Here is a 42,863-nt window from a genome sequence, read left to right as displayed (position 1 = left end):
GGTGCGGGGTGCGGGGTGCGGGGTGCCCCTCCTCGTTCGAATACGGCGCGCCCCGCACGAGCCCCGCGCACGCAGGCGACGACGCCGAAGTACCTGCGGTGCGCCCCCACGCTCCCCGCCGGACACGGCGACGGGCGCCTAGGCGGGGTTTTCCCCTGCCCGGCGCCCGTCCGCCTTCTCAGTCCTCTTTGCCGGCGTTCAAGCCGACCTTGATACGGCTCATCACCGTATTGTCCGCCAGCGTCGTCACGTCGCCGATCTCGCGCTCCTCGGCGATATCGCGCAGCAGCCTTCGCATGATCTTCCCCGACCGCGTCTTCGGCAGCTCCGCCACCACGATCACCTGCCGCGGCTTCGCGATGGCGCCCAACGTCTTCGCCACATGCGCCCGCAACTCCGCCAAGTGCTCGGGACTCGACTCCGACACCCCGCGCAGGATCACGAACGCCACGATCCCCTGCCCCGTCACCGGGTCCTTGGCCCCCACGACCGCGGCCTCCGCCACCGTCTCGTGGCTCACCAGCGCCGACTCCACCTCGGTCGTCGAGATGTTGTGCCCGCTCACCAGCATGATGTCGTCCACGCGGCCCAGCAGCCACAGGTCGCCGTCATCGTCCTTCTTCGCGCCGTCCCCGGCGAAGTACATGCCGTCGAAATGCGCCCAGTACGTGTCGAGGAACCTTTGGTCGTCGCCCCAGATCGTGCGCAGCATCGACGGCCACGGCTCGCGGATCGTCAGGAACCCGCCGCCGCCGTCCGGCACCGACTCGCCCTGCTCGTTCACCACGTCCACCGAGATCCCCGGCAGCGACCGCTGCGCCGAACCCGGCTTCGTCGCCGTCACGCCCGGCAGCGGCGAGACCATGATCGCGCCCGTCTCCGTCTGCCACCACGTGTCGACGACCGGGCACTTCCCGCCGCCGATTTGCTCGCGGTACCACATCCACGCCTCGGGGTTGATCGGCTCGCCGACCGACCCCAGCACCCGCAGGCTCGACAGGTCGAAGCGGGCCGGGATGTCCTCGCCCCACTTCATGAACGTGCGGATCGCCGTCGGTGCGGTGTACAGGATCGACACCTTGTACTTCTCGACGAGCTCCCAGAACCGGCCGGTGTGCGGCGTGTCCGGAGTGCCCTCGTACATGACCTGCGTCGCGCCGTTCGCCATGGGCCCGTAGACGATGTACGAGTGCCCGGTGACCCAGCCGATGTCGGCGGTGCACCAGTACACGTCCGTCTCCGGCTTCAGGTCGAACACCGCGTGGTGGGTGTACGCCGCCTGCGTCAGATACCCGCCCGAGGTGTGCAGGATGCCCTTGGGCTTGCCGGTGGTCCCCGAGGTGTACAGGATGAACAGCGGGTGCTCGGCGTCGAACGCCTGCGCCTCGTGCTCATCGGAGGCCGTCCCGACGGTCTCCTCCCAGCGCAGGTCGCGCTCGTTCCAGTCGACCTCCTGGCCGGTGCGGGTCACCACCAGGACCTTCTCGACCGACGGGCACCGCTCCAGCGCCGCGTCCACGGTCGGCTTGAGCGGCAGCGGCTTGCCGCGCCGGAAACCGCCGTCGGCGCAGATCACGAGCTTCGCGCCCGCGTCGTCGATGCGGCTCGACAGCGCGTCCACGCTGAAGCCGCCGAAGACCACCGAGTGCGGCGCGCCGATGCGCGCGCACGCCAGCATCGCCACCGCGGCCTCGGGGATCATCGGCATGTAGATGACGACCCGGTCGCCCGCCTCGATCCCGAGACCGGTGAGCGTGTTCGCGGCCCGCTTGACCTCGTCGAGCAGCTCCGCGTACGTGACCGCCCGGCTGTCGCCCGGCTCGCCCTCGAAGTGGATCGCGACCCGGTCGCCGAGCCCGGCCTCCACGTGCCGGTCCAGGCAGTTGGCGGCCACGTTGAGCTCGCCCCCGGTGAACCACTTCGCGAACGGCGGGTCGTCCCAGTCCAGGACCCGGTCCCAGTCCTTCGACCAGTCGAGCCTGCGCGCCTGGGTCTCCCAGAAGGCGAGGCGGTCGGCCGCGGCCTCCTCGTAAGCGGCCGCGGTGACGTTCGCCGTCCGACCGAACTCGGGGGACGGGGGGAAGGTCCGCTCCTCCGACAGGAGGTTGGCAAGCGTCTCTTGCGGGGTTGATGCCACGGGTATGTGCTCCTTACAGGTCGGCGCGCCTCTGCGCGACTTGTGAGGCGGGTCTCTGAGCCGCAACACTACCGCGAACTGGACGACACATAAAGTGCGGCCGCCGCCACACCGGCATCTGGGACCCCTCGTCGCTCAACGGCCCGCAGGCGGTCGGCAGGCGGCCCGCAGGCGGTAACTCGCCCCCGCGGGGACCGCCGAACGCCGATTCGAGAGGTATCGTCGGACCGGTGCACGCCCGCGAACTCACGTACCCTTCTGTGACTGCCCTCTAGACCGCCCGACGCGCCGTTTGAGCGCTCCACCCTAAAGGTAAGGTTCCGCCCGTGGATCCTCTCGCGCCTCTCCTCGAACTCTCCGAGGTCGCCGACGCCCTTGAGAACGCCAGAGCCAACGTCGACCGGATGCTCTGGCATGAGGCCCTGCGCAATGGCGACGAGCCCGTGGCGGTGGAAGTCGCCCTGCACAGCGCCTCGGCGACCCTGGCGCTCGACGGCTACGACTGCGACGTCGAACGCCTGCGCGAGGGCGACTTCGACGACCCGATCGTCAACGGCGTCCTGAACATCGAGGAGACGCTCCCGGCGCTGGCCGACGTCTGGCCGGTCTCGCCGCGGTTCGTGCTCGCGAAGCTGCACCTGCTCGCCACCCGCGAGTTCCCCGACGCCGGAACGGACTTCGAGCCCGGCCGCATCGAGGTCGACGAGGCCGGGTCGGCCCGCATCAACGCCCTGTGCGCGCTCATCGCCAACCCCACCAAGGAGATCCCGGCCGCGATGGCCGCCGCGGTCGTCCACGGCGAGCTCCTCGCGGTGCAGCCGTTCCCGGTGGCCAACAACGTGGTCGCCCGCGCCGCGGCCCGGCTCGCCCTGGCCAGCAAGGGCCTCGACCCGAAGCTGCTCATCACCGTCGACGCCGGGCACCTCGAGCGCCAGCCCGAGTACGTGGGCGCGCAGCGCGCCTGGTCCACCGGCACCCCCGACGGGGTCCGCTCGTGGCTCAAGCACTACGGCAAGGCCCTCGAAGCCGGTGCGGCCGAGACGCTTCAGATCTGCACCGAGCTGATGAAGGGCGCCAAGTAGGACGTCCTATTCGGACGGTTCGTCGCCGGCGAGCTCGGCCCGCAGGCGCTGCTTCTCCTCGCTGCGGCGCTTGAAGCCCGCGTCGATGTGCGCGATCATCGCCTCGCGCTGCCCGCGAAGGAGCGCGAAGCCGAGCACCATCGACCCGAGCAGGCCGACCGCGAGCGCCAGCCACAGGTTGATGAGGAAGCTCAGGGGCGCCGCGATCGCGGCGAACAGCCCCAGGCGGGCCAGGAAGTACTTGGCGACCGGATTCATTGGGGCCGCTCCTCTCCGAAGGTCTTGATCGCGGCGTGCCACAGGGCGGCGTAGACGAGTGCGGCCGCGAGGCCGCCGAAGCCGCCGGTGAACATCGGCAGCCAGTCCGCGGGGGCGATGAGCGCGGCCGCGGCGCCCGCGCCGAGGCCGACGACGGCCCCGAGGAGCATGACGGCCCAGCGCGAGGCGCCGGCGTAGCGGCGGAACTGCTCGGTGAAGACCCACACGGTCGGCAGCGCCGCGATCCAGCCGGACGTGTTGCCGAAGCCGCGGCCGGTCGGGAGCACGAACACCAGGTCGATGACGATCAGGACGGCCGCGCCGATCACGAAGTACGCCAAGGCGGTCCCGGTGAGCTGCCCGAGGGTGTCGAGCTTCGCGCGCTCGGCGGGACGCTCGATCGACTCGTCTCGCGGCACTAGAACTTCACCGACTGCGGTTCGGCCCGGCGCTCGCCGATCGTCTGCGGGCCTTCGTATTCGCGCACGACCTCGTAGCGGGTGTTGCGCTCGACGGGGCGGTACCCGGCGTCGCGGATGAGTTCGAGGAGGTCGTCGCGGGTCATCTTGGAGGGGGTGCCGTACTCGTCGGCGTCGTGGGTGATCTTGTACTCCACGACCGAGCCGTCGAGGTCGTCGGCGCCGAAGGACAGCGACAGCTGCGCGACGTCGAGGCCGTGCATGACCCAGAAGCACTTGACGTGGTCGAAGTTGTCGAGCAGGAGCCGCGAGACGGCGAAGACCTTGAGCGACTCGGCCGGGCTCGCCATGGTGGTGCGCGCCTGGAGCTTGTTGCGGACCTTGCCGTCCTGGGAGTCGTGGAAGTCGTGCTGGTAGCGCAGGGGGATGAACACGGCGAAGCCGCCGGTCTCGTCCTGGAGCTCGCGCAGGCGCAGCACGTGGTCGACGCGGTGGCGGGGCTCCTCGATGTGGCCGTAGAGCATCGTCGCGGGGGTGCGCAGGCCCTTGGAGTGGGCGAGGCGGTGGATGCGCGACCAGTCCTCCCAGTGGCAGTCGTGGTCGACGATGTGCTGGCGGACCTCCCAGTCGAAGATCTCGGCGCCGCCGCCGGTGAGCGACTCCAGGCCCGCCTCGATGAGCTCGTCGAGGATCGCGTCGGCGTCGAGGCCGGAGATCTTCTCGAACCACTGGACCTCGGTGGCGGTGAACGCCTTGAGGTTGACCTCGGGGAGGGTCTCCTTGAGCGCCTTGAGGACGCGGGGGTAGTAGCGCCACGGGAGCGTCGGGTGGAGGCCGTTGACGATGTGGAGTTCGGTGGGGGCGTCGCCGCGCATCTGCTCGGCGAGGGCCACGGCCTGCTCGACGCGCATCGTGTAGGCGTCGGACTCGCCGGGCTTGCGCTGGAAGGAGCAGTAGGCGCAGGAGGCCGAGCACACGTTGGTGAGGTTGAGGTGGCGGTTGACGTTGAACATGGTCCGGTCGCCGTTCTTGGCGGTGCGGACGCCGTGCGCGAGGCGCCCGAGCCAGGCGAGGTCGTCGACCTCGTAGAGGCCGACGCCGTCCTCGAAGGTGAGCCGCTCGCCGGCCGCGAGCTTCTCCTCGATGCCGGCCTTGAACTCGGTCTGGTCGTCCATGGCGCTCCCAACGTTGTGCGATCACTCTTGGCGATGCGGGTGTGCCGGGCGCGGCCGCGCGGTGAAGCGCGGGCTGCGACTCGGCACGGCCAGCGTAACGCCGCCGTGGCGGGCGGGCCCGATCGCACGTGGCCGTATGTGAGGCCGTGAACGTGAACGGAGGGTCCCGGCAAAACGGACATCGGCAGGTCCCCCCGTCTCGAACCTACATGGAGGGTCCGACAGGGTGCGGCGGTCGGAACCGGGCCGCCGGGTCGAGGGGCGCGGGGAAGCAGAGGTGGACAGGGGCGCGGTGAGGTCGGCACAGTGCGTCGGTGTCGTAGTCCGGGCAAGGCGGGCGTGGGGGAGGAGGCGGGGAAGGCAGCGGTCGGCATGGGGCGCGGCGCGGTCGGTGGTGTCAGGTGGTCTCGGCGGTAACCGCAGCACAGTTCGGGTGTGGTGGGCGCGTGCCCCGAACACGGCGATCGACACTGCGTTGGTGCGGGAGGCGGGAGGCGGGAGGCGCTGGGTCCGGGTCGGGACTCGCGGACCCGATCCGGCGGGGCGCCGTGGGTCTGCGTGCGACCGGTGCGGCGGGTGGCCTTGGATGCGAGATTTGCATGCCTTCGGTACAGTAGTCTCGGCCTCTCCCATAGAAGGACACCTCACATGCGCGTTTCACGGTTCGGTGCCCGCGTGATCGCCGCCGCCGCGGCGGCGGCCCTCGTCCTCGCAGGAGCCTTCCCCGCCCTCGCCGAACCCGGCGTCACCGTCCCCGACGACGGCGTCCGCCCGATCGGCGGCGCCGCCGACGACGCCCCGGTCCTCAACCCCGAGACCGCAGACGGCCCCCTCGGCGACCAGATCGCCGCCGCCCAGATCGACCTCGCCCAGATCGCCGAGGAGACCACCTCCGCCGAAGCCGAATGGCTCGACCGCCAGGACCGCCTCGCCTCCGCCGAGACCGCCTGGGCCGAGACCGCCGAGGAACTGGCCTCCGCCCAAGAAGCCCTCGACCACGCCGCCGGCGCGGCCTACGCCGACATCGCCGGCGTCCCCGACGCGAACCTCCCCGACCTCTCCGGCCTCGCCCCCCTCGGCGGCGAATGGGACCTCCCCGCCCTCACCGCCGACCTCGCCGACGCCGAGACCGCCGAATCGGTCGCCCACGCCGCCTACGACGCCGCGGTCCTCTCCGCCGCCCGCTCCGAGGAGCGCTACAGCGTCCTCCACGCCGAGTTCACCCGCCTCCAGAGCGAACTCGACGACCTCATCGAGGAGAACGCCGAGGAGGTCGAGCAGCTCGAACGCGAACGCGAGGCCGCCGCCGCCGAGTACTCCGACGACTTCTCCTCTGAGATCGACGGCTGGGACGCCGCCCCCGAGGCCAAGAAGGCCGTCGAGTACGCCCTCGCGCAGCTCGGCAAGCCCTACGTCTGGGGCGCCGAGGGCCCGAACTCCTTCGACTGCTCCGGCCTGGTCCAGTCCGCCTACTCCTACGCGGGCGTCTCCCTCCCGCGCGTGGCCAACGACCAGTACAACGCCACCCGCGACAAGCCCGTCGACACCGAGAAGCTCCTGCCCGGCGACCTGCTGTTCTGGTGGGACGACCCGGGCAACTGGCGGTCGGTCTACCACGTCGGCATGTACCTCGGCGACGGCAAGATGGTCCAGGCCCCCCGCACCGGCGACGTCGTGAAGATCAGCTCCATCTGGTTCAAGAACTTCGCCGGCGCCCACCGCGTGGTCGACGCGGTCCAGACCGACCCCGACGCCGAGGACCCCACCCAGTCCCCGACCGGCGGCGAGACCACCGACCCCGCGCCCTCCCCGAGCGACTCGCCCTCGCCGACTCCGACCCCCTCGCCCACGCCGAGCGAGGAGCCGTCGCCTTCACCGTCCCCCTCCCCCTCCCCCTCCCCGACGCCCACCGACAGCGACTCGGGCGGCTCGCCGACGCCCACTGAGGACGAGCCGGACTCGCCCTCGCCGGACGACTCCGGCACCGTTTCCGGCACGCCCGACGGCCAGACGGGTTCGTGAGGACGTCACCGAACAGTGGGAAGGCGTGCACGCGACGCCACCGGCAGATGGCACGATGGTCGTTGAGTTGCCCGATTGACGACGCTCCAGCCCCAAGGAGGCCTCCGTGGACGGAAAAAGCTGTAGCTCCTGCGGTCAACGACTGACATCGGGCCAGCGCCGCTGCCCGCAGTGCGGCGCGCCCCTGCCGCCGCCCATCGGCGGCTTCCCGGCCGAGTCGCAGTACGCGCCGCCCGCCTACGGCGCCGCCGCGGTCCCCTCCTACGCCCCGCCCGGCGGAGCCGGTCACGCGGCGCCGGAGCCCACCTATGCCCCTCCGGGTGGCACCGGCCAGGCGGCGCCGCCGGAACCCGCCTATGCGCCCCCTGGCGGCACCGGTTACGCCGCACCGCCCGAACCGACGTACGCCCCGCCCGGTGGCACCGGCTATGCCGCGCCCCCCGAGCCGACCTACGCGCCCCCGGGCGCCTACCAGCCGTCCGGGGCCTCCGACGGCTACGGCCCGGGCCAGAACCACGGCCAGGCCGCCGTCCCGCAGCAGTACCCGAATCCGAGCGCGAACCCGCCGCCCGGATCGCCCCCCGGAGCCAACTACGCGCCGGGCCCGAACTGGGCCCCGCCGGGAATGCCGCCCCAGGGCTCGGCCCCGGTGCCCCCGCACGGCGGCCCCGTGCCGCCCGCGAACGCGCCGTACGCCTCCGGCTCGGCCCAGGTCCCGTCCTACCCGCCGCCGAACCACCAGGCCCCGTACCAGCCGCCGCAGGCCCCGCCGCCGTCCTCGCCGCAGTCGCCCTCGCACCAGCAGGGCCACCAGCAGCAGCCGTACCCCTCGGCCCCGGCCTACCAGCAGCCGCCCTCGGTGCCGCCACCGCCGGTCCCGCCGCCGCTGTTCCAGTCGACCTCCCCGTCGCAGCCCGCGCAGCCGTACGCCGCGCCGCAGCCGCACCAGTCGGCGCAGTCGCTGCCGCCGGTCGCCGCCGGCCCCCAGACGGCCCCGCCGGTCTCGCCGCCGCCCGCCGCGCAGGGCCAGTACTCGGCCCCGCCGCCCGCGCCCGACGCCCAATACACGGCCCCGCCGGTGCCGAACGCGACGTTCACCGAACCGCCGCTCGCCGCCACGCCCGTCACCGGAGCGCCCTTCGCGGCCCCGCCGGGCGGCTTCAGCGTGCCCTCGGCCGACCCGGGGGAGTTCTCCTCTCCCGACGGCACCCAGATCCTCAGGCGCCAGCCCGCGCCCGAGGCGGCGCCGTTCGCCGACGTTCCCGCGAGCCCGCCCGCCGCCGCGCCCGACGTGGCCGAACCCGATCTCGACCTGCCGCTCGCCGAGGCCCCCAGCGCCCCCGCGGCGGCGCCGACCCCGGTCGAGGCCGAGGACGACGAGAGCACCGACCTGTGGGACGACCTCCCCGAACCGGAGGACGTGGGCGACGACGTCGAACTCTCCGCCGAGGAGCAGTCGGCGCTGGCCGGCCTGGGCGACGACGTCCCCGGCGAGTCGCTGCCGCCCGCACCGCCCTCGGCCCCCGGGCTGGAAGACGACCAGGACCCCGGCGAGCCGGCCGATGCGCCTTCGGACGCCGGAACGGTGGTCGAACCGGTCTTGAACGCGGCGCTCGCCGACGCGGCGGCCGTGGAGGCCCCGACGCCGGGCGCGGACCTGCGCGAGGCCACCGAGCAGGCCGCTGAGCTCGCCGAGACCGTCGGCGTGACGGTCGACGACCTGCCCGAGCCGGTGATCGCCCTGGACGCCGAGGCGTCCGGCGACAAGCCCGTCGCGCCGAGCGTCGAGAGCACCGATTCGAGCACCGCCGAGCCCGACCCGGCCGAGTTCTCAGGACCGACCGCGAGCGAGTCCGCTGCGGGCGAGGCCCCGGAGGCGTTCGCGCTGTCGGACGCCGAGCCGACGCCGCCGCGCCCGAACGAGCCCTCGCCGGACCCTGAGCCGCCCCGGCCCGAGCCGCTGCCCGATCCCGAGCCCGCGCCGCCGGTCCCGCAGCCCGAACCGGATCCGGTGCCGCAGCCCGAGCCCGTCCCGCACCCCGAGCCGGGCCCGCCGTTCCCGAGCAACGACAGCCCGTTCTCCGACGCGGCCCCGATCGAGCCGATCCCGGAGGTCGCGGCCGAGCCCGCCGCCGAACCGACCCCGCCGCAGGAGGGCCCGAAGTCGGAGCTGGAGGTGGCGCGCAAGAAGATCGTGAACGCGCCCGACATCAGCCTGTTCGAGGAGCCTTCGACGAAGCGCGGCGGCGCGCACCAGTCGCCTCCGGCCGCGTGGCCGCCGGTCGACGACGGGTTCAAGCCCGGCCGCGCCCAGGTCAGGGACCGCCTCGAACGCTCGGACCTGCCCGAGCACATCCCGCTGCCGCGCCCGACCGTCTACGGAGCGAAGCCGGAGCAGACCACCGAGGACTGACGTGGGTCCCGCGAGGTGAGCCTCGCGGGTCCGTTTCGACGCGACGCGCCGTGAGGGTGCCCGGCCGCCTTCGGGCGCGCTGCTGCGCGCTTCCCTTACTCCACCGGTTCCCGATCTGTACCGATTCGCGCTGCAATAGGCCGAAAACACACCCGCCGTCCCCAGTCGCGGTCCATCCTTGTGCAGACGGGCCGCTCAGCGGCCCGCTGGCTTCGCGGGAGGGACCTCCGGTCCGAGCCCCGCGCGAACGGGGAGGGTGAGCAGCATGGCCGAACGCCGTGTGAAAGTGACCACGGAGGTCGGGATCCAGGCCCGGCCCGCGACGGTGTTCGTCGAGACCGCCGCGGAGGCCGAAGGCGAGGTCACGGTCGCGAAACCGGGCGGTGAATCGTACGACGCGAGGTCGATCCTGCAAGTGCTGACGTTGGACGTGCGGTCCGGCGACGAGATCGTCCTGGAGAGCGACGACGAGCGGATCCTCGAACGTCTTGTCGCGCTCGTCTCCGAGGACGGCGGACCCGGCGGCATGACCGAGCTGGTCGAACTCGACGAACCCGAAGGCCCCTGATCAGGGGCCAGGGGGTTAGGGACCAAGGACGCCGGCAGGCGCGAGGGGGCGGCGGCATCGCCGCCCCTTCGCCGTGTCGAGGGCGGCCCGCGCGGTTGTCGTTGCTCGTGAGCGTGAGGCGGTCGCGCGCGGCGGCTCGGTGCCGCGCTCGTGCGATCCCTCGCGCACCTCGACGAAACCGCCGGTGTGCCCTGCCCGGCGCATATGCGCGCGGCGATGCCGACGCGTGGGTCCGTCGGCAGGCGTCCAGGTGCCCGCCGCATATGTGCGCGGCGGTTCCAGTCCGCACCTGTGCGGGATGCCGCAGACGCGCGCGGCGGTCCCCTCCACCTCCCCGGGCCGGTTCGGTGATATCGGCGACGCCGGTCGGATGAGGGCCCTTCCCCTTGCCGCGCGACAGGCTACGGTCGAAGCTGTGAACATCGCAAGGCGCCCCAGGGTCGGCCACATCGCGTTCCTCAACTGCATGCCCATCTACTGGGGACTGGCCCGCACCGGCGCCCTCCTCGAAGTGGACCTGCACCGCGCCGCCCCCGACGAGCTCAGCCGCCTCCTCGTCGCCGGCGACCTCGACATCGGCCCGATCACCGTGGTCGAATACCTGCGCCACGCCGACGACCTGCTCCTCATCCCCGACCCGGCCGTCGCCGCCGACGGCCCCGTCCTCAGCGTCAACCTCGTCTCCAAGGCCCCCCTCGCCGACCTCCCCGCCGCCCCGCGCGTCTCCCTCGCCTCCACCTCCCGCACCGGCGTCCTCCTCGGCCGGATGCTCCTCGAAGACCGCTACGGGCGCACCCCGTCCTATACCGTGACCGCACCCGACCCCGCCAGCGCCCTGGACGGCGCCGACGCCGCCGTCCTCATCGGCGACGAGGCCCTGCGCGTGCACCACGACCCCGGCGGCCTCCACGTGCTCGACCTCGCCGCCGAGTGGCGCGACTGGACCGGCCTGCCGATGGTCTTCGCCGTCTGGGCCGTGCGCCGCGACTACGCCCAGGCCCACCCCGGATTCGTCAAGGCCGCGCACCTGGCCTTCCGCGAGTCGGTGCGCCGCAGCCGCGAGGAGATCGACGAGGTGGTCGCCGCCGCGGCCCGCTGGGAGCCGTTCCCGCCCGCCGCGCTCGCCGAGTACTTCGACCGGCTCCAGTTCGGCCTCAGTGAGCGCCACCTCGAAGGCCTGCGGGAATTCGCCTCCCGGGCGGCCGGTTACACGAAAGGGGACGCCGTGGGCCGCATCCCGGCGCTGCCCGCGAGCGGTCCCGAGTTCTTCAGCGGCGAGGACCGCGAGCCGTGAAGAACCGCCGCGACCCGCGCCCCCGGCGATCCGTAGACGACGAAAGGACCTCGCAGTGGCCGTCGAGCTGAAGCCGCGCCGACCCCGGCCCTCCTGGCACAAGCTCACCGTCAGCCGGGTCCGGGCCCTGACCGAGGACGCCGTCGAGGTCACCCTCGCCGTCCCCGAGCCGCTGCGGCCCGCCTTCGACTTCAAACCCGGCCAGCACCTCACCTTCCAACGGGACGAACCCGACGGCGCGGAGGTGCGCCGCTCCTACTCGCTCGCCTCCACCCCGCGCGAGCTCGCCGAGCACGGCACGCTGCGCCTGGGCATCCGCTCGATCCCGAAGGGCACCTTCTCGGGGTACGCCAACCGGCAGCTCCATCCCGGGGACGTCCTGGAGGTCCTGCCGCCGCTGGGCCACTTCTGGACCGAGATCCGCCCCGACCGCCACTACGCGTCGGTGGTCGCCGGCTCGGGCATCACCCCGATCATCGCGATCGCGACCGCCGCGCTCGAAGCGGGCGCGACGGTGACGCTCCTGTACTCCAACCGCTGCGAGGACACCACGATGTTCGCCGAGGAGCTGCGCGAACTCCAGCGCGTCCACGGCCCCCGGCTGCGCCTGCACCACATCCGCACCCGCACCGAGGGCGCGACCGAGCTGCTGACCGGGCGGCTGACGCCCGAGCGGCTCGGGGAGTTCCTCGACACGGTCGTCGACGCCGCCGCGATCGACGAGTGGTTCCTCTGCGGCCCCTACGAGATGGTCCTGGGCCTCAAGGAAGTGCTGGAGAACGCCGGGGCGGGCGAGATCCACACCGAGCTGTACACCGTCTGAGCGGCGAGACCCACGAGGCAATCGACTCGGGCGCACTGTCCCCGGCGCCTTCGCGGCGATACGCTTCGTGCATGGCCGAGATTGACGATGTCCTCGCCCGCGCCGCCGACGGCGGCGCCATCAGCGCCGAGGAAGCACTGCTGCTCTACACCGAAGCGCCCTTCCACCCCCTCGCCGAGGCCGCCGACGCGGCCCGCCGGCGCCTCATCGGCGACAACATCGTCACCTACCTCATCGACCGCAACATCAACTACACGAACGTGTGCGTCACCGCGTGCAAGTTCTGCGCCTTCTACCGCGCCCCCAAGCACGAGGAGGGCTGGGCGCACCCGATGGAGGAGGTCCTGCGCCGCTGCGGCGAGGCGGTGAGCCTGGGCGCCACGCAGGTGATGCTCCAGGGCGGGCACCACCCCGACTTCGGCGTCGAGTACTACGAGGAGCTGTTCTCCTCGGTCAAGCGCGAATACCCCGACCTGGTGATCCACTCGATCGGGCCTTCGGAGATCGCCCACATGTCGAAGGTCTCGGGGGTGGCGATCGACGAGTCGATCCAGCGCATCAAGGCCGCCGGGCTCGACTCGATCGCCGGGGCCGGGGCCGAGATGCTCCCGGCGCGCCCGCGGACGGCGCTGGCGCCGCTCAAGGAGTCCGGTGAGCGCTGGCTGGAGATCATGGAGGCCGCCCATGTGCAGGGCCTGGAGTCGACGGCGACGATGATGATGGGCACCGGCGAGACCGCGGCCGAGCGGATCGAGCACCTGCGGATGATCCGCGACGTGCAGGACCGCACCGGCGGGTTCCGGTCGTTCATCCCGTGGACGTACCAGCCGGAGAACAACCACCTCAAGGGCCGCACGCAGGCGACGACACTGGAGTACCTGCGGCTGCTGGCGACCGCGCGGCTGTTCTTCCACAACGTCAAGCACCTCCAGTCCTCGTGGCTGACCACGGGCAAGGCCTCGGGCCAGTTGAGCATGCACCTGGGCGTGGACGACCTGGGTTCGATCATGCTGGAGGAGAACGTGATCTCCTCGGCGGGCGCGCGGCACCGCTCGCGCCTGTCGGAGCTGATCGAGCTCATCCGCACCGCCGATCGCGTTCCGGCGCAGCGCGACACGCTGTACGAGCGGATGTCGGTGCACTGGACGCCCGAGGACGACCCGACCGACGACCGCATCCGCTCGCATTTCTCGACGATCGTCGCCGAACTCCAGATCACTCCCAAGTAGACGGACGTCTCGGCGCCTCCGATTCGCTGCGGCGTCTTGGATACGGTGCGGCGCTTCGGATACAACGCCCGCACACGCACTGACGAGTCCGGCCCGCCGCTGCATCGCAGCGGCGGGCCGGACTCGTCAGTGGGATCAGTTCAGATGAGGCGTCCAATCTCGGCCTTGATGAGCTGGGCGTTCACGCCCGAGTTCGGGCAGCCGCCGAAGTGGTGCAGGGCAACCACCTTGTGCGTGTTGCGCGACAGCACCGGCGAGCCCGAGGACCCGAACTCGGTGTCGCAGAAGTACGAGACATCGCTGCCGGCGATGTACCCGTCGTAGGTGGCGTGCTTGACCACGCAGTTGCCGCCGTCCACCGAGGAGTGCATCGCGATCTCGGTCGGGCGCCCCGCCGGGTGCTGCGGGATGTAGATCGCCTCGCCGCGCGCGGGCGCCTCGTCGGCCAGCTCCAGGTACCCGAACTTCTCGACCCGCTCGAAGTCCTTCAGCGTGAACAGCGTGTAGTCCAAGGGCTTCGAGGTCGCCAGGACCTTCGAGCCGTGCACCTTCACCGGGATGTTCGCGATGTTCGCCCCGCACGCGATGCAGTCGTACCCGAACCACACCTCGGTCTGCTCGGCCTGCCGCGTCTCGGAGAAGCAGTGGTGGTTGGTCAGCATCCGGTTGTCCTCGCCGACGCGGAACGCGGTGCACAGCACCTTCCCGTCGATGAGCAGCCGCGCCACCGGCCTGGCGCGGTCGACCACGTCCGGATAGGAGGTCCGGTAGCACGCCGAGGCCCGCTTCTCGTCCCCGCCGCAGATGCTCTCCTCCGGCCGCGCCTGCGCCGCGCGCTCCTGCGCCATGTCGTCCACGACCTCGGGCGCGAAACCGTACGCGGCCTTGTCGATCACCGCGCCCAGCGCGGACGAGGCGACGCTCTCGGGCCCCTTGTGCAGCCGCACGATCGCGGTGTCGCCGGTGATCGAGGTCGCCCACTGGTCGATCAAGGACTCCTCGTACCGGTAGGACTCGGCGCCGTCGGGGCTGGAGACGGTCACGTAGTCGCCCGCGTTCAGCAGCAGCCGCTCGAAGTGGACCTTGACGTAGCCGGCGTCGGGCCCGGAGACCTTCAGCGTGTCCGAGGCGTCCGCGTACGTGAGCGACTCGGCCAGCTCGGTGACCTCGCCGACGTCGATGAGGCCCAGCAGCGACTCGTCCACCGGCAGGAGCTCGACCGCGCCGTCCACCGCGCCGGTCAGGACCGAGCCGTCCAGGACGCCCGCCAGCGGGTCGTCCTCGGCGAACGCGTTGGGGACCACCACGGCCGCCGCGCCGAGCGCCAGCGCCCCCGCCGTCGCGGCCAGAAGGATCCTGCGGCGACGGCGCCCCCCGACGCCCCGTCCGATACGCGGTCTCCGCACGCTTGCAGCCACGGTCGGCCCCTTTCCCGAGAGATGTGTCGACCGTTCAACGAGCGAGCCGGAGGGAAGTTGCGTCACCTACCGGGGGACGGCGCGCGTCACACGCGCACACGGGAGCCTTAGGGAACACGGAACGCCGCGAAGGGCGTCACACGCACACGCGGGCACGGCCCCGCCTCGGCGGCCAGCGCTCACGGCTCCAGCGGAACGCCTCGGCAGCGCTGGAGGATCTCGTCCAGGCCCCGCCGCGTCGCCAGGACAAGCACCTGGTCGCCGTAGCCGATCCTGAAGGCCGCGTCCGGGTTCCAGCTGACGCGCCCGCTCGCGCGCTTGACCGCCAGCAGCCGGTGCGAGCCGGCGACCGTCGCCTCGTGCGCCGGCGCGTCGTCCAGCCGCGAGCCCGTCTCGACCTCGGCCTCGGCGATGTACGCGATCTGCCCGCGCACCGGGATCGTCTCCAGGATCGCGTCGTCGGTCAGCGCCCCCGCGAACGAGGCCGCCGCGACCTGCGGGGCACTGTACGAGGAATGCTGCGCGCCTTCGTGGAGCGCCGGCTGCCCCATGTTCAGGTTCCGGCGGATCAGCGAGGCGAACTCGGGATTGTAGATCCGCATGACCGTGCGCAGATCCGGTTTGCACTCCAGACCCGACAGAGCCGTCTCCAGATTCGCCGAGTCCTGCTTGGCCATCGCCACCAGCGACCGGCAGTACTTGATCTCGGCCTCCCGCAGGGTCTCGGGACGGCTCGCGTCCGCCAAGAGCACCTGCGCGCCCGCCGAGCGGGCCGCGTGGATGCCCGCCACACTGCGGTCCTTCTCGATGGCCACCACCGGGATGCGCCGCTCCCGCAGTGTCTCCACCACCCGGGTCCCCATGTTGCCCAGGCCGACCACGATCACGTGGTCGCGCACCGCCTTGACCATGCGGCCCTCCGCGAGCGCGTACCGCCGCTCGACCACCGCCTGCACGATCGCACCGGTCAGCAGCGGCACCAGCAGCGCCCCCGACAGGACCACCGCCGCCCGGGTGAGCATCAGCTCCCACGGCTCGCCGGTGTTCGGGTCGAACCCGCCGCCGGCCATGAGCGCGAGCACGTACGCCGCGTCGCCCAGCCCCGACACCGCCGTGTCCCCGCTGCTCTTGTAGTGCGTCAGCGAGTACAGGCCCCCGGCCATGATCACCGTCAGGAACGCCACGGCGATCCACAGCCACTTCGTGAACGTGCGCCGCAGCGTGTGCGCGGCCTGGCGCGCGAACCGCATCGCGGCCCTGGGCACCGGCTTGAACCAGCGGCGCCGCTGCTCCGGCTCCAGGCACAGCAGCCGCACGACCGCCTCGTCGTCGTCATCGTCGTCGGGGATCATGTCCACGCCGAAGCCGTTTCCGGCCGCGACCACCCACTGCGCCTGCGCCTTCGGGTCGTGCGTGCGGGTGAGGTACAGGCGCCGGTCCCAGATGTCGATGTCGCCCGGCGGGATCTGCTCCAGCGCCGCGGCCGCGTAGGTGCGGGCGACCATGTCCGCATCGGACTCGACGAACACGCCGTCGTCGCCCAGCAGCTTCTGCATGTGGTCGCGCAGGCCCTTGTTGTACATGCGGATGACCAGCCGCGGCAGCGTCTCGTCGCCCAGGTAGTGCGACATCTCGCGGATCTTGAGCGCCAGGTGCAGGTTGCCGACGTCGTTCTGGTCCATCAGGGCCACCGCGTAGGCGTCGGTCAGGCCCGCTTCGCGGACGGTCTCGGCGGTGACCCGGTGCGCCTCCAGGACGCGCAGGTTCCGGTTCTCCTGGGACTCGCGGCGGATCTCGTCGCGCTGGCCGCCGGGCCCTTTGGGGATGACGGCGATGACGCGGAAGGAGAAGCGGTCGATGAGGTTCTTGATGAACCGCAGCGTCAGACCGTTGTCGCCCACGACGATGACGCGCCGCTCGGTGCCGGCGGCCTCGAACTGGGGGCGGGGGTGCATGTGCGCCAGTGTAGTGAGTTCTCGCGAACACGGGGAGTTGCGGCTGCCGCGGATTCGGCCGGTCCGGTTGCGGCGCAAGCCGCTCGGCGGGTGGGGGAGCGGGGTTCAGCCGCGTCGGGAGAGGCGGGCGAGGAGCTTGTCGATGTCGGCTTCGTAGTCGTACCAGTCGACGTCGTGGGCGAAGCCGAGCTCGCCGTTGATCCAGCGGACGTCGTCGGCGGCCTCCAGCGTCCACGTCTGGACGTCGACGAGCTGCGGTTCGGCGCGGCGCAGTTCGGTCAGCAGCCGGGCCTTCATGGACATCGCCAGGCCGTAGGAGCGGTGCTCGGGGGCGACGACGGTGTCGTACTGGTCGGCGCGGGTGGGCCGCTGTGCCGAGACGACCAGCTCGGTCAGGCCCACGACGTTCCCGTAGGGCTCGCTGACGGCCACGGCGATGTGCGAGCGCATCCCGCGCCGCGCGAGGGTCGCGAAGGACTCGCGCAGGGCCGGTGCGTAGGCCGAGCCGCGCCACTCGGGCACGAACGCGACGTTCCCGGGGCTGGACCGCAGATTGGCCTTCACGTCCGCGTACGAGTCCAGGAGGCGGTCGGGAACGCCGCCCGCGTGGTACTCGAGGCGGTACCCGGCGGCCAGGCGGCCGGCGGCGTGCTCGATCTTCTCCCAGTCGATCTCGGCCCAGCGCAGCAGGTGGCGCTGCTCGACCACCGAGCGGGCGAAGCCGTGCCGGTCGTAGAAGCCGACCGCGGGCGTGGTCGCGATGACCTCGACCGACAGGGTCCGGCAGCCGTTGGCCTTGGCGCATTCGGCGACCGCCCGCAGCAGGCGCGTCCCCACGCCCTTGCCGCGCGCCGAGGGGCGGGTGGACATCTCGACCACGCCGTTGCCCGAGCGCTCGCCGCCGAAGACGATGAGGCTGGCGTGGCCGACCAGGTCGCCGTCGGCGTCCCGGTCGAGGAACAGGAACCGCTCGTCGTCGGGCAGGGAGCCGGTGAGGTAGTCGCTGAGCCGGTCGGTGCGCCAGCGCGGCTCGGCGGGCATGTCGGCGGCGGTCATGTCGTTGAGCACCGAGCACCAGTCGCGGAGGTCGTCGTCGGTCATCTCGCCGGGAGCGAGCTGCGTCAGGGGCATCTCTTATCCTTACCCGAAATCGTCACCGAACGGAACCCCAACCTCACAGCTCGCAGCCGTGGGTTGCCGCTCAGGCGGTGCTCTTCCTGCCGTAGTCGTCGGCGCGGTCGAACACCTGCTGCACGTAGTCGTCGCGGGGGTTGTAGCTGTGGACTGCCGCGTACCAGTCGGCCGGCCGGGTCAGGTCGCGCCCGCCCGCGCACAGGTAGTTCGCCGCCGCCGTGGTGGCGTCGTCGATGTTGTGCGGGTCGAAGACGCCGTCGCCGTTGCCGTCGGCCTTCCACGCCTCCCAGGTCGTGTCGAGGAACTGCATCGGTCCCTTCTCCTGGTACTCGGCTCCGATGATCGGGGTCAGGGTCGTGCCGTCGGGCCGGAGGCGGTTGCCGCCGGTGGTGCCGTGGTTGGACTCGGTGGCGCCGATCCCGGCGAGGGTCGTCCACGACAGGTTGCAGCCGGGGTTCTGGAAGTCCGAGAGCAGCTCGGCCCGGCCGTAGGCGATCAGGGCCCGCTCGGAGATGCCCAGGTGCGTCAGGCCCCTCGCCCACGAGTCGAGGTCGGCCGCGGCGCCCGTGGTCGGCGCCTCGGTCGGCTCGCCGGTGGAGTCGTCCTCGACCGGGTCGGTCTGGGCCGGGAGCCCGGCGGCGGGGGCCTCCTCGGGGGCGAGCACGAGCGGGGCCTCCTCGGGCTCGGGGCTCGGCTCGGTGCCGAAGGACCAGGCCGGGCCCGCCTCGGGCACCAGGAACCAGCCGGCCGCGAGGGTCGCGGCCAGGGCCAGGGCCGTGATCGCGACCTGGACGCCGAGGCGCCCGGCCGGGGCCCGCAGGCCCCGCACGACCGCTCGCACGCCCCGGCCGCAGGCCTTGAGGGCGCGCCACGGCAGTGCCGCGAGGCGGCGGAGGAGGCTCGGACGCGCGTGAGCGGGCCGGCCGTGCAAGGTGAGCACCGGCAGCGCCGGGCTCTGCACGGTCGGAACCTGCGCGGCCGGACCTTGCACGGGCGGAACCAGCGCGGAGGGACCCTGCTCGGCCAGGCCGTGCTCGGCCGAACCATGCGTGTTCGGGCCCTGCTCGGCGGGACCGGGCTCGGAAGGCGTCGGGCTCTGCGGCTTCACGGCTGGCGGACTCTCCCCTTCGGAGGCGGGCTCTGCGAGGACACTGCGGGCGGACTGCCGGTGCGCGGGCCGGCGCGGGCGGCGCCGACGCAAAGCACCCAGTGTAGGCACCCATGGCACGCCCGAGCCGACCGGTGAGCGAGACGCCGGGGCCGGCGGTGGGTCCGGCCGGGGCGCCGATCCCGCCTGCCGAGACGGGTCCGATCGCAATACCGGGCTGAAAGCGAGTATTCCCTAGTTTCCTTCCAAGGGGCAACGCCTGAACGCCAACAATTCCTGAAAAGCCCGCCACCAGCGGCCGCCAAGATCGTTCTCCATTCGGATCGGTGGTTGCCACGAGCAAACCCGCGCAGAGTCAAGGCCTCACGACCGCGTCTTGGCGGGAGACAGAGTCAGACCGAGTGCCAGTTCCCATCACGTCAGGTAACCGACTGAGATGGGGGAGACACTGTGAGGCCGCTGGGCAATGTGCCCGCGCACCAGCGCGCCACAGCCCGGCATACGGGGGCTGAACGAAAGTTGATCGACACGTGGATACGACAACGGCATCGCACGCCGCACTGACCGCCCTTGCCCTGCCCCTCGGGGACAACGGATCGGGAAATCCGGCGGCGGCCGACCTTGCGCTGCCTCAAAGGGGCGCCGCGCCCGGATCGCAAGACGGATCCGAAAGCGCGGCGACACAGAAAGGCGATCGAACGGAGCGAATCGGAATGTCCGATGTGGCCATTCGAATCGCGGACCGCGGCAACGGAGCCCGGCCCGACCAACCCCGACCGGCCGCACTGCCGGCCGGCGACGTCACGTTCATGTTCACCGACATCGAAGGATCCACACGACTGGCCTCCGGCCTCGGCGCCGAGCGCTACCGCGTCGTCCTCCACCGCCACCGCGCCCTCGTCCGCGAGGTCCTGCGCGCCACCGGCGGCACCGAGATCGACACCGAAGGCGACTCCTTCTTCGTCGCCTTCCACGACGCCGCCGCCGCCTGCGCCGCCGCAGTCGGCATCCAGACCGCCCTGCGCGCCGCCGACTGGCCCGACCAGGGACCCGGTGCCGGACCCCTGCGACCCCGCGTGCGCATGGGCCTCCACACCGGCGAGGCCTGGCCCTCCGCCGGCGGCTACGCCACACCCGAAGTCCACCGCACCGCCCGCATCTGCTCCGCCGCGCACGGCGACCAGATCCTCGCCTCCGCCGCCTGCGCCGACGCCGCCGGACTACCGCCCGCCGACGTCCGCCGCCTCGGCGACTTCGAACTGCGCGGCCTACCCGGCGCCACCGAACTCGTCCAACTCACCGCGCCCGGCCTGCCCAGCGCCTTCCCGCCCCCACCCGTCCGACCGCTCACCCACCACCTGCCCGCCGACCTCAAGACCCCCGTCCCCAGACCGGGGGAGGACCGCGAACTCGACCGCGCCTTCGCCTCACACCGGCTCGTCACCCTCACCGGACTCACCGGCTGCGGCAAGACCACCGTCGCCAAAGCCTGGGCCAGGCGCCGACTCGCCTTCTACGAAGGCGGCGTCTGGTACTGCCGCGCCGGCGACGACCTCGGCGGCGCACTCCTGAACGCCCTCGGACGCCGACCCGAAGCACTGCGGCCCGCCCTCGACACCGCCATCGACCGGCTCCGCGGCGCCCACGCGCTCCTCGTCCTCGACGACCTCACCCGCCGCTTCGCACCCGACGTCGAACGGCTCCTCAGCGAATGCCCCGACCTCGCCGTCCTCGCCGTCGGCGTGCGCCCGCTCGAACTGCCCGGCGAGGCCAAACGGGCCCTGGGCCTGCCCTCGGCCGACGACGGCGCGGCCATCCTCGCCGGCTACTGCGAGGAGCGCGGCGCGCCGTGGACGGCGGCCGACTGCCGCCGCCTCGCGGTGGCCGTCGAGGGCTTCGTGCCCGCGCTGGCCGCGCTCGCCGAGGTCACCGCGCTGGCGTCGCCGGCGGCGGCGCTGCAACGGCTCACCGACGATCCGGTCGGCGTGCTCGACGGCGCGCGCGGCGGCAGGTTCAAGGCGGCGGTCGACGGGGCGGTCGCGGCGATCTCGGGGCCGGCGCGAGCGGTGGTGCTCGAACTGGCCGCGCGCCCGAGGGGGGCGACGGTCGACGAGGTGCTGGAGCTGTGCCGCCAGAGGGACGGGAGCCTGGAGGCGCTGGTGGAGCTGGTGGACGTCGCGTTGGTGGTCATCGAGCGGCCCTCGATGGACCAGGCGGTGTACCGGGTGCCTGCGCCGCTGCGGTGGCTGCTGGTCGGGCCGGACGAGCAGGAGGCGGCCGAGCGGGAGAGCCCGCACGCGGCGGTGACCGCGAGCTTCGCCGAACGGCTGGTCCACCCGGTGCCGTTCGACGGCCCGAGACTGCGGGCGGTGGCCTAGCGCGCTGGGAGTAGCCGTTCACGCCGGGGCGATCCCTTGGCGCGGGCGGTGACGGCTCCTGGCGGTCTCGGGGATCGGCGAGCACTTGCGGCCCCCTGGCGCACGGACGGTGATCGGAGACGGCGAGCGGGCCGCTTCGCGAACGCGGAGCGGGCGATGCGGGTCGCGCCGGCCTGGTGGCGGCGTGGCGGCGAACGGCGTTCGGACCGCACCGGTGACCGCTCGGGCGCGCGGAACGAACGCTTCAGCGCGGGGCCCTGGCAGGACCCCGCGCTGAAGCGCAGCCCGTGGCGGCGGCCCTTGCGGCCGCCGCCACGGCACTCTTTCGAGTGACACGTGCGCCGCGAGGCCCGGTTTTTGTCGTACCCGAGCGGGAAAGTTGCGGCCTACGGTCCCCTCTACGGGTGGGTGGGGGTTTGGGACGGCCGTAGCCGGAGGGCAACGGCGCGCGAGTGCTCCTCATGTGACAACGGCGCATGAGGGCACGGGTTTCGCAGCGCGGTCGAACTCCACGGCCCAACCGGAAGGCCGCATCGCGCGGCCGAACAATACGAGGGCGCGGTTTCGCGGCGCGGCCAAAACTCCGCGGCCGAATCGGGAGGCCGCATCGCGCGATCGCACCATGGCGCGAGTCCCCGGGGCCACTTCGCCGCGGCTCGACTCCACCGGCGCGAGTCGCAGCGGCGCGATGGCCGTCATCGGGGCTCGGGCCGATCCGGGCCTGCGAGCCCGGCGTGTGCGATGCTGGGCCCGTGACTGACAGGCAACCGCAGGCCGCACCCAACCGCCCCGCCTCCTCGGCCGCCATCGCGCGCGCCGCCCGGGTCATCCCCGGGGGCGTCAACTCGCCCGTCCGCGCCTTCCGCGGCGTCGGCGGCGACCCCGTCTTCATCGCCGAGGCCTCCGGCGCCCGCATGACCGACGTCGACGGCAACACCTACGTCGACCTCGTCGGCTCCTGGGGCCCGCTCATCCTCGGCCACGCCCACCCCGACGTCGTCCGCGCCCTGCACGACGCCGCCGCCCGCGGCACCTCCTACGGCGCCCCCACCCTCGCCGAAGTCGAACTCGCCGAACTCATCGTCGAGCGCACCCCCTGCGAGATGGTCCGCCTCGTCTCCTCCGGCACCGAGGCCACCATGAGCGCCGTGCGCCTCGCCCGCGCCGCCACCGGCCGCGACGCGATCATCAAGTTCGCCGGCTGCTACCACGGCCACGCCGACTACTTCCTCGCCGAAGCCGGCTCCGGCGTCGCCACCCTCGGCCACCCCGACTCGCCCGGCGTCCCCGCCGCCGCGGCGGCCGACACCATCGTCGTCCCCTACAACGACCTGAACGCCGTCGAAGCCGCCTTCGCCGCCCACCCCGGCCGCATCGCCGCGATCATCACCGAAGCCCAACCCGGCAACATGGGCGCCGTCGCGCCCCTCGACGGCTTCAACGAGAAACTCCACTCGATCGCCCGCGCCCGCGGCGCCCTCCTCATCTCTGACGAGGTCATGACCGGCTTCCGCGTCGGCCCCGGCGGCCTCGCCGCCCCCGCCGACCTCTACACCTACGGCAAGGTCATGGGCGGAGGCCTGCCCGCCGCCGCCTTCGGCGGCCGCGCCGACCTCATGAACCGGATCAGCCCCGCCGGCCCCGTCTACCAGGCCGGAACCCTCTCGGGCAACCCCCTCGCCGTCGCCGCCGGCCTCGCCACCCTCCGCGCCTGCGACGCCGAGGTCTACCGCACCCTCGACGCGACCGCCGCCGCGATCGCCGATCTGGCGACCGAAGCGCTCACCAAGGCCGGCGTCCCCCACCGCGTCTCGGCCCCCTCGAACCTGTTCTCCGTGTTCTTCACCGAAGACCCCGTCACCGACTTCGAAGGCGCCAAGCGCCAGGACACCGAGGCCTACGGCGCGTTCTTCCACGCCATGCTCGACCACGGCGTCTACCTGCCCCCGAGCGCCTTCGAATGCTGGTTCACCTCGGCCGCGATCGACGAGGAAGCCCTGTCACACATCGAACAGGCGCTGCAACCGGCCGCCGAAGCCGCCGCTAAGGTGCGATCATGAGCGGCTCCCAGACCATCGTCCACCTGCTGCGGCACGGCGAAGTCCACAACCCGGACGGCATCCTCTACGGACGCATCCCCGGATTCCACCTCTCCGACCTGGGACGCGAGATGGCCGTGGCCGCCGCCGAGCGCCTCGCCGGACGCGACGTCGTCCACGTCGGCGCCTCCCCCCTCCAGCGCGCCCAGGAGACGGCCGAACCCGTCGCCGCCTCCCACCGCCTCGACACCGTCACCTACGACGGCCTCATCGAGGCCGGGAACTCCTTCGAAGGCCTGCGCGTCGGCGTCGGCGACGGCGCCCTGCGCGACCCCAAGTACTGGTGGCGCCTGCGCGACCCCTTCACCCCCTCCTGGGGCGAGCCGTACCTCGACATCGCCCGCCGCATGATGGAGTCGATCGACAAGGCCCGCGCCGCCGCCGAAGGCGGCGAGGCCGTCCTCGTCTCCCACCAGCTGCCAATCTGGACCGTCCGCCAGTTCGCCGAGCGCAAGCGCCTGTGGCACGACCCGCGCAAACGCGAATGCGCGCTCGCCTCGATCACCAGCTTCGTCTACGAAGGCGCCTCGCTCGCCCGCGTCGAGTACTCCGAGCCCGCCGCGCACCTGGTGCTCAAGTCCGAGTCCGCCCGGAAGGCCAAGGGCGCCTGACCGTGGCGCTGCGGCGGAGGACGATGCTGGCGGCGCTGCCGCTGCTGGCCCTCGCGGCGTGCTCCGACGCAGGCGGCGCCGACGCGGGCCGCGTCAACGAGATCAACCGCGACCGCTACGTCTCCGGCGACGGCTCCAACTACCGCTGGGAAGACCCAGAGGACCGCTTCGAGGCCCCCCGCCTCACCGGCACCGCCCTCGACGGCACCGCCGTCGACACCGACGACTGGGCCGGATCGGTCCTCGTCGTCAACTTCTGGGGCTCCTGGTGCCCCCCGTGCGTCGCCGAAGCGCCCGCCCTCGTCGAGGCCGACGCCGAGTTCGCCGACCGGAACGTGCAGTTCCTCGGCGTCAACATCCGCGACACCGGCGACGCCGCCCGCGCCTTCGAACGGCGCTGGAACGTGGAGTACCCCTCGATCAACGACGAGGCCGGCCGCGTCGCCGACCAGTTCATCGACTACGGGCTCTCCCCGAACGACATCCCCGCGACGATCGTCATCGACGCCGAGCACCGGGTCTTCTCGATCTGGCGCGGCGAACTCGACGACGCCCAGACCCTCATCGCCGACATCAAGAAGGCACTGGAGAGCTGATGTCCATCCCGTCGAAGACCGCTTTCCGCAAGGCCGCCAAGGGCGCGGTCATGGCCGGCACCTTCGCCGTCAGCGCGCTCGCGGTCGGCGCGCTCGTCAAACGCCGCCTCTACCCGGCGAGCCCGGTCCCCGACGCCGCCACCGACGGCACCGTCGCCCCCGGCCGGATCGCCACCGGCGCCGCGGCTTCCGCCGAGTCCTCGGACGCCGACACCGACACCGCCTTTGACACCGGCACAGCCTTCGACACGAACACAGCCTCTGACGCCGCCGCGCCGGAGCGCTCGCCCCGCGAGGCGACCGAGTGAGCCCCGCCGAGGCCGCCGCCTCCGGCCCGCTCCTGCTCGCCTTCGGCGTCGCCGCGCTCGCCGGGCTCGTCTCCTTCGCCTCCCCCTGCACCCTCCCGCTCATGCCCGGTTACGTGTCCTATGTGACCGGACTCAGCGGCACCGAACTCGCGGGCGCCGAAGGCGGCCGCGAAGGCGGGCTCGCCACGAAGACCGACCGCCGCACCGGGCGCATCCTCACCGGCGCGCTCCTGTTCGTCGCCGGATTCACCGCCGTCTACACGACCGTGGTCTTCGCCCTCCAGAGCGCCGGCCGCGCCCTCCTCCAGAACATCGCCACCCTGGAGATCTTCGCCGGGGTCTTCATGATCGCCATGGGCCTCATGTTCATCGGCCTCATCCCCGCCCGCGGCGGCTACGCCCCCAAATGGCGCCCCGCCGTCGGCCTCGCAGGGGCCCCGCTCTTCGGCGCGGTCTTCGCCCTCTCCTGGATCCCCTGCACCTCACCGGTCCTCGCCGCCATCACCAGCCTCGCGGTCATCCAGGACGGCACCGGCCGCGGCGTCGGCCTCATGATCGCCTACTGCGCCGGACTCGGCGCGCCCTTCGTGCTCTTCGCCGTAGGGATGCACCGCCTCGCCGGGGCCCTCGACTTCCTCAAGCGCCACGGCCGCGCCATCTCCATCGCCGGCGGCGTCATGCTCATCGCCGTGGGCCTCATGCTCGTCACCGGCGCGTGGACCGAGTTCACCAACTGGCTGCGCGCCACCGTCGGCGCCGGGACGAGCCTCCTGTGACCGCCACGCTCGCCTCCGCGCCCCGCAACCCCGCGCCGCGCAAGAAGCCCGGGCCCGCCAGGCGCCTGCGCTCCTTCGCGCGCCGCTGGTGGCACCAGCTCACCTCCATGCGCACCGCCCTGCTGCTCCTGCTCGCCCTCGCCCTCGCCGCCATCCCAGGATCGACCTTCCCCCAGCGCTCCATCAGCTCCGTCGACGTCGCCGGGTACTTCGAGCGGTACCCCGACCTCGCCCCCTGGCTCGACCGCCTGTGGGCCTTCGACGTCTACACCTCGCCGTGGTTCTCCGCGATCTACCTGCTGCTCATGATCAGCCTCGCCGGCTGCATCGTCCCGCGCCTGCGCGTCCACTGGAAAGCCCTGCGCGCCAAGGTCCCCGACGCCCCGCGGCGGATGTCGATCCTGCCCTACCACCGCGCGCTCGACGCCGACGCCGCCGCGAACCAGGGCCGCGCCCGCGCCGTCTTCAAGCAGCGCCGCTGGCGCACCACCGTGCGCGAGGCCGAGGACGGCACCGTCACCATCGCCGCCGAGAAAGGCCACCTGCGCGAGACCGGGAACCTCCTGTTCCACACCAGCGTCATCCTCATGCTCCTCGGCGTCGCCGCGGGCAGCCTCATGAGCTGGTACGGCAACCGGATCCTCTCCGAGGACAAGTCCTACTGCAACAACCTCCAGCAGTACGACGAGTACGGCCTCGGCGCATGGGTCGACGAGACCGACCTCCCCCGGTTCTGCCTGACCCTCAACGCCTTCGACGCCGAGTTCACCGACGGCGGCCCCACCGCCTACGACGCCGACGTCACCTACGAGACCGCCGACGGCACCGGTCAGTACGACCTCCAGGTCAACCACCCCTTGAACCTCGGCGGCACCAACGTCTTCCTCATCGGCCACGGCTACACCGCCGTCGTCACCTTCACCGACCGCTACGGGCAGACCCAGACCCTCCACCAGGAGTTCCTCGCCATGGACGCGGCACTGAACTCCGAGGGCGCCTTCAAATTCCCCGACGCGAACGTCGACCCCGAGACCGGGACGGTCGACGAGGACGCCGAAGTCGCCTTCGACGCGATCCTCGTCCCCACCTTCGACGACGCGACCGGGATGCTCCTGGGCACCCGGCCCGAGGCCGACAACCCCGTCCTCGCCCTCACCGCCTACACCGGCGACATCGGCCTCGGCGACGGCAGGCCCGAATCGGTCTACGCCGTCAACCCCGACCAGATCGCCTCCGGCGACCTCCGCCAGGTCAACGACCAGGTCGAGGTCATCGGCCTCGGCGACGTCTTCGAACTGCCGGACGGCTCGACCCTCAGCTTCGACGGCGTCGAGCAGTACGCGGTCCTCCAGGTCCGCCACGACCCCGGCGGACCCGTCGTCCTCGCCGCCGCGCTGCTCCTCCTCGGCGGACTCCTGCCCGCGCTCGCGGTGCGCCGCAGGCGCTTCTGGGTCCGCTGGAACCCCGACGGCACCGTCGAGACCGCCGGACTCAACCGCAATGACTACGATGGCCTCGACGAGGAGTGCGACGAGCTCACCGCCCTGATCGCCCCCGGATACGAGCCGCGACAGACCGAAGACACCGACGACACGATCGGGAGCCAGCCATGACCGGTGCCCAAGCGGCGAACGCGCTGTTCGTCGCCACCATCCTCACCTACGCCGCCGCGATGTTCGCCTACGCAGTCGAGTACGCCTTCGACAAGCGCGCCCCGAAACGCGCCAAGCGACTCGCCGCCGTGGCCGCGGGCGCCGACGCCGCCGAGAGCACCGGCGGGCAGCCGCCGGCCGAGCCCCCGATCAGCCCCGCCGCCGCCCGCGGCGCCGGCGGCCTCGGGCTCGTCCTCACCTACCTCGGCACCGTCGCGCTCGCCGCCAGCATCATCACCCGCGTCGTCTACACCGGACGGTGGCCGTGGGGCAACATGTTCGAGTACACCGTGGGCGTGGCCCTCGCGGGCATGGTCACCTGGCTCGTCCTCGTCGCGAACGGCAACGTGCCCAGGCGGCTCGGCCTGTTCGCCACCTTCGCCGTGACGATGGTCCTGGGCACCTCGGTCCGCGTCTACACCGAGGCCGGACCGCTCGTCCCGGCCCTGGACTCCTACTGGATCATCATCCACGTCACCGCCGCCATCGCCGCCTCCGGCGTCCTCCTCATCGGTTGCGTCTTCGCGATCCTGCACCTGCTCAAACGCCGCTACGACCGCCAGGTCTCCGACGGCAAGGCGATCCGCTTCCCGCTCAACGTCGCCGAGCGCCTCCCCGACGCCACCGTCCTGGAGCGCCTCACCTTCAAGATCCACGTCTTTGCGTTCCCGCTGCTGACCTTCGGCATCTTCGCCGGCTCGGTCTGGGCCCACTTCGCGTGGGGCCGCTACTGGGCCTGGGACCCCAAGGAGGTCTGGGCCTTCATCGCCTGGGTCGTCTACGCCGCCTACCTCCACGCCCGCGTCTCCGGCAAGGGCGCCAAGGCGAACGCCCCGTGGATCGCCATCGCCGGCTACGCGGTCATGGTCTTCAACCTCACCGCGGTGAACCTCGTCTTCAACGGGCTCCACTCCTACGCGGGCGTCTAGCGCCCCGTCCGGACCCCTTGCGGGCCTGGGCAAACGCGTGCCCCACTGCGGTGCGTAGCGGCCCATATATATAAGGCATAGAGGAACGGCCCCCGCCCGAATGGGCGGGGGCCGTTCCCGCTGCTGCCGGTGCGGGAGTCGAATCGACGCGGCTACGAAGGCCGCGTCTGGCGGGTGATCTCGAAATGCTCGGCCGTCTGCTCCAGCTCCGCCTGCTGGAACGAGCGCTGCCTGCGCTCGACGAACGAACCCTCGGGCACGACCATCGGACCGTCGTGCCCGCCCTGCGGCGCGGGCGTCGGCGAGGCCGAACGCTGGTCGGGCACATGGCCCTGCCGCTCGGAGCGGTTGCGGACCCGTCCGGGCCCCGGGCGCGGACGGGTCCGCAACCGGTCGACCTGGATCGCGCCCGTGGCGGTCGGCAGGACTTCCTCGTCCTCGACCTCGATGCCCAGCTGCTCGCGCCGGGTCACCGTCTTCGGCGTGGTCCCCATGAGCGCGAACAGGAGCACGATGATGCCGAGGGTCGCCACGCCCAGGATCGGCAGGATCAGCATGATCGGGTCGATCCCCTCGACGGGGTTGCGGCCCTCGCCGTAGAGGGTGACCCGCACCCCGGCCATCCCCGTGTAGTGCATCCCGCAGATCGCCGCGCCCATGACGACCGCGGCGGCCGTCTGCCAGCGCCATCCGTCCAGGAACATGCCGCAGAACAGCGCGGCGGTCGCGGCCACGACCGCGATCACCACCGAGGCGATGAAGTAGGCGCGGTCGTGCGCGATGTGGCCCGAGACGTTGATGGCGGACATGCCCGAGTAGTGCATGATCACCACGCCGACGCCCGTGAGGGGCCCGGCGATGAGGATCTTCGCGACGGTGTTGCGCTGCCCCGTGCCGGCGACGAGCAGCCCGAAGAACACCGATCCGGTCGAGGCGACCAGGCTCAGCAACGTCTTGACCGGGTCGTAGGCGATGTCGGACTCGACGACCTTGAAGCCCATCATCGCGGTGAAGTGCATCATCCAGATCGCGGTGCCGCCCAACGCGAAGGCGGCCAGTGCGATCCACCGGACGCGTTTGCGGGCGGCCTTGACGGTCCGGTCCTGCCTGCGCGCCTGCGTCATGCACATGAGCGCGAGGATCGAGCCTGCGAAGGCGAATCCGAAGGCCATGATGGGATTGATCCAGCCGTAAGTGAAGTGACTTACGTGTTCCACCAGCGGTCTTCCTCCCCGGGTGTCCACCCGTTTCCGGAATGATGCGCGATTGCAATCTGCGCGATTCGAAACTTATACGACTACTGTCCGCCTGCGTCCACAAGACGGACAGTTGCACTAGGACGGTCGATTCGATCGGCGCCGCCCGTTACGCCCCGGCCGCTGCCGAAGACGCCCAGGTCGTCCCGTGTCTCCTCGGCCGCGGTGTCCTCTCGGTCCTCGAGCCGGTCGAGGGAGGGCGAGGCGAGCACGCCGAAGACCATGCCGATGATGGCGATGAGCGCCAGGACGAGGATCGGCAGGAGCAGCACGAGCGGGCTGATCCCGTCGGCGGCCTCCTTCGGCGGGCCTTCGACCCGCACGGCGGCCATGCCGGTGTAGTGCATGCCGACGACCGCGACGCTCATGACGGTCGCGGCCAGGGCCATGGTGCCGCGGCGGGAGACGACCGCGGTGAACCGCAGCGCCACCGTCGAGGCCACCACGGCGATCACGGCCGAGGCCGCGACCAGGCGCGGGTCGTAGGCGACCCGTCCGCCGGTCGCGATCGCGGCCATGCCCGTGTAGTGCATTCCCGCTACGCCCGCGCCGCACATCAGTCCGCCCAGGAGCAGGCGCGGCCAGCCAGCGCGCTTGCCGCCGGACACGAACAACCCGACGCCCACGGCCAGGACCGCCAAGGCGAACGAGGCGGCGGTGAGCGCGGGGTCGTAGGCGAGGTAGGCACCGGTGACGGTGAACCCGATCATCGCGATGAAGTGCATCATCCAGATGCCGATCCCGCCGATGGCCAGTGAGGCCATCAGGGTCCAGCGGAGCCTTCCCGCGGCGGAGGTCGCGGCGCGGGCGTAGCGGGAGGCCGACAGGCCGAGGAAGGACCCGGCCGCGGCGAAGGCGAGGCCCATCACGGGATTGAGCCAGCCGTAAGTGAAGTGGTGGTGCTCGAGTGTGACTGCGAGCAGGGACATGGGGTTACCTCCAAGAAGGGGCTGTGCCTCAACGGTGCCCGAGTGAAGGGGGTTCGCTGTCGCACAGTCTGTGCGAGTTGTCAGAGCTTGCGGGAGGATCGGTCCGCGGCGGGTGGCCGGTCGGGCGCGGGGAGTGACGGGATGAATGCCGCGAATCGGCCTGCACGTAGCGCAGTCGTGTGGATGCGTTCGGTGCGGTTCCGGCGGGGGTGTGCCGGATGGGCCGTGCGGGGGTCGCGACGTTCGCCTAAGCGGTCAGTTTTGTTGTCCGAACAGCCGAATACCGCATAGGTATGTGTCCGAAAGATCAGTGTATCTTGAGAATCGCCCCGTAACACGGTGGCATACGAGGCCGGGAACAGTACTCCAGTACGCCCCTGGATTTCGCGGGCTACTTTCGTCATGATGGAATCTGCTGGGCTTCACATGCCGACCCCCGCCGCCACGGCGGCCGGACGGCACCGCCGGCGCACACCGTCGGCCCGAGACCGAGCCCGGCCCGGCACGGGCCCTTCGGTCTGACACAGAGGACCACCCCAGGAGGCTAGACAAGGTGAGCAAGCGCAGCTCGAACCGTGCGGGTTCAGCGGCTCGACGAGGACCGCTCGGCCTGCCGCGTATCGCCGACATGCGGATCCGGTCCAAGCTCGGACTGATCCTCCTGGTGCCCTTGGTGGTGCTGGTGGCCGTCGCGAGCCTTCGCCTCTACGACCTCGCCGACCGCGTGTTCGGTTCGGACGACATGGTGAAGCTCGTGGAGTTCAACGCCGTCACCGCCGAGCTCCGGTACGACCTCCAGCGCGAGCGTTCGCTGCTGGTCACCAACCTCCGCCTGGAGGAGCAGCACGTCGCCGACATCGACGAGTCGCAGTACGACGAGGCGGCCGTGCAGACCCAGCAGGCGCAGACCGACCGCTCGCTGGAGCAGTTCAACCTGAAGGCGGACGAGCTTCCGAACCTGTCGGACGACATCGACAACCGCATCGACGCGATCCGCACCCAGTACGAGAGCCTGATCCAGATCCGGCAGGCCGCCGCCGACAGCCCCAACGGCACCTCGATCGACGCGACCTCCCGCGTCTACCAGCGGCTCATCGCCGAACTGGTGACGATCACCGACATCTCCTCGCGCATCGTCAACGACCCCGACATCGCCCGGAACCTCCAGGCGATCGCCGCGGCCACGACGATCATCGAGACGCTCGAGGAGGAGCGGGCGATCGCGATCAACGTCGGTGACGGCGAGGAGTTCATCAACAACACCCGCTGGCAGAACTTCATCGCCTACGCGAAGGGGCGCGAGTCGGCCGAGCGGCAGTTCAAGACCGTGGCCGACCGCGACGAGCAGCTGTCGTTCTTCTTCAGCGAGGGCGGGCTGAACACCGAAGAGGCGAAGGCGGCCCTGGAGTTCGAGAACTCGGCGATCAACGCGGGCACCACCAAGCCCCTGTCGGTCAACGCCGATGTCATCGACTCCTACAACGCGATCCTCAACAACGGCCTGAACTACATCAACTCCGAGTCCGACGAGGTTCTCGCCCAGGCCCGCACCGACCGGGACGCGCAGATCTTCCAGCTGCTGCTCGAAGCGGTGCTCATCCTGGCGGCGTTCGTCATCGCAACCGTGATCGCCCTGCTCATCGCCCGGAACATGGCGACGGGTCTGCGGCGACTGCGCGAGGGCGCGCTGGACGTGGCGCACGTGTCGCTGCCGCAGGCGGTGGCCCAGATGCGGGACGCCGAGACGATCGGCAACCGGACGCCCGACGAGGTCGCGGCCGACACCGGCGCGGTCATCGACATCGACCAGCGCGACGAGATCGGCAACGTCGCGCACTCGTTCAACATCGTCCACACCGAGGCGATCCGCATCGCGGCCGAGCAGGCCGCCCTGCGCGCCAACGTCTCCCAGATGTTCATCAACCTGGCCCGACGCTCCCAGAACCTGGTCGACCGGCTCATCGGCCACCTCGACCACCTGGAGCGCGGCGAGGAGAACCCCGACCGCCTGGCCGAGCTGTTCCAGCTCGACCACCTCGCGACCCGCATGCGCCGCAACGACGAGAACCTCCTGGTGCTCGCCGGTGCGGACTCGACCCGCCAGGAGCGCTACCCGGCGCCGATCGGCGACATCCTCCAGGCCGCCCAGTCCGAGGTCGAGCAGTACACCCGCATCGAGTTCGGCGAGCTGGAGGCCGAGCGGGAGATCCGCCCGGCCGCGGTCAACGACCTCGTGCACCTCATCGCCGAGCTCATGGACAACGCGACCGCCTTCTCCCCGCCGGAGTCCCCGGTGCTGGTCGAGGCCGAGCAGATGCGCACCGCCGACGCCCCGCAGGGCGCGATCCGGGTGCGGATCATGGACATCGGCATCGGGATGCCGCCGGCGCAGATCGAGGAGATCAACCGGCAGCTCGCCGAGTCCGGCGACGTCATCGACCTCGCCTCCTCGCGGATGATGGGCCTGGTCGTGGTCGCCCGCCTGGGCAACCGCCACGACGTGCGCGTCGAGCTGCGCCCGGGCGACCAGCGCGGCACCATCGCCGAGGTGATCCTGGGCGACGCGGTCCTGACCGAGCCGAAGCTCCCCGAGCGCGGCCTGCGCTCGGGCGTGCCGCTCGACGGCGGCGAGCCCGCCGCCCTCCAGGGCCAGGGCCCGCGCGGCGAGCTCTTGTCGGGCATGGAGTCGACCGGCGCCCTGCCGCAGGTCCCCGAGAGCCCGGCGGGCCTGTTCGACACGGTCCCGCCGCCCTCCCCGCACTCGCCGCCGACGCAGTACTCGCAGCCGCCGGCCTGGCAGCCGAGCGCGCCGCCCACGGCCTCGCGCCCGCCCATGCCGTCCAACCCGGTCGAGCCGCTGACCGGCGAGCACCAGCTGCACCGCCGCCAGCCGCAGCCCCCGCAGGCGCCGCAGGCCCCCGTCGACGAGGAGCCGGGCTTCATGTTCCGGCCCGGCGGGCTGGCCGACGAGCGCCGCTCGGGCGGCAAGGTCATGGAGGTGACCGGCGAGATCGTCTCGTCCGAGCACGTGGCCCTGCCGAAGATCCAGCTCGAGGCCTTCACGCCCGAGCCGGAGCCGGCCCCGCCGTCGTGGCCCGACGTGGCCGCCGGCCCCGGCGGCACCACCGAGGCCCCGCGCGAGGCGCGCGGCGGCCGGGTGTCGGCGCTGGACGCGACCACGGAGCTGCCGATCTTCCGCGAGGTCGAGTCGGCCTGGTTCAAGTCGGTCACGCCCGCGCCCAAGCCCGTCGAGGAGGAGACCGCCTCGGCCGCCGCAGCCGAGGAACCGCCCTCTTCGTCCTTCCGGGCGGCCCCCGAAGCACCTTCGGAGGTGGCGAAGGCCCCCGCGCCGCGCTACGCTGACCAGTCAGGTGCGGCCGAGTCCAACGCCCCGGCTTGGGAGGCGGCGCCACCTTCCCCTCCGCAGCCCACGGAAGGCCCGCCCATGCAGAGCAGTCCCGCCGACGAGACGTCGGCCGCCTCGGGACCGGAGCGACGCCGACTCAACACCGCCCACGAGTCCGAGGCCGGCTCCTACGCCTGGCGCACGGCCGCCGACGACGGGTGGAGCCGGGTCGACAACGCCTTCGCCGAGACCACCGTCGACGAGACGACTTCGACGGGACTTCCCAAGCGCCGACCGATGGAACGCCTGGTTCCCGGCGGGGTGGAGGAGTCGCAGGAGACCGTCAGCGCGCAGAAGCGCAACCCCGAGGGCATTCGGGGCCTGCTGTCGGCCTATCACCGTGGCGTCCAGCGAGGACGTGGCAATGACGGTAACTGAGTCGCTGAACCGCAACACGGCAGACGCTACTAAGGAGCGCAAACGATGAGCACTGGTGGAACCTCGGTCCAAGACCTGGGCTGGCTGCTTGCCGGCTTCGCCGAACGCGTGCCGGGCGTCGCGCACGCCGTGGCGGTCAGCGCCGACGGTCTGCTGCTGGCGTCCTCGCGGGACCTCCCGCGGGACCGCGCCGACCAGTTGTCGGCGGTGACCTCGGGTCTGGTGAGCCTGACCCAGGGCGCGTCCCGCTGCTTCGAGGGCGGCGCCGTTCTCCAGACGGTCGTCGAGATGGACCGCGGCTTCCTGTTCCTCATGTCCATCAGCGACGGCTCCTCGTTCGCGGTGCTGGCGTCGAAGAACTGCGACGTGGGCCAGGTCGGCTACGAGATGGCCCTCCTGGTCGACCGGGTCGGCCAGGCGCTCACGCCCTCGGCTCGAAGCTGATCCGTGCCGCGGCTCGGGCGCGATTGGCACAAGGGCGTGCGGCACGGTAGGCTCCACTCGATGCTTTAAGCAGCACGAGTGGGACGAACTGAACAACCAACCCCCTCCGTCGCGTCCCCAGGCGACGGGCCGGTGCCTCCCCGGGCATGCGGTACACGGATAACTGACAAGACTGCGGCACAAGGATTGTGGGATCTGCGGGTCGCGGTTGGAGGTAACAATGGTCCTCGGTGGTGATGAGCCTACCGGCTCACTCGTCAGACCGTACGCGGTCACGCGCGGCCGTACGCGGCCCCAATTGGAGATCGCCCTCGAAGCGTTGGTGGAGACCACCGCGAGGGGCAGGTCCGGGCAGTTCCTCGGCGGCAGGGAGCAGAAGGTGATCGTCGACCTGTGCGGCGGCCGACTGCAATCGCTGGCGGAGATCGCCGCACGCATGGAGGTGCCGCTCGGCGTCGCCCGCGTGCTGGTCGCCGACATGGCGGCCGACGGCTTGTTGGCAGTGCACGCACCCACCGGTTTCGACGCCGAAGGCGCCGACGAATCGGTCGGAACCGAGCTCCTTGAGCGCGTTCTCAGTGGACTCAGGAGGCTTTAGACCCTAATGAACTCACCCGCAGACACCTCTCGTGTGACCTCTGCCAAGATCGTCATCGCCGGTGGCTTCGGCGTCGGCAAGACGACCTTGGTCGGCTCGGTCTCCGAGATCACTCCGTTGACGACCGAGGCGATCATGACCTCCGCCTCCGAGGGCGTCGACGACAACAACCTTGTGCCCGACAAGGCGACCACCACGGTGGCGATGGACTTCGGTCGTATCACCATCGACCAGGACCTCATCCTGTACCTGTTCGGCACGCCCGGCCAGACCCGGTTCTGGTTCATGTGGGACGAACTCGTGCGCGGTGCGATCGGCGCGATCGTGCTGGTCGACACCCGTCGCCTCGCGGACTGCTTCTCGGTGATCGACTTCTTCGAGCACCGCAAGCTCCCGTACCTGGTGGCCGTGAACTGCTTCGACGGCAAGCAGCTCCACGAAGCCCAGGACATCCGCGACGCGCTCCAGATCGCCCCCGAGGTGCCCGTCGTCTACACCGACGCCCGCAACCGGGAGTCGACCAAGCAGGTGCTCATCAAGCTCGTCGAGTACGTGCTCTCGATGCGCCGCACGCGCACCGTCGGCGTCCACTAGTGCCCACAAACGGACGAATCGACAGTCTAGGCTGACCCGAACCACCTGGACCGAAAGCCGAAGGGCCCGAGGCGAAAGCCCCGGGCCCTTCGGCATGTCCCGGTGCCGCTTCCTCGGTCATCGATCGCCTCCCCGGCAGCCCTCTTCGCCTTGGCATGGATCGGTGCGACCACCGCATTCGACGCGGAGCCGGCGGCCAGGGCCGCGCCGGCAATGATTTGACCTGGAGTGCACTCCAGGTAATACCGTCCAACGCATGGAGAACCGATACCTGGGCCGAACCGGCCTGAAAGTCAGCGCACTGTGCCTGGGCACCATGTCCTTCGGCGGCGCCACCGACGAGGAGACCGCCCACCGGATGCTCGACCGCTTCGTCGAGGCGGGCGGCACGTTCATCGACACCGCCGACGTCTACAGCGCCGGAGTCTCCGAGGAGATCCTCGGACGCTGGCTCGAGCGGCAGTCGCGCGACGACCTCGTGATCGCCACGAAGGCCTACGGCGACATGGGCACCGGCCCCAACGACGGCGGCGCGGGCCGCAAGCACCTGCTCAGCGCCGTCGAGGCGAGCCTGCGGCGGCTGCGGACCGACTACATCGACCTGTACCAGGTGCACGTCTTCGACGACGCGACGCCGATCGAGGAGACCCTCGCGACGCTCGACGGCCTCGTACGCGCGGGCAAGGTCAGGTTCCTGGGCGCGAGCAACTACGCCGGCTGGCAGTTGCAGAAGTCGATCGACCTGGCGCGAGCGCGGGACTGGGAGCCGTTCGCGTGCCTCCAGCCGCTGTACAACCTGCTCGACCGCGAGACCGAATGGGACCTGGTCCCGGTCTGCCGGGGCGAGGGCGTCGGCATCATCCCGTGGAGCCCGCTGCGAGGCGGCTGGCTCTCGGGCCGCTACCGCAAGGACATGGCCGCGCCTCCCGAAGGCAGCCGCGCCGACAAGGCCCCTGACGCGGGCGGCTGGCCCGAGGCATGGGGCGTCTACGCCAACGACCGCACCTGGTCGGTGGTCGACGCGCTGCTGGAGATCGCCGAGAAGACCGGTCGCAGTCCGGCCCAGGTGGCGCTGCGGTGGCTCATGGACCGGCCGGGTGTGACCGCGCCGATCATCGGCGCCCGCACGATGGCGCATCTGGAGGACAACCTCGGCGCCGCCGAGGCTCCCTTGGACTCCGAGCACACCGAAAGGCTCACCGCCGTCAGCGAACTGCCCCGGCCCTACCCGTTCGGGCTGCTGGAGCGGTTCAAACGACGCTGAATTCGTGGGGGATGGGGAGCGGCCCTCGGCCGCTCCCTCTCCACGAGCCCCAGGACAGTGGCAGGTGTAGTCGAGGGCCATGCCGCTCAACCCTCCTCGTTTGACGCGGGGTCGGGGTATTCGAGGTCGGGGAGATCGGTGATGACGCCCCGAGACAGCACCAGTGCAAGGCGGTTGTCGTGGTTGTATTCCTCGGAGTCGGCAAGGCTGGTGTCGAGCAGGGTCGGGCCGCCGACCGGTCGCTCGATGAGGACCTTCTCGTCGTCGTATTGCAGGAGACCGGTGATGCCGGGAGTGTCATTGAGCTGGTCGATGATGGCCGCGAACAGATCAACGTTGGCTTGGAAGGACTCCTCGGCACCCAAGTCCCTCTCGGGGGCGAAGATGACCGTCGTCATTTGTTCGAGGCTGAGGCCGAGGCGGTCGGCCTCTATCTCCCAGTCCTCGTCGGGATCGACGATCGTCATCCACCACTGATCGCTCCTGAGCGAGAAGGACTCCTCGGTCTCGATCCGCACGAGCCCGAGCCGTTGAGCAAAGTACGCTGCCAGCTCCTCCTTTGGAACGGCGGGGCGAAAGTACGTGTAGTCGGGCAGCATCCTGGTCAAGCTCCAAGGTCGAGGTTGCGAACACGGCCGTTCAAGATCACTTTAACCTCCTTGAGACCGTTGACCGGCTTGCGTTGCAAAAGCGCTTCAATGGTCTCGGGTGTCAGGGAGCTCTTCGGTTCTGGACCGCTGGAATCGAAATTGACGATGATCCTGCTCGCCTGAACCGGGCCGCGCTCCGGGTTGGCCTTCTTGCTGATAGCCCTGCGCACCTGCTCGGAATTTCTGGTCACCACGGTGTAGCAGTCCCAGTAGTCGCCTTCCATGAAGTAGTCGGGTCGCTTTCCGTTGGGCTTCGGCGGTGGGCGCTGGGCGATGTCGTAACCGCTGCGGGCCAAGACGATCGCCGCATCGTTCTCGCCTCGGATGCCCGTCTGCTTATCAGGAGATGCACGCGGATCGATCGGCTCAGGTCGACCACCCGGTCTTCGGTTCGGGTTTGGTGGGTGGGAGGGGCGGGTTCGTTCGCCTCGTCGTGTGGGTCGGCTGCCGTGGGTTGGAGGCCGAGGTGATCCGGTGCTGGTCGCGGCCGTGGTGAGTAAACCGCCCTCTTTGATTGCGAGCACTTGTGCTTGAGCTTCGCCGATGCGGTCGGCGAGTCCGGTCGCCTCAGTCATCAGAGCGTCGATTGCCTGCGCGGCGGCGCTTGCGCGGTTCGCCGCGCCTTCCGCGCCGAGGGCCGCGATCTCGATTTGCAGTTCCTCGGTCTGCTGCTTGCTCGCCGCGAGTTGTCCGGCGAGTCCCTCGGCCTCGCTCTTGTTCGCGCCGAGGGAGGCGGCGACTTCATCGACATTTGCCACAGCGGTCCTCCAGTTCCGGCCGGTGAAACCTATTATCGGACAACAGAACCCAAAGTTCCCTCTCCGGCGGGAGGACACCCCGGCTGTTGCGACTACTTGAGGTTCTGAGAGTCATTACGCAGACGAAGGGTCCGAGGCGTCCGGCTCGTCTGGAGGGGAAACCCGCACAAGCCGCCAGGTCCCATCAGCCGCAGCATCATCGGAGTAGCGCCATCCGACCGGAAGTGACTGTGCGTCCTGGAGTTTCGAAAACACGGTGCTTCCGAAGTCCGCATTCCCGGTGAATTTCGCGCCCTCGAAGTCCGCGTTCCCTGTGAACTCCGCACCCACGAAGACCGCGTACCCGGTGAACTCCACGCCTCCGAAGACCGCGTACTCACCGAACTTCGCGCCTCCGAAGACCGCGTACCCGCCGAACTCTGCGCCCTCGAAGACCGCGTACCCGGTGAACTTCGCGCCCCTGAATTCCGCGTTCCCGCCGAACTTCGCGCCTCCGAAGACCGCGTACTCGCCGAACTCTGCGCCCTCGAAGACCGCGTACCCGGTGAACTCCGCGCCTCCGAAGACTGCGTCCCTGGCGAACTTCGCACCTCCGAAGTTGGCGTTCCCGCCGAACTTCGCGTCTCTGAAGTCCGCGTTCCCGCCGAACTTCGCACCTCTGAAGTCCGCGTTCCTGGTGAACTTCGCGTCTCTGAAGACCGCGCGCGCACCGAATTCCGCGCCGCCGAAGTCCGCGTTCCCGCCGAACTTCGCGCCGCCGAAGTCCGCGTTCCCGCCGAACTTCGCGCCGCCGAAGTCCGCGTTCCCGCCGAACTTCGCGCCCACGAAGCCCGCGTACCCGGTGAACTCCGCGCCCCCGAAGTCGAGCTCGATCAAACGGCAATCGCTGAAGTCGATGTTCTGTAGCTTTGCGTTCTTGAGGTTCAGCCTGTCGTGGCTCCAGTATTCTCGCCGCTGTTTGCCTGTCTTGAACTTCAGGTGGCGTTGCAGGATTTCCTGGGCGATTAGGCGGACCTCCGACTCTGCGGACCGGCCCTTGCCGGAATCCGTCTTGCCTTTTCCCCTCGAAGGGGCTTTGTCTTCCGTGCCCGGCAGGTAATCCAACCGAAGGTAGGAGCAGATCTCATCGAGCACTATCTGCCGCAGTTCCGGGTGCGCTTCCCCCAGCCTCTCCAAGTTGTGCAGGCCGCCGATGCGGACCGAAGGGCTCGCCGAACCCAATTGCTGCACCGCCTGTATCCGCAGGTCGGCAATGCGCTGCTGGGTCGAGTTGTACTCCTCGTGGCGCTGCTTCTGAAAGTTCAAGAGCAGCACTGCGGCAGCGGCCAGACCGGCGGTCGCGGTCAGCGTGGTCCGCAGAATGTCGTTGCGGGCCTCCGCGATCGCCACTTCATCGACCGGATCCTGCCGCCGCAGGACTTGGATCAGCTCGTACTGCTGGTCCCAGAAGTTGTAGACCAGGAATCCGATCGCGAGGAGTCCGATCAAAAGCATCCAAGCGGCCAGCGGCAGCGGCCGTCCCGACCCGCGCGGCTTCGCCGCCGGGCCCAGACCGAAACGAGCCGACCGGCTTGCGACAGTTCGCCGCAGACCTTCAACCTTCTCACCGAGGGGCATCGGACCAGATTAGAGGCTCGCGACCACCTGCGGGGGACCGTCAACAGGGGATCGTGTGTTCGACGGCAGCGGAGTGGTCGAGGTCTTCGAAGGACCCGCGCTGGCCTGATCCGGAGTGCCTCCGATCGATGTAAAAGGCCCCGAGGCAATCGCCTCGGGGCCCGGTTCGCTTGGGGACTATACGACTCGGGGGATGGACCCGGTGTTCGTCAGGGCCTCGTTCAGCAACGGGCCCACCTGCATCGTGAACTGGCCCAGCTCGTATCCGAGCTGCTCGCGGTCGCACTGCGACACCGCGAGAAGGGTCAGGCAGATCTGCGGGCCCACCGGTGCGGCCAGGAGCACGCCCTCGGCCATCTCCACGATCACCTGCTGCGCCGGGCCGTGGTCCATCGACCTGCCCGCGCCCTCGCCCATCGACAGCAGACCCGATCCGATGCCCGCCAACTGATCGGCGCGCTCCTTCGGGAGCCCCGCCGAGACCGCCAGCGGCAGCCCGTCCACGCTCACCAGGACCGCGTGCGACAGGCCCGGGGTCCGGGCCACGAGCGAGCCCAGCAACATGCTCAGGGAGCGCTCGTAGACACCGAGGTTGGCGCTCATCGGGCCGCCATCCTCTCCGTCCGGGAGCCCATGCCGGGGCGGGAGCCGCGGGCGCGGCCCCAGCCCTTGAAGTAGCCGGCGGTGTTCTGCGCCAGCAGTTCGGGGTCGCGGTCGATCGGCTCGTCGAAGCGGGTGTGCTCGTCGGAGACGACCGCGCCCGGTACGAGATTCGCCTGCGGCTTGCGCCTGGGCAGTCCCGCGGGCGTGACCGGCTCCTCGGTCGCCGGCGTCTCCGTGGCCGTCCGGGCGGTGCGCCACCCGTCGTCGCCGGGGAGGTTCCACGACTCGGTCTCGGGCTCCTCGCTCTCGGGCCGTTTGAACCACGCGCTGCGCGCCTGGCCGAAGATGAGCAGGCCGTCGTCGTCGTTCGCGAGGCTCGCGACGTCGACGATGTTGACGTCCTCCTTGGGCTGCCACGGATGGCGGCGCGGCTCGGGATCGGCCGGCACGGGCTTGGACGGCTGGAACAGCTCGTTCGTCTGGATCGCCTCCGCCGGCTGCGCGCGGCGGCGCCGCAGCGACCGGGTGTGCGTCTCACCGTCGACCGGCGCTCGCTCGGGGGAGTCCGGGAGCACCTGAGTGGCCTCCAGATCGACCGGGAGCACCGAGTGCAGCTGCGATGCGGGGTCGAGCGCCCGGAGGCTCTGACGGTCCGGCAGGTCTCCCGGAAGCCGGACGGTGGCGTGCGTGTCCCGGCGTCGGCGCGAGTGCGCCGGCTCCTCGTGGGCCGCCGGAGCGGCCGGGACCGCGCTCTCGGAGCGCGGGCGCTTGGCCTGGAGCAGGCCGATGAGGCCTTCGAGCGAGCGGTCCCAGGCCGAGACCGCCTCGGCGGTGGCCGAGACCGACGGGGCCACCGACGGGGCCACCGACGGGTCGTCCCCGCCGCCGATCTCGCGGATCGCCTCGGTGAGCGCCCCTGCCATCGCCGCGACCTGGCCGGGATCGGCCACGGTCGCCAGGTCGGCGGCCAGCTCTTCAGTCGAGATCGACTGGAGTGCACCGGGTTGTGGAAGTCTGGTGAGGATCGCGACGGCGTTGGCCTCGCTCGGGTCGTCCCAGGCGGCCAGGGCCGCGGGGAAGACCGCGCGCAGCAGGCACGTGAGCGCCTCGGAGGCGTCGTGGCGGGCCCTGGCGGCCGAGGCGACGGTGTCGAGGATCGGGCGCAGGGCCGCGATCTCGGGCCGCGGCGCGAGCGGCGGCCCGGCGACCTCGCCGGTGGCCAGGCCCCGGGCGATCGCGATGGCGTCGTCGAGGGCGTCCTTGGAACGGGACGCGTGGCCGTCGGCGCGGACCACGAGCTGCCCTGCGGCCGTGGCGTACTCGGCCAGCTGCACCACTTCGCCGTCGACGGCGACGGAGACGGACTGGCCGGGGGCCGAGCGCGCGAGCAGGCTGTTGAAGCGGACCCAGCCGCGCGGGTCGTCGCCGAAGGTGTCGGTGGCGATGAGGCCGCCGCCGGCCGCGACGAGGGCGACCGCGCAGGCGGTGTCGCCGTGCCCGGCTCCGGTTACCTGCTGGTCGGTGGTGATGCCGCAGAACACTTGCACCCGCGGGGCTCCTCTCGTAGGGCGCGCCCGTCCGGCACAGACCCCTGACGGCGGGGTGCGGCCCCGCCCGTTTTTACCAGTCCGTTATCAGTTTTCCGCAGAATACTCGGTTCTGCAAGCGGACTCCCAGTGCGGGTTCGCGAAGCGAGAGAAGGCCGACCGCGCCGTCGGCCGAAGGTCTCGATTCGGCATAGCACGCGAGTTTGTCAACTCCCTGAACGTCATGAGCAGGGAATTCTCTTGTGGAGTAACGCATCGGAACCGCCGCGTCGCAATGCGGCGGCCCCGGTATTCGGACTTCGCGGACGAGTGCCCATGGGCCGTTCGGCCGAGGTGCTACTTGCGCCAGTCGACGTAGTCGTTGATCTTCGCGATGACGCCCCGCCACGCGATCGCGGCCTGCTGCGCGTCGTTCTTGCGCAGCCGCCGCTTCGC

At 71.1% G+C, this 42,863-nt stretch carries 36 protein-coding genes (1 of these 36 only partly in view); 20 read left to right on the top strand and 16 right to left on the bottom strand.

The window, feature by feature from the left end:
* Positions 1–178 precede the first annotated feature (178 nt).
* Positions 179–2,137: an acetate--CoA ligase gene (gene acs / locus IF12_RS0120995; protein WP_030161999.1), complete on the bottom strand. Its 1,959-nt coding sequence runs from the start codon at positions 2,135–2,137 to the stop codon at positions 179–181.
* Between the two features lie 326 nt (positions 2,138–2,463).
* Between acs and IF12_RS0120990 the strand changes: the two genes are divergently transcribed.
* Positions 2,464–3,219: a hypothetical protein gene (locus IF12_RS0120990; protein WP_030161998.1), complete on the top strand. Its 756-nt coding sequence runs from the start codon at positions 2,464–2,466 to the stop codon at positions 3,217–3,219.
* A gap of 6 nt (positions 3,220–3,225) precedes the next feature.
* Here the strand turns inward: IF12_RS0120990 and IF12_RS0120985 are convergent, their stop codons facing one another.
* From IF12_RS0120985 to mqnE, 3 genes are read right to left on the bottom strand one after another with little or no spacing between them, the layout of a single operon-like run.
* A complete protein-coding gene (locus IF12_RS0120985) occupies positions 3,226–3,477 on the bottom strand; it encodes a DUF4229 domain-containing protein (RefSeq protein ID WP_030161996.1) in 252 nt (83 codons plus the stop codon).
* On the bottom strand, positions 3,474–3,896 hold the full coding sequence (locus IF12_RS0120980; protein WP_051704706.1) for a hypothetical protein: 423 nt from the start codon (positions 3,894–3,896) through the stop codon (positions 3,474–3,476). The genes IF12_RS0120985 and IF12_RS0120980 overlap by 4 nt, the downstream gene beginning before the upstream one ends.
* Positions 3,896–5,071, bottom strand: coding sequence for an aminofutalosine synthase MqnE (mqnE, locus tag IF12_RS0120975; RefSeq protein ID WP_030161993.1), 1,176 nt, complete (start codon positions 5,069–5,071; stop codon positions 3,896–3,898). Before mqnE ends, IF12_RS0120980 begins: the two co-directional genes overlap by 1 nt.
* A gap of 648 nt (positions 5,072–5,719) precedes the next feature.
* On the opposite strand from mqnE, the gene IF12_RS26940 reads away from it, so the two are divergent.
* The 6 genes from IF12_RS26940 to mqnC all read left to right on the top strand — a co-directional run bounded on the left by IF12_RS26940 (position 5,720) and on the right by mqnC (position 13,420).
* Complete coding sequence (locus tag IF12_RS26940) at positions 5,720–7,093, top strand: C40 family peptidase (protein ID WP_133884439.1); 1,374 nt, start codon at positions 5,720–5,722, stop codon at positions 7,091–7,093.
* A gap of 106 nt (positions 7,094–7,199) precedes the next feature.
* On the top strand, positions 7,200–9,506 hold the full coding sequence (locus IF12_RS0120955) for a zinc ribbon domain-containing protein (protein WP_133884438.1): 2,307 nt from the start codon (positions 7,200–7,202) through the stop codon (positions 9,504–9,506).
* A gap of 265 nt (positions 9,507–9,771) precedes the next feature.
* Complete coding sequence (locus IF12_RS0120950) at positions 9,772–10,074, top strand: HPr family phosphocarrier protein (protein WP_051704704.1); 303 nt, start codon at positions 9,772–9,774, stop codon at positions 10,072–10,074.
* 370 nt (positions 10,075–10,444) lie between these two features.
* Complete coding sequence (locus tag IF12_RS0120945) at positions 10,445–11,368, top strand: menaquinone biosynthesis protein (protein WP_051704709.1); 924 nt, start codon at positions 10,445–10,447, stop codon at positions 11,366–11,368.
* A 55-nt stretch (positions 11,369–11,423) separates the two neighbouring features.
* Positions 11,424–12,191, top strand: coding sequence for an FAD-binding oxidoreductase (locus IF12_RS0120940; protein WP_030161981.1), 768 nt, complete (start codon positions 11,424–11,426; stop codon positions 12,189–12,191).
* 71 nt (positions 12,192–12,262) lie between these two features.
* Positions 12,263–13,420 (top strand): cyclic dehypoxanthinyl futalosine synthase, encoded by a 1,158-nt coding sequence (gene mqnC, locus IF12_RS0120935; protein ID WP_030161979.1) that lies wholly within the window; start codon positions 12,263–12,265, stop codon positions 13,418–13,420.
* A 140-nt stretch (positions 13,421–13,560) separates the two neighbouring features.
* On the opposite strand, the gene IF12_RS0120930 is transcribed toward mqnC, so the two are convergent.
* The 4 genes from IF12_RS0120930 to IF12_RS24465 all read right to left on the bottom strand — a co-directional run bounded on the left by IF12_RS0120930 (position 13,561) and on the right by IF12_RS24465 (position 19,035).
* Entirely contained in the window at positions 13,561–14,826 is a 1,266-nt protein-coding gene (locus IF12_RS0120930) for a serine protease (protein ID WP_133884437.1), read from the bottom strand.
* Positions 14,827–15,017: 191 nt separating this feature from the next.
* Positions 15,018–16,793 (bottom strand): TrkA family potassium uptake protein, encoded by a 1,776-nt coding sequence (locus tag IF12_RS0120925; RefSeq protein ID WP_030161975.1) that lies wholly within the window; start codon positions 16,791–16,793, stop codon positions 15,018–15,020.
* Between the two features lie 105 nt (positions 16,794–16,898).
* Complete coding sequence (locus tag IF12_RS0120920) at positions 16,899–17,924, bottom strand: GNAT family N-acetyltransferase (protein WP_051704702.1); 1,026 nt, start codon at positions 17,922–17,924, stop codon at positions 16,899–16,901.
* Positions 17,925–17,994: 70 nt separating this feature from the next.
* On the bottom strand, positions 17,995–19,035 hold the full coding sequence (locus IF12_RS24465; protein ID WP_051704701.1) for a lytic transglycosylase domain-containing protein: 1,041 nt from the start codon (positions 19,033–19,035) through the stop codon (positions 17,995–17,997).
* Positions 19,036–19,757: 722 nt separating this feature from the next.
* Here IF12_RS24465 and IF12_RS24460 point away from each other — a divergent pair.
* The 8 genes from IF12_RS24460 (at position 19,758) to ccsB (ending at position 28,384) form a co-directional block, all read left to right on the top strand.
* On the top strand, positions 19,758–21,413 hold the full coding sequence (locus IF12_RS24460; protein WP_166659629.1) for an adenylate/guanylate cyclase domain-containing protein: 1,656 nt from the start codon (positions 19,758–19,760) through the stop codon (positions 21,411–21,413).
* Between the two features lie 734 nt (positions 21,414–22,147).
* Entirely contained in the window at positions 22,148–23,473 is a 1,326-nt protein-coding gene (gene hemL / locus IF12_RS0120905; RefSeq protein WP_030161967.1) for a glutamate-1-semialdehyde 2,1-aminomutase, read from the top strand.
* Positions 23,470–24,123 carry a histidine phosphatase family protein gene (locus IF12_RS0120900; RefSeq protein WP_030161965.1) on the top strand — a complete coding sequence of 218 codons (654 nt, stop codon included), beginning with the start codon at positions 23,470–23,472 and terminating at the stop codon, positions 24,121–24,123. The genes hemL and IF12_RS0120900 overlap by 4 nt, the downstream gene beginning before the upstream one ends.
* Before the next feature lie 2 nt (positions 24,124–24,125).
* Positions 24,126–24,719, top strand: a complete 594-nt coding sequence (locus IF12_RS23420; protein ID WP_133884436.1) for a TlpA disulfide reductase family protein — start codon at positions 24,126–24,128, stop codon at positions 24,717–24,719.
* A complete protein-coding gene (locus tag IF12_RS0120890) occupies positions 24,719–25,027 on the top strand; it encodes a hypothetical protein (protein ID WP_030161961.1) in 309 nt (102 codons plus the stop codon). Before IF12_RS23420 ends, IF12_RS0120890 begins: the two co-directional genes overlap by 1 nt.
* Positions 25,024–25,803 (top strand): cytochrome c biogenesis CcdA family protein, encoded by a 780-nt coding sequence (locus IF12_RS0120885; protein ID WP_030161959.1) that lies wholly within the window; start codon positions 25,024–25,026, stop codon positions 25,801–25,803. Before IF12_RS0120890 ends, IF12_RS0120885 begins: the two co-directional genes overlap by 4 nt.
* The gene (locus IF12_RS0120880; protein ID WP_231492667.1) at positions 25,800–27,416 is read left to right on the top strand and encodes a cytochrome c biogenesis protein ResB; all 1,617 of its coding nucleotides are present in this window, start codon (positions 25,800–25,802) and stop codon (positions 27,414–27,416) included. The genes IF12_RS0120885 and IF12_RS0120880 overlap by 4 nt, the downstream gene beginning before the upstream one ends.
* Positions 27,413–28,384 carry a c-type cytochrome biogenesis protein CcsB gene (gene ccsB, locus IF12_RS0120875; RefSeq protein WP_030161955.1) on the top strand — a complete coding sequence of 324 codons (972 nt, stop codon included), beginning with the start codon at positions 27,413–27,415 and terminating at the stop codon, positions 28,382–28,384. Before IF12_RS0120880 ends, ccsB begins: the two co-directional genes overlap by 4 nt.
* A 152-nt stretch (positions 28,385–28,536) precedes the next feature.
* Here the strand turns inward: ccsB and IF12_RS0120870 are convergent, their stop codons facing one another.
* Both IF12_RS0120870 and IF12_RS0120865 read right to left on the bottom strand, forming a co-directional pair.
* Complete coding sequence (locus IF12_RS0120870) at positions 28,537–29,601, bottom strand: MHYT domain-containing protein (protein ID WP_133884435.1); 1,065 nt, start codon at positions 29,599–29,601, stop codon at positions 28,537–28,539.
* An 80-nt stretch (positions 29,602–29,681) separates the two neighbouring features.
* Positions 29,682–30,569, bottom strand: coding sequence for an MHYT domain-containing protein (locus tag IF12_RS0120865; protein ID WP_051704698.1), 888 nt, complete (start codon positions 30,567–30,569; stop codon positions 29,682–29,684).
* A 628-nt stretch (positions 30,570–31,197) separates the two neighbouring features.
* Between IF12_RS0120865 and IF12_RS0120860 the strand changes: the two genes are divergently transcribed.
* The 5 genes from IF12_RS0120860 to IF12_RS0120840 all read left to right on the top strand — a co-directional run bounded on the left by IF12_RS0120860 (position 31,198) and on the right by IF12_RS0120840 (position 37,253).
* Complete coding sequence (locus IF12_RS0120860; RefSeq protein WP_030161949.1) at positions 31,198–34,353, top strand: nitrate- and nitrite sensing domain-containing protein; 3,156 nt, start codon at positions 31,198–31,200, stop codon at positions 34,351–34,353.
* 45 nt (positions 34,354–34,398) lie between these two features.
* Entirely contained in the window at positions 34,399–34,797 is a 399-nt protein-coding gene (locus tag IF12_RS0120855) for a roadblock/LC7 domain-containing protein (RefSeq protein ID WP_030161947.1), read from the top strand.
* A 220-nt stretch (positions 34,798–35,017) separates the two neighbouring features.
* Positions 35,018–35,395, top strand: coding sequence for a DUF742 domain-containing protein (locus IF12_RS0120850; protein WP_030161945.1), 378 nt, complete (start codon positions 35,018–35,020; stop codon positions 35,393–35,395).
* A 6-nt stretch (positions 35,396–35,401) separates the two neighbouring features.
* Positions 35,402–35,989, top strand: coding sequence for an ATP/GTP-binding protein (locus IF12_RS0120845; protein ID WP_030161943.1), 588 nt, complete (start codon positions 35,402–35,404; stop codon positions 35,987–35,989).
* A gap of 256 nt (positions 35,990–36,245) precedes the next feature.
* Positions 36,246–37,253 (top strand): aldo/keto reductase, encoded by a 1,008-nt coding sequence (locus IF12_RS0120840; RefSeq protein ID WP_030161941.1) that lies wholly within the window; start codon positions 36,246–36,248, stop codon positions 37,251–37,253.
* An 86-nt stretch (positions 37,254–37,339) separates the two neighbouring features.
* Here the strand turns inward: IF12_RS0120840 and IF12_RS0120835 are convergent, their stop codons facing one another.
* The 6 genes from IF12_RS0120835 to IF12_RS0120815 form a co-directional block, all read right to left on the bottom strand.
* Positions 37,340–37,852, bottom strand: a complete 513-nt coding sequence (locus IF12_RS0120835; protein ID WP_030161939.1) for a hypothetical protein — start codon at positions 37,850–37,852, stop codon at positions 37,340–37,342.
* A gap of 5 nt (positions 37,853–37,857) precedes the next feature.
* Positions 37,858–38,661 (bottom strand): hypothetical protein, encoded by an 804-nt coding sequence (locus IF12_RS25880; RefSeq protein WP_133884434.1) that lies wholly within the window; start codon positions 38,659–38,661, stop codon positions 37,858–37,860.
* Positions 38,662–38,775: 114 nt separating this feature from the next.
* A complete protein-coding gene (locus IF12_RS0120830) occupies positions 38,776–40,149 on the bottom strand; it encodes a pentapeptide repeat-containing protein (protein ID WP_030161938.1) in 1,374 nt (457 codons plus the stop codon).
* Positions 40,150–40,455: 306 nt separating this feature from the next.
* Positions 40,456–40,881 (bottom strand): roadblock/LC7 domain-containing protein, encoded by a 426-nt coding sequence (locus IF12_RS0120825; RefSeq protein WP_035749870.1) that lies wholly within the window; start codon positions 40,879–40,881, stop codon positions 40,456–40,458.
* Positions 40,878–42,428 carry a hypothetical protein gene (locus tag IF12_RS0120820; protein ID WP_133884433.1) on the bottom strand — a complete coding sequence of 517 codons (1,551 nt, stop codon included), beginning with the start codon at positions 42,426–42,428 and terminating at the stop codon, positions 40,878–40,880. The genes IF12_RS0120825 and IF12_RS0120820 overlap by 4 nt, the downstream gene beginning before the upstream one ends.
* A 336-nt stretch (positions 42,429–42,764) precedes the next feature.
* Positions 42,765–42,863: the end of a hypothetical protein gene (locus IF12_RS0120815; protein ID WP_030161934.1), read on the bottom strand. The gene runs 744 nt beyond the window's last position; only the last 99 of its 843 coding nucleotides appear in the window; its start codon lies off the right edge, out of view; its stop codon occupies positions 42,765–42,767.

The sequence above is a fragment of the Glycomyces sp. NRRL B-16210 genome, assembly GCF_000719515.1.
Lineage (GTDB): Bacteria > Actinomycetota > Actinomycetes > Mycobacteriales > Micromonosporaceae > Glycomyces.
Note: the sequence above shows the minus strand (reverse complement) of the source record. Positions and strands in the feature narration are given on the sequence as shown.

Excerpts from the sequence above, each read along its gene's own strand:
- IF12_RS0120985 (WP_030161996.1), bottom strand. The coding sequence starts at position 3,477 with ATGAATCCGGTCGCCAAGTACTTCCTGGCCCGCCTGGGGCTGTTCGCC.
- mqnE (WP_030161993.1), bottom strand. The coding sequence starts at position 5,071 with ATGGACGACCAGACCGAGTTCAAGGCCGGCATCGAGGAGAAGCTCGCG.
- IF12_RS26940 (WP_133884439.1), top strand. The coding sequence starts at position 5,720 with ATGCGCGTTTCACGGTTCGGTGCCCGCGTGATCGCCGCCGCCGCGGCG.
- IF12_RS0120950 (WP_051704704.1), top strand. The coding sequence starts at position 9,772 with ATGGCCGAACGCCGTGTGAAAGTGACCACGGAGGTCGGGATCCAGGCC.
- IF12_RS0120945 (WP_051704709.1), top strand. The coding sequence starts at position 10,445 with ATGAGGGCCCTTCCCCTTGCCGCGCGACAGGCTACGGTCGAAGCTGTG.
- mqnC (WP_030161979.1), top strand. The coding sequence starts at position 12,263 with ATGGCCGAGATTGACGATGTCCTCGCCCGCGCCGCCGACGGCGGCGCC.
- IF12_RS0120925 (WP_030161975.1), bottom strand. The coding sequence starts at position 16,793 with ATGCACCCCCGCCCCCAGTTCGAGGCCGCCGGCACCGAGCGGCGCGTC.
- IF12_RS0120920 (WP_051704702.1), bottom strand. The coding sequence starts at position 17,924 with ATGCCCCTGACGCAGCTCGCTCCCGGCGAGATGACCGACGACGACCTC.
- IF12_RS0120900 (WP_030161965.1), top strand. The coding sequence starts at position 23,470 with ATGAGCGGCTCCCAGACCATCGTCCACCTGCTGCGGCACGGCGAAGTC.
- IF12_RS0120890 (WP_030161961.1), top strand. The coding sequence starts at position 24,719 with ATGTCCATCCCGTCGAAGACCGCTTTCCGCAAGGCCGCCAAGGGCGCG.
- ccsB (WP_030161955.1), top strand. The coding sequence starts at position 27,413 with ATGACCGGTGCCCAAGCGGCGAACGCGCTGTTCGTCGCCACCATCCTC.
- IF12_RS0120865 (WP_051704698.1), bottom strand. The coding sequence starts at position 30,569 with ATGTCCCTGCTCGCAGTCACACTCGAGCACCACCACTTCACTTACGGC.
- IF12_RS0120860 (WP_030161949.1), top strand. The coding sequence starts at position 31,198 with ATGCGGATCCGGTCCAAGCTCGGACTGATCCTCCTGGTGCCCTTGGTG.
- IF12_RS0120855 (WP_030161947.1), top strand. The coding sequence starts at position 34,399 with ATGAGCACTGGTGGAACCTCGGTCCAAGACCTGGGCTGGCTGCTTGCC.
- IF12_RS0120850 (WP_030161945.1), top strand. The coding sequence starts at position 35,018 with ATGGTCCTCGGTGGTGATGAGCCTACCGGCTCACTCGTCAGACCGTAC.
- IF12_RS0120845 (WP_030161943.1), top strand. The coding sequence starts at position 35,402 with ATGAACTCACCCGCAGACACCTCTCGTGTGACCTCTGCCAAGATCGTC.
- IF12_RS0120840 (WP_030161941.1), top strand. The coding sequence starts at position 36,246 with ATGGAGAACCGATACCTGGGCCGAACCGGCCTGAAAGTCAGCGCACTG.
- IF12_RS0120835 (WP_030161939.1), bottom strand. The coding sequence starts at position 37,852 with ATGCTGCCCGACTACACGTACTTTCGCCCCGCCGTTCCAAAGGAGGAG.
- IF12_RS0120825 (WP_035749870.1), bottom strand. The coding sequence starts at position 40,881 with ATGAGCGCCAACCTCGGTGTCTACGAGCGCTCCCTGAGCATGTTGCTG.